Genomic DNA, 56,659 nt, shown 5'->3' with positions numbered 1-56,659 from the left:
CGCCAGGATCGCCTTGACGTGGCTCTGCTTCAGCGCATGGCGGATCAGCGCCGGCTGCTGGTCGGGCGGAAAGGCAAGGTCGACGATCTCGACCTCAGAATCCTCGATCAGCTGTTCCGGCGTGTCGTGCACGGTCGGGATGTCCCAACGCGTGGCGACCTTCTGCGCATTGGAACGGGTCCGCGAGGCGATCGCCATCACGTTGAACCCCGCTTCGCGATAGGCTGCCAGATGGCACTCGGCCATGATCATGCCGGCGCCGATGCAGCCGATACGGTATTCTTTCGTGCGGACCTTCACGTCCGGCTCGAAGCCTTCGCTCGCCATGTCTTCCTCCCGCAATTCTGTTTTCGCAGCCGCGATCATCTCGCCAACGCGCCTCCGTCCTGCCCGAAATAATGCACCCGGGCCGGCTCGCAGGATATCGCTACCGCCGCATCCGGCCTGATGTCGGGCTGGCCGCGCAGCAGCGCCTTCAGCCGCGCCTCTCCGGCGGCGAGCGTTACCACCGTGTAGCCGCCAAGCGGCTCGACCTCGAACACGCGTGCCGGGCGGCCAACGCCCCCGTCGACCCAGGGCCGGACCTGGATGTCCTCCGGCCTCAGCCCGATTTCGATCGCGTCGGCCGGAGCAGCGCGATCGGCGATGCTGACCGTGCCTTCTGCGGCCTCGATGCCACCGTCGCCGCGAACGGATTTGAGGATGTTCATCATCGGCGAACCAAGCAGTCGCGCCACATAGGTGTTCGCCGGGCGGTCGTAGATCTCCGCCGGAGCGCCGATCTGCCGGATCCTGCCATTCTCCAGAATGGCGATGCGGTCGGCGATCGACATCGCCTCTTCCTGGTCATGGGTGACGTAGATCAGCGTCTTGCCGAGTTCGCGCTGGATGCGCTTGAGCTCGACGCGCGTTTCCTCGCGCAGCCGCGCATCGAGCGCAGAGATCGGGTCGTCCATCAGATAGGCGTTCGGGTCGCGCACCAGGGCGCGGGCTATGGCCACGCGTTGCCGCTCGCCACCGGAAAGCTGCGCCGGCGGCTTGTGAAGGATGTGGCCGATATGCAGCTTGGCGGCGACGTCGGCGACACGCTTTTCGATCTGGGCCTCGGCGACCTTGCGCTCGACCAGCGGGAAACGCACATTGTCGCGCGCGCTCATATGGGGGAACAGCGCCAGGTTCTGGAACACCATGGCGACATTGCGCTCGGCCGGCGAGACGGTGTTGACCGGTTTGCCGCCGATCAGGATCTCTCCGGCGTCAGGCGTCTCCAGCCCGAGCACGAGGCGCAGGATTGTCGATTTGCCCGCCAGCGGCGGCCCGAAGAAGCAGAAGAATTCGTTGTCATTGACGGTGAACGAGGCGTCGTCGACGGCGAGCGCCGTGCCGTAGCGCTTGCTGACATTGCGAAAGACGATATCGGCCATGTCAACCTGCCTTCATCGCAATGCCGCTGCGGGCATCGAAGACACGCACGGACGATGCCACGGGGGCGACGACGGCAAGCTCGCCGATCGACAGTCCGACATTATTGTCGAACACCGCCTTCACGGCGGTCTCGCCATCGCCGAGATGGACGATGGTCCTCGCGCCGATCCGCTCGACGAAGCTCACCGGCATGGCGAGGCCGTGCCCGCTCTGCACCAGCGACACCTGTTCGGGCCGAAAGCCGTAAAGCACCTCGGAGCGCGATCCGCGCAAGGTGGCGGCCAGCTCGTCCGGCAGCGTCGGCGTGACCCCCAGCGGCCCGAGATCGACCACCAGACCCCGATCGCTCTCCGTCGGCCTTCCCTTCAGCAGGTTCATGCCCGGGGCGCCAATGAAGCGTGCGACGAAGACGTTGGCCGGATTGTTGTAGACTTCCAGAGGCGTTCCCACCTGCTGCAGCACGCCGTGATCCATGACGGCAATGCGGTCGGCCATGGTCATGGCCTCAAGCTGGTCATGGGTGACGTAGACCATCGTCTGCCTGAACTGGCGCTGCAGCTGCTTGAGCTCGGTCCGCATCACCGCCCGGAAGGCGGCGTCGACATTGGACAGCGGCTCGTCGAGCAGAAAGATCGCCGGCTCCATGATTGCAGAGCGCCCGATCGCCACCCGCTGCAGGATGTTGACCGAGAGCCGGTCGGCCTTGCGGTCGAGCAGCGGCGTCAACTGCAGCAGCTCGGCGGTGGCGCCGACGCGGCGGTCGATCTCAGCTTTCGCCGCACCGCGCATCCGCGGCCCATAGGCAAGGTTCTGGCGCACCGTCATGTGGGTGAAGATGGCGTAGTTCTGGAAAACGAAGCCGACGCCGCGGCGGCCCATGGGCACGCCGGCCATGTCGCGCTCGCCAAACAGGATCTTGCCGCTGGTCGGCTCTTCCATGCCGGCGATCATGTTCATCGTCGTCGACTTGCCGCAGCCCGAAGGCCCGAGCAGCGCCATGAACTCGCCATCGGCGACATCGAGATCCATGGTCTTCAGCGCCGTGAACTCGCCAAAGGTCTTGACCAGGTTGCGCAGCTGGATCGCGCTCATGCCGGCACCAGCCTTGCCCGCGCCATGCGCTTCATGGCGAATACGGCCACGATCGAAAGCACGACCAGGATGGCCAGCGCGATCGCCGCCACATAGCCCCAGATCAGGTCCTGCGTCGTGACCTTGTAGATGTAGACGGAGATCGTCTCCGTGGCGACGCCGGGGCCGCCGCCGGTCATGATGTAGAGCGTGTCGAAGATCTTGAAGTTCTCGATGACGCGGATCGCCAGCGCGATGATGATGATCGTCTTCATCTTCGGCAGCACGATGGTGACGAAGCGCTGCCACGGGTTGGCGCCGAGCAGGGTCGCCGCCTTGATCTGGTCCTGCGGCACGCCGACCAGGCCGGCAAGCAGGATCAGGAACATCAGCGGCGTCCATTGCCAGATATCGGCGATGATCACCGCGATCAGCGCCAGTGTGGGGTCAGACAGCCAGGCGATGGTGACGCGGGAACCGCTGAGTGCCGACAGGATGTCGTTCAGCGGCCCGCCCGACTGGAACAGCATGAAGAACATGTAGCCGGCCACCGCTGGAACCACCATCATCGGCATCAGCAGGATCGAATAGAAGATCCGCTTGCCCGGAAAATCGTCCGCGAACAGCGTCGCCAATGCCAGGCCAAGCAGGAATTCGACGGGCACGCACACGACCATGACGATGGCCGTGCGCCTCAGCGCGCTCCAGAAGCGCGCATCGGCGGCAAGGTCGGTGTAGTTGGCGAAGCTGTTCCACATCTCCCATGCGTTCCACCAGCCGAGGCCGGAGAGCGGCGACCAGTCGGTGACGCTGATGTAGAGCTGCATCAGCAGCGGGAAGACGGAGATGAAGAGCACCAAAACCTGCGCCGGCAGCGTCAGCCGGAATCCCAGCCGCGCTCCCTCGTCCCGCAGCGCGGGCTTGCCAAGCGCGGCCTTTGCGTCCTTTGAGACAGTCACGGTCACCGCGCTCATTGCTTGAGCGCGCCGAACGTCAGTCCGCGCACCAGATGGCGCTGGATGGCGATGCCCATGATGACCGGCGGCACCGCGGCGATAAGACCGAGCGCGGCCTTGGCGCCATAGAGCTGCCCGGTCATCGAGGAGGACAGCGAGGCCATGTAGACGGGGATCGTCACCCATTCACGCGTCGTCAGAAGCAGCGCGATCAGATAGTCCGACCAGTTGAGGATGAAGACGAAGAGGGCGGCGCTGGCTAGCGGTGCGCGCATCATCGGCAGCGTGATGCGTGTGAAGACGCGCAGCCGCGAACAACCTTCGACAAGCGCCGCTTCCTCGATCTCGCGCGGCATGTCGTCGAAGAAGGTCTTCATGAGCCAGAAAGCGAATGGCAGGGTGACGATGCCGTAGATCAGCGCCAGGCCAAACCAGCTGTCGGTGAAGTTGAGAAAGGCCCACATGATCATCACCGGGATCATCACCGCCATCGGCGGAAACAGCCTGAGCTGGATCAGCGCCAGCGGCAGGTTCTGGCCTGAGCCGAAACGCGACAGCCCGTAGGCCGCAGCCGTGCCCGCCGACATTGCGATCGCCGTGCCGAACACCGCCGACAGCAGCGACGACAGGATCGGCTTCAGCGCGGTGCGGTCGAGCGCCACGATCAGATTGTTGTTGGATTCACCGAAGACGAACTGGAAATTGCCGAGCGTCGGGTTCTTCGGCCACCATGTCAGGTCGGCGCCGGTCGCCGACCAATCGGCGATCGGCTTGAAGGCCATCGACACCATCCACAGGATCGGTACCAGCGTCACCGCCATCGCCGCGAAGATCGCGGCGTAGCGGAATATCTCGAAGGGGACGGAACGCTTCATCTGGCTGCTTTGCTGGTGGCGTTGACTGCGGCGGGGAGGAACAGATGCTCCTCCAGCGCTGATCCAGGGAGACGGATCAGCTGATCGGGTCGAGAACAGTCGGCCAGGCCTCCTTGTTGGTCCTTATGGCTTCAAGCAATTTGTCCTCGCCGATGCGGCGGGCGATCTTCTTCCACTCCGCTTCCGTGTCGGCCATCGCCTGTTCCGCCGTCTTGGCCTTGGTCAGCGACGCCATCAGGTTTTCGTCCAATGCGTTGTGGAAGGCGGTGGCGCCGGGATAGTTGATCGTCGGCACCGTGCGGGCGACGGTCTCGCGCACCACGTCGATGTGGTAGGCGTGGTAGGTCTGGCGCACCAGCGGATCGGAGAAATCCGAGAGCCGGAACGGATCGAGATAGCCGCCCGGATTGGCGCTCATCCAGGCATAGATGCGGGCGGAGCCCAGCCACTGCAGCAAGAGGTAGGCGACCTCCTGGTTTTTCGACTGAGACGAGACCATGCCGGTCAGCGAGAACCACAGCACGGAACGGCTGATCAGCTTGCCGTCGACTTCGCGGCCGGGCGGCAGCATCGAGCCGATCTTGCCGGTGACGGCGGAATCCTTGTTGCCGGCATTGTCGAGGAATTTCGGCAGGTTCGAGAAGGCGCAGGTCATCGCCGCGCCGCCCTTGGCGAAATTTCCATACTGCTCCGGCCAGCCCCAGGAGATCGCGTCCGGCGAGTGATGAACGAGCGAGCCGACATATTCGTTGGTGGCGGCAATGCCGTGCTCGGAATTGATCAGCGGCTTGCCGTCGTCGCCGAACAGGAACTGGTTGGGCGATGCCATCGAGACATAGCGCTGATACCAGTTGGTGTAGCCCCAGCCCTGGTTGCGCAGGTCGGTGGAGCCGAACAGGCCCTTGTCGGGCCGCTGGAAGAAGCCCGCGATGTCACTGTGCTGCTTCCAGGTCTTCGGCGGCGCCAGATCGTAGCCGAATTTGTCCTTGAACGCCTTCTGCTCGGCGGCGTCGCCGAACAGGTCGGTGCGGTAGACCCAGGTCTGGAAGTCGCCGTCCAGCGACACGCCATAGTTGGACCCGCGATATTTGTTGAGCAGCGACACGCCCTTGGCGCCGTCGACATAGCCTGTCTTGGGATCGTCCCATTCGGGCTTGTACTGGGCGACGAAGTCGTCGAGCTTGGCGATGCCGCCGGTCTCGGCAAGGTCGCCGAGGCGGTTCCATTCCGTCGAGTAGATGTCATAGGCCCCACCCTTGGTGGAGATGTCCTGCATCGTCTTGGTGAATTCCTGGCCGTTCGGCAGGCCGACGATCTCAATCTGGATGCCGGTTTCCTTTTCCCACAGCTCCTTGATCGACGGCGCACCCGCCGGGAAAGGCTGTGTGAGTTGACCAATCGAGCCATCCGACAGGCCAAGCACGATCTTGGCCGGCGCCTTGCCTGCTCCCTTCAAGGCCTTGGCCGCCTCAACGGCACGGCCTTCCGGCGTGTCGGCGCCATATTGATAGCGCTCGGCGCCCTCGAAACCGGTGGGGCCGCCTACCATGCCTGGCGCCAGCGCGTCGGCCGCAACGGCACGGCCGGGACGGATGAATTGCGGTGCGATACCGGCCGCAGCCACGAACGCCGCCGCCTTTCCTCCGGACGTCAGCAATCGGCGTCGCGATATGCGGATCAGATCAGACATTGGAATTCCTCCCTCAGGCCCGATGTTTCCTCCACGAGCCCATTGAGGGATATTGACGGCAGCACCGGAAGGCTGTCAACATCATAAATACTCAAAATACATCGTAACACCGCAACTGCGGAGAAAATACGTCATGCAAAGGTCGACACACCGGCTCAATGCCTCGATTTGATGGGAAATCTGCCTTTCTGGCACGCGACTATCACGCCGGGCGACGCGATTTAGCCCAACCTCCTTGCGCATCGGCTTAGGCTGGATACATCATTTCCCATCAGAATCGCTGATGGCTGGCAGCTGTGGCGTCGGACGGGCTAGCGGCATTGTGCGATCTTATGCATTGAGGAGATGAAGACGGTGCGTTCCACCTTGACTGACATAGCCCGGGAAGCCGGCGTTTCCGCCGCCACCGTCGACCGCGTGCTGAACAACAGGCCCGGTGTGCGGGCGCGCACGCGTGAGATAGTGCTCGAAATGGCGCAGCGCCTCGGCTACATCGCGGAGGGCCCGAACGGAGCGCCGCCCAGGCCCTCACCTGGAGAGGTCATCCGTCTCGACTTCGCTCTGCCGGCCGGCACCAATTCCTTCATCAAGATGCTGCATCGACACATCGAGGCGCAGGCCTTGGCGCGCCCCGATCTCGACGTCCACATCGCCACCATAGAGGGCTTCAACCCCGACCGGCTCGCCCGCCTGCTGCAAGAATTGCGTGGACAGACACAAGGCGTCGGCGTGATCGCGCTCGATCATCCGACGGTGCGCGAGGCGATCCGCTCGCTGTCGGCCAATGACGTCAAGGTGGTGACCATCGCCTCCGACATCCTGCATGTTCCGAGAGTGGCCTATATCGGCATCGACAACCGCGCCGCGGGGCGGCTGGCCGGCTATCTGCTCAACCGCTTCATGGGGTCGGAACGCCCAAGCAAGGTGGCGCTGTTCGCCGGCTCGCTGTCCTATCGCGGCCATGAGGAACGCGAAATGGGATTCCGGCACATCTTGACCGAGGAGTCGCCCAATCTCGAGATCGTCGAGATGCGCGAAATGCTGGATGACCGAGAGAAGGCTTATTCGGAAGCATCAGCGCTTCTGGACCGGCACCCCGATCTTGCCGCGATCTACAATGTCGGCGCCGGCAACACCGGCATCGCTCGGGCGCTGAAGGAGCGTGGACGCGCCAAAGACATTCTCTTTCTCGGCCACGAGGTGACAGACGGCACCAAGGAACTTTTGTTGGATGGGACGCTCGATGCGGTCATAGATCAAAATCCGCGCGTCGAGGCGCGGGAAGCGCTCAACATTTTAAGCCACTCTGTCAGGCACCTGAACTATGAACCGCATCAACCACGACTTCAGGTGATCTTCAAAGAGAATATACCTGAAATCTGATCAATGGATCCGTGATCTTATCGCAAAGCACGGCGTTGGCGTCGCCACCGGTCCCAAATACGAACGAGAGCCCGAATGATCTCGTCAAAGCCGCCGATCTGGCACTATTCCGTGCGAAGTCGGAGGGCCGAGATCGGGTCGTGGTTGATGGTGCATGAGAAGGCCGTCGCCCGTTGCAACTCGGTCAGCCTTTCCGAACCTAAAAAGACCAAGTCCACTCATAGCACCGAAGTCGCGAACGATTGGGGCGAAGAGGGTTCTGGATGTCGGCACGAAGCCGACGAATGGCATACGCCCGTCCGTCCGCGACGATCACCTGAGGCATCGCCCCGGCCCAGGCGCACGAGCAGATATGTCGCAGGCAACCTCGTGTGTTATACACGCACGCTGACTTTTTGGGTCGGACACGAGATCGATGGACCAGGAAACGCTTCTTGCCGCAGTCCTCTTAGCTGATGTCGTGGGCAGCACGCCACTCTATGAGCGGATCGGAGACGATGCCGCTCTACAGCAGGTCTCGGATTGCCTGGACACGATGCGCGAGATTGTCGCCAAGCACCGTGGTGATTTCATTTACTCGAAAGGGGATGACATACTCAGCCTCTTCGAGAGCCCGGAAATGGCGCTGAGGGCCGTCTGCCAAATTACCCATCAACTGACTAAAGGGCCGTTGAGCGCCCGTATCGGATTGCATTTCGGGGCGGTCATTCGGGCGCGGGGCGCGATATTCGGTGACGTTGTCAATGTCACCGCAAGGTTGTCCACCACGGCGAACCCCGGAGAGGTGCTGATCAGCCAGAGCTTCTGCGAAGCCCTTTCCCCGAGAAGCCGCAAGGGCCTGCGGCTCCTCGACAAAATGGCCTTGAAGGGGAAGCAAGAGTTCTTCGATGTCTATACCCTGTGGAGCGACGATGGGGCCCCCGGTACGCAGATCACCAGCCATGGCGCCACTACAGATAGACGCTCGGTCCTGCCGCGGCAGATTCATCTGGTCATCCGCTACAGAGATCAGCTGCGATCCTGTCGAAACGGCGAATCCGTGACAATCGGCAGATCGGCGGAATGCGACATCATCGTCGAGCGGCCCTGGGTATCGAGGCGCCACGCCGCCTTCACCATATTGAATGGCAGAGCTCGGCTTCTCGAACGAAGCTCTTCGGGCACATTTGTGTCCATGGGACTCGGCCATGAAGTATTCGTACGCCGTGAAGATATTATCCTCTTCGGCTCCGGCGTCATCTCGCCTGGAGTGAAGTCGGCACTCGACGAAGCCCAGCTTCTTCACTACGAAATTGTCTCGGATTGACCCGGCCCGGATACTAGCTCGACCGGTTTCGAGCTGGTTCGCTGGCGCCTCAATGTCGCGCCGTACTCTTTGACAGCCATTGGAATCGACCGTTCACAAATGTGCCAAGGCCAATCCAGGAACGTCTGCTCTCGAAGTTGAACTGCGAAGAGCTGACTTCCGTTTCCCTCGCTGAGTTCGACGGAGCCGCGGCCGGTGCATCTCCCTCGCAGGATGCGGAGTTCTACCTGCTCCGAGGCCACATTCTGCAGGTGGATGGTTTCGGCAGCAAGCTGGCCCGCTCGATCGATGACGCGCTAGGTCTTGCCGCGAAAAGGCCGGTGCGTGGGAATTGTGCTGGACTGTCGGCCAGACAATGAGCTGGCGACGGGGAGCGGCCGGCTGAAGCGGGATGCCCGGACCAATTCCCTGCCCTGTGTCGCCTTGATATCCCCAGGCGCTGAAGGTCAGCACAGGCTGTTGCAGCCCGGGTCGACGAACGCTTCATCAGACCATTTGCGCCGCAATAGCTCCTCGACCACCTGCGAAGGCTCGCGATTGGGCTACCGTCACGAAATTGGCGCAGAAGCGCAGACCACTGACATATCGCGACGTCGAGATGGAGCTCGATACCACCGTGTTTGCAGCACCGGGGAAAATTCCTCTTGGGCCGATCGAGTTCAAGTTGCTGCGCCACATGGCTCGAGAATCCTGAAAGGTGATCAGCCGTGATGAATTCATCGCAGCTGGCTGGTCGCAGAAAGCCAGTGTGAGCGCCCAGGTGGTCGACGTTCACATGAGCCAGTCGCGAAAGTTGTTGAAGCAGTCGTCGCAGAGTTGCCATTCGCACCGTGCGGCTTGCCGGCTATTCTCTCGGGACACTGCGGGCTGACAATCTCGGCGGTTGGGTTCAGAAAGGTCGCTGCGTGACGCCGCAAGGGGACCAACGCGATGGGAAAGGTCTTGGCAGCTAGGGGACTTAACGCCACCGACATTGCAGCCGTGGCGCTGCTCTAATCGAGAGAAAGTCTGGGCGTATAGAACAAGCGACATGAGCATGTCGGATTGTTTGCATTCAAACGACCTTTGCGACGTTATCCGTGCCTTCGCCTTGCTGGTGCCGGAGGAAATCATGACGTCGCCCGACAATTCGGTCGAACTCGTTCGCGACAAGAAGTGGACGGTCCGCGTCACCGCCTACGGCAGCACCCTGACGTTTCCGTTCGAAGCCGAAAGCTATGCACGTTCTTATGCCGATGGTCAGGCATTCCGTCTCGGGGTTCAGGTGGCGGAACTGAAGCGATGCGGCTGACAGTTTGTCGACGCGTTGGCGGATAGCCTGCATCGCCATCGGAACGAATAAGTCGCTGATTGCAGCCTCGCGATTTTTCCATCAAATCCCGCCTGCAATCTTGACAGCAACTCGGCAAAATCCCTCGCCGACTAGTGTTGTCGTATGGGCTGGAGCTTTCCTCGCCGCCGGTGGTAGGCGGGATACGCTGCCGGGAGAGCCCTCTTTTCGCATAGACGAGAACCTTGTGCTTTTCCATCTCAAGGCTGATTGGCGGCTGGATGCGCGCGCCGTCTTTCATGTTCTGCCATCGGCCCGCGCGGAGCGTGGAATCAACGGCGGGGAAGCGGATGATGTTTCCTGTTTGCGCTCGCGTAGCGCAAGAAACGCTGCGAAGAGCATGATAGCCATGCCGATGATGTCGATCAGGCTAACCTCCTCGCCGTAGGTGATGATGCCAAGCACGACGGCAATCACGGGTGAGACGAAGGCAAATGCTCCGGCGCGCGAGGCGCCGATTTCGTGCAGGAGCCGGATAAAGAGTGTGTAGCCTATGAACGAACCAAACAGCACGAGGAACAGCCACCCGGCCCAGGCCGGCCAGCCCCAATCGCCTTTTAGAGCCGCGGCCGCGCCTGGCTCCACAACGAGTGAGATGAGAATTAGGAATGCGCCCCCGAAAAGGGTGGTGAAGCCGGCGATGAAGTCCGATGAATATACCTCAAGAAGCGGCCGCGCGAGCACCGAACCCCATGCATAGATTACAGCTGCCGACGCCACCGCTGTCATCGCCAGCAGCCGGAGCCCCCTGCCCTGCTGGTCTGCGTGTGTCCAACTAGCATAGGCTTCGGGCTCGAACAGGACGCACAGACCGGCCGCACCGAGCAAAATCGCAAAGAGCCTGCGGCCGTCATAGCGTTCGTCCCCCAGAAGCAACGCAAACCCAAGCAGCGTGACGGGGGTCAGCGAAAGCTCAAGAACAGCCGCGGTGCCCGTATCGATGTAGAGCATGCCCCAAAAGAGTGGGCCATAGCAAAGCGGAATCATAAACAACGTAACAACGAAAAGGCGCGGCCAACTCCTTTTCGCCACCCGTGGTAGAGCAGCGCCCCTTAGGCGCGTCGCACTGAGGATCAGCAAGCCGGCTACTGTAAAACGCGTGCCTGCGAACATCAGAGGCGGCACGGTGGCGATCCCTGCCTTGATACCGATCCACGTGGTGCCCCAGATCACACATAAAACCAAAAATGTCGCTGTGTTGCGGTTCATCGGAAGCAGCCTTCGCTGGGCGTTGTTGGTTCGTCGTAACGGCCAAAAGACGTTTATTTCGTTACAACGGCCTCTTGCCAATACGGTTCCGCCAACCGATGTTTTCGGGGATGGATTGTGCGAAGACTATCGTCGACATGCGCATGGTTGGCGGTCACGCCTGCCTGGACTTCGTCAACACGGTCGACGCGCGACGCGATGTATGGGGCCCAGACCTCTTGCAGACCTATGCCGACCTGGTCGTCTGGGCTGGACGTGCCGATTTGATCGACGTCGATGAGGCGCGAGCACTGCTCGCGGAGGCTTCCGCCCGCCCGCTCCTTGCGGAGGCGGCATTGGAAAAGGCCAAGATTTTGCGCGAGGCCGTTTACGCGGCTCTCCAGGCCGAGGCGGCAGGCGCCCGGGTGCCGGACGATGCCTTGCAAATCGTGCGCGATGCAGTCGCCCTAGCCCTGCCGAAGCGCTCGCTTTTCCCGTCCGGCGACCGCCTCGCTTGGCAGTGGACCGACGCAGCCAGTCTGAACACGATCGGCCACCGCGTGGCCTTTGAGACAGCCGAGTTTTTGGTGTCCAGGAATGACCGCCGCCGCGTGCGCGAGTGCACCGGGCCGAACTGCGGTTGGCTTTTCATCGACACCTCGCGTGGCGGGCGCAGGCGGTGGTGCTCGGATGAGAGCTGCGGCACACGCAGCCGGGTAAGGCGCTTCAGGGCAAAAGCCGCAGGGAACATGGCTCCCAACAGCAAGAATTAGTATCTGACGCCAGGCTTGGATGACCAACGCAGCATAGTTGGCTTCACGCTATCCCTGTCGCTGTTTGTCCAACGAAGCTGGTCTCGCGAGCGACTGTGGCCAAGACTGTGGAGAACACAGCCGGCGCGGCAAGCCAATCATCGCGTTCCAGAGCGGGTTGCTTCGGGGCCGCCTACCTCGCCACGCTTCGATCGGTCGATCTGCTCAAACTTGACGGGAACTCCGGTAGCGTTACGGCGTTTTTCTCAGTCCGAAACAAACAAGGATAGGTGCCATGGACTGGAACCGTGTCGAAGGCAATTGGAAGCAGGTAAAGGGCAAGGTCAAGGAACAGTGGGGCAAACTCACAGACGATGATCTGGACCGTATTGCCGGTAACCGCGATCAGTTGGAAGGCAAGATTCAGGAGCGCTACGGCATTGAGAAGGACCGCGCTCAGCGCGACATCGATGACTGGTATGGCCGGCAAGGCTGGTAGGTCGCCGGTTCCAAACTGAACTTGAAAAAGGGCTCCGAGAGGTACGGCGCCCTTTTTTGCTGCGCTTCTGTCGCCTTTTCGTCTCACGACAATAGCGCTCACCGAGAGACGTGGAACCGCCAAAGGTGCCCGTCGTTATCTGGTTCTCGAAATTACATTGGGGGATTAGTTGGACAGAGACGACGCCTCAGCGATCGCAACTGGAGTTAGCGGGCTCGACTACATTCTTCGTGGCGGCTACGCCAGGAACCGCTCCCATCTCATCGAAGGGAAACCAGGTTCTGGAAAAACCACTCTTGGCCTCCAGTTTTTGATCGAGGGCGCCAAGAAAGGCGAGACATGCCTTTACATCACTTTGTCAGAAAGCAAGCGCGAACTGCTCTCGGTTGCTGGCCGTCACGGCTGGGACCTGAAGGGGGTGCAAATTCTTGAACTTGTGCCGCCGGAGCTCAGTTTCGATCCGGCGCAGCTACAGACATTGATCCATTCCTCGGAATTGGAACTCGGCGAAACCGTGCAGTCTGCCATGGCCGAGATCGGACGCGTCAGACCCGATCGCGTGGTGTTCGATTCGCTCTCTGAAATTCGACTTTTATCGCAAGGGTCACTGCGGTATCGGCGCCAGGTGTTGGCATTGAAGAGCTTCTTCATGCTCAACAATGTGACGGTGCTTATGCTCGACGACCTGACCGCTGAGCAGGATGATCTCAATTTGCATTCGATCAGTCACGGCGTCATTCGGATGGAGCAGCTGTCGCCCGTCTATGGTGGAGAGCGCCGGCGGCTACGCGTGATCAAAATGCGCGGCGTGCAGATCCGGGGCGGCTTTCACGATTTCGTCATTCGCCCAGGCGGCGTTATCGCCTATCCGCGGCTCGTTGCAGCCGAGCATGAGGTGGCCGAGCATGATACGCCGGCCATGAGCAACAACCGGATCGACACCCTGCTTGGCGGCGGGCTGGCCCGTGGTACCAGCACGATGCTGATGGGGCCGTCTGGCGTTGGCAAGTCTACCATTGCCTGCACCTATTGCTATGCCGCACTCGAGCGTGGCGAGCGTGTGCTGGTGCTGTTGTTTGACGAGACAAAGCGCATCTTCTTGGCGCGCGCCGCCGGGCTCGGCATGCACCTGGAGCCGTTTGCCGAGGACGGCACGCTGATGCTTGAATCTGTCAATCCGGCTGAGCTTTCACCAGGCGAATTGTCTTCGCGCATCCAAGCGGCCGTCGAAGAATCCAATGTGCGGATCGTCGTGATCGACAGCCTAACTGGCTATCTCAATGCCATGTCCGAAGAACAACATCTGGTGCTTCAGATGCACGAGATCCTCACCTATCTCAATCAGAAGGCAGTGGCGACGATCCTGCTGTTGGCCAATCACGGGCTGTTTGGGCAAACGGCAGCGCCGGTCGACATGACCTATCTCTGCGATTCCATCATGCTTCTGCGCTTCTTCGAGAACGCAGGTCAGTTGAGACGCGCGATTTCCGTTGTCAAGAAACGTGTCGGCCCCCACGAAGAGACGATTCGTGAGTTTAAAATCGGCGGTAACGGCGTGGCCGTAGGTGAGCCACTGGAACAATTCCGCGGCATCCTGATGGGATCTCCGGAATTTGAAGGCAAGCCGACAGACCTTCTGAGGGATAAGGCGCTGTGATGTCGTCCAGCCCCGCCGTTCTCGTGCTGGCGCCGCTTGGCCGTGACGCGAGGATCGCGGCCTCCATCCTGGCTACAAACCAGATTGCCTCGCGTGTGTGCGGCAGCTTGGAAGAGGCAGTGCAGCTTCTCGACGAGGCTCAGTGCCTTGTCGTGGCCGAGGAGGCCCTGCTCAGTTCCGATCGAACGCAGTTTGCGGCCTGGCTTGAAGCCCAACCCGCATGGTCGGATTTTCCGATCGTGCTTCTGACGATGCGGGGGAACGAAGTCGACACGCGGATGGCATTTCTGGACCGCTATCTGATCGTGCTTGAACGGCCATTTCTGGCTTCGAGCCTCGCCAACTCGGTGCGCTCCGCCTTGCGTGCCCGCGCCCGCCAGCGTGAGGTCCAGTCCTACATCGAACAGAAGCGGGAGGTCGCCGATCGGCAGAAATTGCTCATCCGCGAGCTGCATCACCGCGTCAAGAACACGCTGGCCAACGTTCGCGCCATGATGGGCGCGACGGCCAAGTCGAGCGGCAACGTCGATGATTTCGTACGCGATTTTTCAGCCAGGCTCGTTTCCCTGGCCCAGACCCATTCGATGCTTACCGACGATTATTGGCAGACTGCCTCCCTGCACAAGCTGCTCGAAAGCGAGCTTGACCACTATGAGACGCGCGACAGGCCGCGTATCGTTATGGAAGGCCCGAACGTAGCGCTAGTCGCCGACATTGCGGTCCCCGTCGGGATGGCTTTCCACGAACTGGCCTCCAATTCGTCGAAGTTTGGCGCGCTTTCGCAAACGGGAGGCCGCCTTGATGTCCGCTGGTCGTTAGGCGGGTCCGGCGATACACAGATCGTCAATCTTGACTGGCGGGAACGAGATGGGCCGAAAGTAGAGCAGCCCAGTCGCCGGGGGTTTGGCACGACACTTCTGGAAAAAGTCGTGACCGTGCAATGCAACGCAAAGATCGAATTGAACTACCATCGTGACGGCTTGCAGTTCACCATGGCCTTGCCGTTGCGAAACACGCGCCTTGTGCCGGCTTACTGAGCGGCAACGGAAAGGCAGGCTGGGCGCCGCGATAGGGATTAACTGAGCGTCACTCGGCAGGCTGGTCTAGCGCTCTGGCCGAGCCATCAGTTCCGAAAAGACCGCCTCTCGATCTCCCATATGCCTCTGCAACATTGCGAGAGCTCCGGCGTGGTCTATGCGGCCGACCTTGGTGATGAAGTCGAACACGTGCCGCGGCACTGTGACCCGGGTCATGCGTCCTAGACGAAACTTTGGGCTTTCCCGGAGCGCAGCTTTGTCGCCTTCGTGGTCACCCCCCGCCATTTTGCTCACGATCCTCGTTGATAGCCCGGATGCGCATCTGAACCATCTGCGACCCGTCGGGGTTCCGACTGGCGTCGTAAAAAAACAAGAGGCCCGCAGGCAGGCTCGATCGACGGTCAGCTATCCCGAACAGCAAACGAAATCACCCTCGCCTTTGGCCAACCAACTTTCGCCAGATCACTTTCGCAATGCCTGCGGCCCCAGTACGGTCGGACAGCCCGCGCCTCTGGCGGCCGAAGTGAGGCGCCGGGAACATACAACGTCGGTCGTTGTTTCTCTGATCAGGAGGAAAGATAATGGCAGACGATAAGAGCAAGCGTGATTTTCGAGATCGCAATCGTGTACCAGTCGATGAAGATTATGAGGTTCGCTATTTCGCCAAACAGCATCGTATCACGCCAGAACAGGTCCGCGAGCTAATCAGAGAACACGGCAACGACCGGAAGAGGCTCGAACGCGAGGCAAGAAAACGGGCTGATATCGGCTGATGGTCGCGACGCATCACGCGGCTTTTCGACGAGCGGGTCTGAAAGGCTGCGCGAGCGTGAAAACGTCTGGCCGGATGCCCGCCTCGACTTGCTTCCATGTGACCGGGTGGGCAATTGGGAAGCCGGGCCGCGCTCGCGGGGAAAAAGCGCCTATTGCGGTATTGCCCCGTCCGTTGCGGAGATAGTCGAGAAAGATCCGGCCTCCTCGGGCTGCGGGGTCAGCTGACAACAGGTATCGGTCAGGATCGGTATCAACCAGACGGTGGGCGAGCGACTTGGCCAGTTTCCGGGCGCTGTCATGGGTCATCTTCGCAACGAGCGGGGCCATCAAGTGGATGCCTTTGCCGCCAGTGACCTTTGGCCAGCTCTCCAAGCCTGCCGCTTCCAAGATGCCCCGTAGCGCCAGCGTGGCCTCGATCACAGCGTCCCATGGCACGCCTTCTCCGGGATCGAGGTCGAGGACGAGCCGGTCCGCATGTTCGATGTCTTCAATCGTCGCGTTCCAAGGATGAAGCTCAACGGCATCCATCTCGACCAAGCCAAGCAGACCATCCATGTCATCTATCCATACCCGAATGCCTTCGCCGCCTTCGCGCTTTTGAACGCGGAGCTGGTGCACGGACGACGGTATCCGAGGTAGCGGTCCCTTGTGATAGAAGGTTGCGCCGGAGGCGTGGCGGACCAGCTTCAGCGGTCGCCGAACCAGATGAACTAGAGCTTGATCAGCGACCCGGCGCCAATAGTCTGCCAGCTCTTCCTTGGAAGGTGCAACCGCATCGGGTAGCAGCTGGAGAATGTTCTCGCGCGGGACGCCGTGTTGTCCTTCCGACCTCCGCTTGGAGGGCGATGGAGGCTTGGGCGGGATTGCCTTAAGATCCTCGCGTAGTCCCTTGAAGACCGCCTCCCGCAAGATGCCGCGGTCAGACACGCCACTGAATTGTACCTCGGCAAGAACGTCTGGTTTGACCCATGTCGCCTTGGGCTTCTTGATCGGCTCCGACAGCGGTGACTTGGCGACAACAAGCGGATTAAGCCGCTCCCTAACGCGCCGGGCTGCGTCCAGCGTATAGCCGGTCTGGGCCTTCCCGGCATAAAGCAGCCGGTCGCCCTCTCGCCTGCCGATGTACAACGATGCGATGCGGCGCGGCTGCGCGCCAAGTTTCTCGACGAAAGCCACGATTGGAAAAGTGTCGCTCTTGACACATTTGACCTTGACCCAACTGGTCTGGACGCCCGAGCGGTAGTGAGCATCCGCTCGCTTCGATACGATTCCCTCTATGCCCATCCGGCAGGCATGGTCGAACATATCCTTGCCGTTCACCTCCAGATGCTCGGCATAAGTCAGGGTTGGCTCGGTTTCGGTCAGCAGCTTCTTCAGCGCAGCCTTGCGCTTCACTAACGGTTGTTCCCGTAGATCACGGCCATCGAGGTACAGGAGGTCGAAAGCGTAGAGAGTCATCCGCAGCGAACTTGGGTTGCCCAGCTCACGTTCCAGGGCTTGATAGTCCGGCAGGCCGGTGTCGCCCAGGACGACAGCTTCACCATCGATGATAGCGGATTTGACCGGCAAGCTTGCCGCGGCCTGAACAATCCTCTTGTAACGGTGGGACCAATCGTAGCCGCGACGCGTGAATGCTCGCGCCTTTCCGCCTTCAACGACCAGCTGCGTCCTGTAGCCGTCATATTTGATCTCGTGAAGCCAATCTCCGCCTTCGGGAGCTTTCTCGACCAGTGTGGGCGATTGGAACTCAATGAACGAAAGCCGGTCAATGGCACTGGTCATATGCTCGCGACTCCAGGAATCGCGACTCAAGCCCCAGCGCCCCTGTCGGTTCCGAGCCTTTTAGAAGAATTGCATCGCGACGATTGGTTATCCGCCTCACTTGTTGATGTGGCGGCGCAGCAGAGTGATGTTGCGATTGTTCGCCTTAAAATAGACGTCGAAGATCGAGCCGAGAATTGGGACACTTCCTACGAGCGTATCCAGCAGCACGTTGCCTAGCATGCGGGCGACCAACCCATTTCCGGCACCGACGTTTCGAGCTCGCAAGACGATGTAGGCCGAGACAATGCCCGTTGCCGCATCTCCGAGTACGGGGACCAGACCTACGAGCGCATCCAGTCCAAAACGAATTGATGTGCCTGGAATGCGCCAGCGGGAATCGAGTAGCGCGGCCAATAGATCCAACTCGGCAAGTACGTTTGCTGTATGACCACCGTGACCGCCCTGCCCGATCGTGCCAACTCGCGCGCCAGTACGATTTAGTATCTCTCCCTGATGGATAGCCGTCACCTTAGATATCGCTTTGGCCGCCTGAATTCGCTTGCGTCCTGTGCGATGGCACGTCGTCGAGCAAGGTCGTCTCACCGGAGCTTTTCGGCGCCTCAACGGGCAATTCACCAGTAGGCGTCATTTTGCTGACGGCCTCAGGCAAATCTCGCGTGATCCGGCTTATGAGCTCCTCGCGCGAAAGGCCGGTCTGCATCGAGAGGGAAGTCAGGGTGTCTTCGTCTATGGCTGCTTCCACCTCGCTTGGCTGGATCGGCTCGTTCGGCCCGGTGCCTACCCACGAATCGACCTTCGATCCGGCGCCTGCCCCTCTGAACCGGTCGAGAATATCGCCAAGCGCGGTCCCCGAAACGCCTTTTGAAAGCTGATCCAGAATCCCGCCTTGCGGATCATTTGGGTTGCGATCACCCGCTCCACGGATCATGTCGCCGATCTTGTCGCGATTTTGGTATGCCAAGACGCCGAGCATCGCGATCGCCAATTTTCCCAGGTTAGCCATTGGTACCTCCACTGTTCAATGGACAAGGGCTCAACATCACAAAAGTTCCGACTGGCGACGATCTAATTGAATAAGGGCTGGCGTATCGACACAGACGTGAGCGGTGCTGCCTAACCGGCTTGTTTCCGTTTGCGGTGCGGCTTCGGCCTCGCAGACGTTGATCGTGCGAAGCTCGTTGCCTGCCTGATCGCGCATGCGCACTAACCATCCGGTCATATCGTCATCGCCCAGATCAGCCAACAGGCCGATTCCGCAACGGATCGCTTCGGCGCGAGCGGCCTCAAAACTTGGCGTCTCGGCAGGCGGAACCTAGCGAGCCTGGTCGCCGTGGCGATAGTAGAACGTATAAGCGAGATGGATTCCACGCGCTGCCTTAGAGTATGGAACTACCACCCTCATCTTTGACGGGGGTTTGGCCAAACAGCGAACATCGGCTAGGCCTAAGACGATCGATCGAGGTCGACTCGCGCGACGGCGTAGGCGCCAAGCGAGATGCTTTGATCATCCAGCGGTCTTGCGGAACTTTCCATGAAGTCGGGATCGGTTGCCGCCCGCTCGAACTGCTCGGCGCCGAGAAGAGCAATGCGGGCGCTGCTCGGCGAATCCGAAAGCCGCACAGATTGCGTCTTGGCGGTAAGGTTAGCGACCCACAGGGTCACGCGGCGATCTTTTTCAGCCGCGATCGTGGCGACGCCGTCAGCGCCGGAAGTTCCTACGGACAGCAAGGTGGCTCCGCCGAGCTTTGAGAGACCAGCCAAGACATGGAAAGCGGGATAGACCGTTGGGCCATCCTGCTGATCATACCATGGCTGCACGAAATCAGCCTTCCTATGGATTTGGCCAAAGGGGCCGGCGAAGTCACCGAACGCGACGGCCTCGATTCCTTCGCGAGCGCAGGCCGCGAAATATCCGACAGTCCAAGCCGCATTGAACAGCCCGCGCTGACGAGGATCAATGCGCGATAGACAGACGCGAGCGTTCGCTTCATTCGGCGTAGTGGATTTTCCGTATGGGTTCTCACGGCAGCCGAGCTGGATGGGACCGATACGCAGTGGCAAGCGTTCCCCCATGAAAGCATGCGCGGAGCGGATTAGATGGGGCATTGCCTGAAGTGTCTCCATCACCGAGACATCATCTGCGGCGTGCACGCTGGGACAGGTGGTGAAGGTCACGTAGTCGAGCGCTTCGGCTGGCGGACGCTTGCGGTTGAGTTCGGTGAAGTAAGCGGCCATGCCGCCGCCCAGCGCGATGCCCGGGAAAGCCCGGCGAGCGGCGGAGTAGCTTTCGTGGAAGCTGGGCATAGTCGGCCACGGTGCTCCCGGCTGTACGGATGTCATGTCCTGCGCCGGAAAGACGGAGACAGCTTCTAGTTTGAGGCCGAGTGAGTGGACAGCATCCGCGACCGGCGCCAATTCGCCGAATGGATCGCGCGTGCCCTTGGTGATAATCTCGAGGACCACTCCAGCGCCGGTCAGCCGTGCGAGCGCGGCGTAGCTTTCTAGTTCGTCCTGGCCGTGTGCGATCCGGAGATCGACCTGGCAGACCATCCACTGGGGAGCCATTCGTCGTAGGAGCTCGGGGGCTTCGAGCGCGTGCTTTGCCTCGTCGGCGGCGACGCCGACGCCAGTGCGGGGCACTCGGCCGACCGGTCCGCCGATCGTCAGGTTGATGAGTGGATTGCGATTTTCAGACGTCCCGGCAGGGAGCGTTCCTGACACGTGAAGCCGGACGGCCTGCGTGAATTTCTGGCCCTTGGGCAGTCTGTAAGGCCACGGGCGACGCAGAGGGCGGACATATGTTTTATACGAGGCGTCAGACCAATTGCGTTGGTCCTCCATCTCAAAGGCATCACCCTCCATGGTGCATGTCGCCCAGATCCCAGGCGCGATCTCGTGCGACAACGCCCGGATGTCGGTGAACGGACATTTTGGATCGATGTGGTCCGGAAAGAACGATAGCTCGTCGTGACCATCCTCATGCAGCACCTTTATCGGCTTGCCGGCTAAGCCCTCGATCGGATGAAGGACGACGAAGCCGGTCCGATTCGTCAAAAGGTCAGTCTCGGGCTCTGCCTCCGCCACAAACGACAGCGCACCATCGCCACGGCCTGAGACGCGCGCCCGGTAAATCAGGCGGCCGGATGTTGCAGCACATGTTGCACGGTATTCAATGGCGAACGCATCCGGCCTCTCGTCGATCCGCAGATCATCGAGAACGGTGGTACATGTTCCCCAGTTTTCGTCCCGTACAAGAAACGAGATTCCGCGCAAAACCTCGATCGTCCCAACGTGGATGTAACGCAACGCCCCATTGTCGAACGCGACCGACAAGGATCCGGCGCGCAGCGTGCGCAGCGGTGCCTCGAGCTCTTCGGTGCCACACAAGCGGACTGCCAGGGAAGCTGCCGAGGTCAAATTGCGCGCTCCGTCGTGGCGTCGAAGATCGAGGCCCGGTTCATGTTGATGTCGATCGCAAGCTTCTCGCCCGGACGGCTGACATCGTGCGCCTGCAGCTCAGCCATCACCGGCGCGCCGGCCAGTCGGAATGTCGCGTAACTGCGCGAGCCGGTCGGCTGCAGCAGGTCGATCGTTGCCTCATAGCGAAACGTGCCCTGCTCCGGCGTTGCAGTGTGCGCACGAGTGAGGTGTTCTGGCCTCAACCCGAGCAGCACCTGCTGTCCGTCCGCGACGCCCTTCAGCCCCCTGCCGGGCGCTAAAGGCAGCAGTGCATCCGCGAGCCGGATGGCAGCGGCGCCTGCGTCCAAGGCAAGGGTACCTGGCAGGAAGCTCATCCGCGGCGAACCCAGGAACCCAGCGACGAACGTTGAGGCCGGGTGCTCGAACAACTCGAGTGGCGCGCCCTGCTGCTCTATCAACCCGTCGCGCATCAGCACGATGCGGTCAGCCAACGTCATCGCTTCGATCTGGTCATGGGTGACGTAGATCATCGTTGTCGCAATGTCCTGGTGAAGGCGTTTGATTTCGCCGCGCATTTCGTCGCGAAGTTGTGCGTCGAGGTTGGACAGCGGCTCGTCGAACAAAAAAATGCGGGGGTTGCGGACTATGGCGCGGCCGATGGCGACGCGCTGGCGCTGGCCACCTGACAATTGGCGCGGAAAACGCCCCAGCAACGGAGTGATGCCAAGCATGCGTGCCGCCTCGGCGACGCGCAACTCGACCTCTGGCTTCGGCATCTTGCGAGCCTTGAGGCCAAAGCCAATGTTCTTGGCCACGCTCATATGCGGATAGAGCGCATAATCTTGAAACACCATTGCCACGTCGCGATCGCGCGGCCGGAAATCATTAACCACCTCGCCGCCAATCTCGATCGTGCCTTGTGAGCTCTCCTCCAGTCCTGCGATGGTCCTCAGCAGAGTGCTCTTGCCGCAACCGGAGGGCCCAACCAGGACCGTGAACTCGCCGTCGCGGATGTGGAGGTCAATGCCGCGCACGGCATGGAATGCGCCGTAGCGCTTGTGCAAGCCGGTAATTCTGACTTCGGCCATGCGGGAGCTTTCCTAACCGCGAACGGCGCCGAGCGTCAGCCCGCGCACCAGATGACGTTGAGCAAGGACCCCAAGGGCGATCGATGGCACAAGGGAGACGATGGCAAGGGCCGCGGCTTCGCCATATTGCGCGCCCTGGAAGCCGATGAAGGCGCGGAAGACCGTTGGCAGTGTAAAGGCAGTTCGGCTGGTCAAGATCAGAGCGAAGAAGAACTCCGTCCAGCATGCAATGAAGGCGAACACAGCCGCCGCGACGATGCCCGGTGCTGCGAGCGGCACGGCAACGCGCCAGAACGCCTCCCATCTCGTGCAGCCATCGACGAGGGCCGCCTCCTCCATCGACTTCGGCATGCCGCGGAAATAGGCGAACATCATCCACACCGAGACCGGCAGCGTGAAGACCGTATAGGCGATGATCAGGCCGACATGAGTGTCGTAGAGCCCGACCTGGCGATAGATCAGGAACACCGGCAGCACGATCCCGATCGGCGGCAAAAAGCGCTGCGACAGCACCCAGAAAGACAGATGCTTGCCGCCGGTGTCGTAGCGCGCCAGGCTATAGGCCATCAGCGTGCCGAGCAGCGCCGAAAGCACCGTGGCCGAAAGCGAAATAATCAGGCTGTTGATGAGCCCGTCGAGACCACGATAGGCGAACAGCGCAGCTTTGTAGTGGACAAGCGTCGGAGCGGCGGGGAACCAGACAGGCGGTACGGTGAGGTAGTCGTCGCTGGGCTTGATGGAGGTGTTGAACATCCAGTAGAGCGGCCACAGCACGAACACCAGGAAGAACCCCAGCAGCAGAATTCGGCCGATCGGCAACGACCGGCGTTTCCTGCGGCGGGCGGGCGCGACGGCGGCCATCAGACCGGTTCTACCTTCAAGAGCCGACGCACCAGCAACGTCACGATGAGCGCCGTAAAGATCAGGAACAGCCAACTTCCTGCTGTTGCCTGCGACAGATGAAACTGTGTGAAGCCGATGGTATAAAGATAATAGGAGGCCGTGTAGGTTTGTGTTCCCGGGCCACCCCCTGTCATGATGAAAATGGTGTCGAACATACGGATTGCGTCGAGCAGACGGAAGGTCAGCGCCAGCAGCATCATCGGCCCGAGATGCGGGAGCGTGATCGCCCAAAAAACCTGCCAGGCGTTGACGCCGTCGAGTTCTGCCGCCTCATAGAGATTGGGTGGGATTGCGGTCAGCCCGGCGAGCAGGATGACGAACATGAACGGCGTCCACTGCCAGACATCGGCGATGATCAGCGAGACGTAGAGCCACGGGCGCTCCGTCATCCAGCCGATCGTAACCTCCTGCCCCAATAGTTGCGTCAGGATATAGTTCGTCGGTCCGAAAGGCCGCTGTAAAAGCAGCGTCCAGGCTTGGCCGACGATGACCGGACTGATGAACAGCGGCACGATCAGGATCGACATGATCACACCGCGGCCCGGAAAGCTGCGCACCATTGTCAGCGCCACCAAGAGGCCGAGAACGAATTCTATAGCGACGCTGATGCCCGACAGCGATGCTGTCAGCAACAGGGACCAACGTGCTACGGGATCGAACACGACCCGCTCGAAGTTCTTCAATCCGACAAAGGCGTGGCCCGGCACCTGGAAGTCGTAGTTGATGAAGGATACCACCAGCGAGAACAGAAGCGGATAGATCGACAGTGCCAATATCAGCAGCACAGCGGGGGCGACCAGCAGCCACTTGAAATGACGGTCAGCCCATTGGGCAAAGGCAGACAGCCGGGGCGGTGCGCCGGCGGCCTTCAAATGGCGGATCGTGGCTGTGGGCTGCATAGGCGTATCCAATCGCCGCTTAGCGGGGAGGTGTTGCGAGCCAAGCGCCCGCAACACCAATTGCTCCAGAGAGTCCGCCTCCCTTCAGAGGGTGACCGCCATGCCAAGTTTTTCCACCGTGTTGTCGGCGGTGGCGCCAGGCAGTTTCAAGAACTCGGTGTAGAAGCCCTTCTGCGAATCCACACCCAGTCGGTCGGTCGTCTCGTTCCACTCGGCGGCCGCCGTTTCAAGCGACGCCTTCGGATCCGCACCAGCCCACACCGCCGTGCACATGCGATCGATGCTCAAGAAGTAGTCCTGCGCGCCTGGCATGATCGGGTCGAGCAGACCGACATTTGCCGAGTTGTTGAGGTTGGCAAGGTACTCCTTGGCACTCGGGAAGAGCGCGCCGTAGAGCTCGGACTTGAAGTGCGAGATGCGGTACGGGTCGCGTAGCGCGTAGGGCAGCATGCAACGTGCCAGCGAGACGGGTGGCGAGCATACCCACTGCATGAACAGATACGCCGCCTCAGCGTTGGGCGAGTCGGCCGACAGTGCCTTGTTGTAGCCGGTGGCATGTTCCGGATTTCCCGGAACCACGGCATAGCCGACCTTGCCGGCGATTTGGGACTGCGGAATGAAGTTGATTGCCGTGGCCGACTGCGAATAGTTGGCCGCCATACGGCCGCTAGGAGGCCAGGAATAGATCATCGCGACTTTGCCGGTCAGGAAAGCCGCCCACAAGGAGACGGCGTCGAGCTCGTTGTTGCCGGGGATCGAGGCCTTGTTTGCGGCGAGCATGTTTGTCAGCGTCTTGACGCCGGCATCCGAAACCAAACCTGCCTTCATGTCGTCGCCGAAGAGTTTTCCGCCGTTGGCCCGGTACTGCTGCAAAAAGTCGAACTGATTGCCGGGGCTGCCCGCCTTGCGGAAATGTCCCGCGCCATAGACCTTTGGCGCCATCTGGTCGGTGATGAACTGGGCGATCTGGGCATATTCTTCCCATGTCTTGGGCGGTCCAAGCTTGGCGTTGAACTTCGCCTGGTAAGCCTCCACCATTTTAGGGTCCTCGAAAATGTCCTTGCGGTAGTAGAGAGCGAACATGTCGCCGTCGTCGAAGAACCCCCAGATCTTACCCTTGTAGGTCGGCAGCGCCTTGTACAGGGGATGATAGTCCTCGAGGTCTGCCGGGTTCATGTATTTGGCGATGTAGTCGTCTAGAGGGGCGATGACGCCGCCATCGGCAAGCGACGGCGTCCAGGCCGGCGAGATGTCGAGGACGTCATAGGCACCCGAGCCGGCGATGTGCTCGGCGACCGCCTTGGAGTACTGGTCCGGGTTCGACAGCTCGACGACATTCGACTTCATCCCGGTAAGCTGCTCCCACATCGGCCCACTGAAATTGCGCGGGTCGAGTGCCTGCAGGCCAGCCTCGTAGGTCATGTTGAGGGTGACGCCCGAATGCGCCTTGGCCGCCTCCGCCGCGCGAAAGGCGGAACCGTCCGCAGGCCCTTCCTTCGATGCTTTCAGGGCTGCGGCCTGCGCCTGGCCGAGCGGCGACGTGCCGTCCGCCAATTCCAATGTTTGCTGCGCCAGCGCCCAATCGGTCATCATCCCCAGCAGCGGGCCGGACACGGCCAACATGCCGGTCATCTGACCGAAGCGGGTGATGAAAGTTCGGCGGGTGGTTTCGCCGCGCATGAAGGCGTCGACCTCTGCTTCGAGACCTGCCTGAAAGTCACGTTTTTCACGATCGTTCATAGTGCTTGGTCCTCCCATTTTCCTTTTGCTTCACTCGTCCGCCGGCGCAGCGGTCAAGCATTTCCTCCCGTAAGGTCGCCGCAAACAGGCCGCGGCGGCGCGCCGAAAATCAGTGTCCTCCTAGGTTCCAAAGCGGGCGGCGAGCCCAGACAGCCTGGTCTTCCACAGCTCGCTCGAAAGCACCTCGCGATTGACCACGCCGCGCGGCTCGCGACCACGCTGCACCTCCATTACCGCTTTGACGTCGGCGGCACCGTTGCCGGCAAAGCACTGGTCGGTCCAGCAAAGCGCGTGCGGCGCCAGGATGACATTGTCGAGTTTGAGGATCGCATCGTCTGCCTCGGGAGGCTCTTGTTCCAGCACGTCGAGACCGGCGCCGGCGATGCGGCGCTCCTGCAGCGCTTGCGTCAGCGCTTTCTGGTCGACGATCGGGCCGCGCGCGGTGTTGATCAGGTAAGCTGTCGGCTTCATCAGCGCGATCCGCTCCGCATTGACGATGTGGTGGGTCTGGGGCGACAGGGGGCAACTCACCGACAGCACGTCGGCGCAGCGAAACAGATCCTCCAGCCCGACCAGCTCGACGCCCAGGTCGGCAGCGACCCCCTTGTCGGCAAACGGGTCATGGGCAATGAATTGCATGTCAAAGGGCTTCGCCAAGCGGAAGACCTCGGCACCGATGTTGCCGATGCCCAGCGACCCAAGCGTACGCCCGACGAGGCCGACCCCCATATGTTCGGAGCGCTTCTCAAAACCAACAGACCCTTTGCGGGTGAGCGCGTCCTTTGTCAGCAGCTTGCCGGTCAGCGCCAGCATGAAGGTGATGACGGATACGGCGACGGGCCGTCGCACGCCATCGGGCGTGATGACCAAGGCAATACCGGCTGCGGTGCATGCCTCAACGTCGACAGTGTCGTAGCCGACCCCGAAGCGGGCAACGACGGCCAGGCGGCCGCTCCTGGGGACACTCGTGGCATCGAAACGATGGGCGAGGAGGATCAGCGCATCGAAATCCTCAAGTTGGTCGGCGCGAAGCGGACTGTTTGACTCGAGGAACACCATCTCGACACCTGTCGCATTGCGCAGCGGTTCCAGATCGAAATCTGGGTAGGTCGGCGAGCCGTCCGGCCTGCGGAAATCACCGGAAAGCGCCACCCTGAATTTCACGCTGTCCATCGTCTCCTCCGCTCCTATTGGCACCCGGCCCGGATCTTGGAAACCGCGTCGGCGATCGCGTCGTGCAGGACCCAAACGTCGCCTGAATAACAAATGAAATCGAAGCCCTGTGCGTAGAACTCGTGTCCCTGGGCGACGTTGGGCACCAAGCGTCCAAGCGATTTGTTGTGCTTCTTGGCGGCGGCAACGATTTTGGCCATTGCAGCAGTGAAAGTGGGGTGGGCGAAGTCGCCAGGAATGCCGAGCGAGACGGACAGATCGAAATGTCCGACCCAAAGACAATCAACCCCGTCCAGTCCCGCGATGCCGTCAATGTTCTTGACGCCGTCGGCGGTCTCGATCAGGCAGATGAACGTGGAGCGCTTGTTGGCGGCCTCGAATTTATCAGCGACCGAGCCTGGGCGGTAGCGGTCATGAGCGATCTGCAGCGCCACACCGCGGGCGCCGGCAGGGTGGTACTTCATGGAGTTGATGATGTGCTGCGCCTGTTCGACGCTGCTCACCATCGGCGCGATCAGGCCTTCGGCGCCCATGTCCATGGCGCGGGCGAGGAAATGGTAGTCCTGCGACGGCACACGCACCATGACCGGCAGATCGGCCGCCTCGAAATAACGGATCGCACTCTTCAGCGTTTCCAAGCTAAATCCCGAATGCTCCATGTCGAAAAAGACGAAATCGCAGCCAGCGGACTTCAGGATGTGACCGATTCCCGGCGTGGCGAACTCGGCGACGAGCGTGCCGAGCTTGACCCGCCTGTGAGAAACTAACGCCCTGAGACTTGGCTCCGACATGCACTTCCTCCCGTTCGCCCCAATGGGCCAATCCGCCTATGTTCGCCTCAATGCGTGGCTTCAAGAACGAGGTCGCAGGTCGTCACCAACTTGGTCACGACGAGCGGCGCGCTCTGCGTATTGAATTCGTCGAAATGAGCGGTGCGGCAGTGGTCCTCGAATGCGGCCTCGCTATCGTAAATCTCATAGAGCAGGACCCGATCCAGTTCGCCGCGCGCCTCCGTCACGTCAAAGCGGCGGCAGCCGGCCTCGGTGCGCATCGAGGCGGTCGCATTGGCGTCGACAAGTTCTCGGAATCTGTCCCGGGCACCAGGCCTCAGGCGGAAATCGACCCAGACGACAAATCCGGTCATCACTTGGGCCTCGCAAGTTGCAGATACCGCTTGGCCACATATTCGAGATGGCTGCGCATGGCCGCCTCTGACGCGTCTGGATCGCGCGCGGCGACGGCCTCGAAGATTTCGCGATGAGCCTGGTAAGCCTTGCGGTCTTCACCCTTGGCCAATGTGGTGCGACGCTGTTCGAGCAACCATTCAGCTAAGGCCGCGTGAATAGCTGTAAAGATCCGATTGCGGGTGATTACCGCCAGCACGTAATGGAAGTCTACGTCCGTGCGCTCGAAGCGCGCCAGATCGCCGATCGACTGCCGGTTGAGTTCGAGCGCCTCCTTGAGGCTTTCAACGTCTTCCGGGGTAGCATGCACAGCGGCGTTGCGGGCAAGACCGACCTCGAAAAACAGCCGCGCGCTCTGGAAGTCGTGAACCCCTCCCGGCGCCGAAATCATGTGCCGAGCCGGCCCTGAAAGGGCGTCGATCACGAATTGAGGAGTGGGTCGAGTGACGCGGGCACGCTCCCCCGATTTTATCTCGACAAGGCCCATTTTGCTCAGATGCAGCAGGGCCTCACGGATGGAAGGCCGCCCTACCCCGAACTGCCGCATGAGTTCCCGTTCAGATGGGAGACGGTCGGCTTCGGCCAACTCTCCCTCTCGGATCATCCGCTCGAGGTGCGCTGCCACCTCGTCCGAAAGCTTCCGCTGTTTGATCAGAACTCCGATCATGTGGCATACCTGTTATACCAATTAGGTACGTTATGATCCCATAGCACCCCTTGTCAACGAGATCTAAGCATCCGGTGGCCGGGCCCTTAAAGCGACTCCGTCGTTGTCGAGGCGTCCTTTGCGACGCCTTCAATGTCTTCACGAAGATTTCAGTAACTTGAGGGAGAGCGAGCACAATCTGCTCGGTGTTCCGATCGGGAACGTCTTCGAACCCTGGGTCGGTGGTCAGTTTGAACCTGCGGTGTGGACCCCAGGAGTGCCACCGGGCCGTGTGCTGGCCGAGACCTACCCAACCGCCTGCTTATGAGCTGGGACATGAGCCCTCGATGGCAAGTAGACCTCGACCTGAGCAAGATCAGCGAATGGAAGCGGGTTCACAGCCGAGGCGGAAAACGCGAACTCTCGCTGCTGGACCCCTTTGGCAATACGCCTGCTCCATCTCGTAATCTTTTTCCCCGCCGCAATGTCGCAAAGGAAGGGATTGTCGGGTTAGTCCCCTCTACGCTCCAGAGCGCTCGTCACGTTGTGCTCATCCTTGTGCGGTTGGCGGCCGCCGCTTGAGGATGCGCATTTGAAACTGTCTCAAGATCATTTTAGTCCTGAGGGGCCTCAGGCGGGGGCGCTTGCCATTTAGTTATCGTCACCTGCGCATGTCGAACCCGTACTCGGCGCCAATCTACGCGCTGGCCAGTTTGCGACATGTGGTTTCGGCGATCCGCTTTCAGTGCGACGATCATGCTGGACGGCTGATATGAGGCGCGTTCCCGCCTGGCAGCTTAGGGGCAGCAAGCAGGACGTCGGCTTTCTTGCCTCGACCTGGCCTAAGCAGTCATTCAATTCGTGGCCTCAAGCAGCTCGTCCACGCTCCTCCTGACGCGGCGTGCCATCCAGCCGATCTCGGGCTGATGTGCGTGGACGGCAGTCGTCCTTTGACCACCGCTTCTGGCGGCGCCGATTGGCGAGCCGCCTCGCCATCATTAGCTATGGAACGGAAAAGAAACCATTCAGCATCAGACTACCGCTTTTCGACGCACCTTTTCGAATATGTCGGAACGAGCGCTTGTCGCGCAGCCCACGATGCCCCCCATTGGTGAACCGGTTCCATGAAGAGTCTGACAATACGCCACCGCATCCTCGTCAGTTTCGCAGCCGTTCTGGTGGTCATGTCCGTGATAGCCCTCATCGCGTACGCCTGGTTTCTTCAGGCGGGGGAGGAGGCGACTGAGGTCGAGAAGGGCATCCTTCCGGACCTTTATCACAGTACCGAGATCATGACGGGCCAGATGGCGGCCCATAGTCTGCTTCAGGAATATGCCCTTCAGGACAACCCGTCAGACAGAAGCACGGTTGAAAACGCGATCACGACCAATCGCAACCAGGTGCAGCGGTCGATGGACGACTATGAGGCAACGATCGTCTCCGATATCGACAAGCAGAATTATGCAGCCGTCAAACAACTCGCCAACCAATTCCGTCTGGCTGAAACTGCTGTGCTGGAAACAAGCCGGGCTGCCTTGTCGAAAGGTGAAACTCCCAATGAAAGCCCAGCTATCAAGAACGAAGTAGAGCCGATCTTTGTAAAATTGCAGTCCGCTCTGCAGGCCATGGTTGAGGATCACAGAGGCGAGGCAAACAGCGCGACGCAGCGGATCAGCTCGATCGTCAGAACGGCCGAAGTCGGTTTGAGCGTTGGCTTGTTGATAGCCCTCGGGCTAGCCCTTCTTTTGGGTTACCAGCTGTTTCGCGCCATTACAGGTCCGCTCACCCGTTTGGTCGACGCGGTTCAATTGATGCGGCAAGGCGACTTCAGCGAACGGCTCGATCTGAGGCGCCGAGACGAATTCAGCGTGCTTGCCGACGGCTTCAACGCAATGGCGGACGATCTCACAACCCTCATTGGTCAGGTTCAAAGGTCCAGCATACAGGTCGGCACGTCGATAACTGAGATCGCCGCCACCTCCAAGCAACAGCAGGCAACTGCGACTGAAATCGCAGCGACCACAACAGAAATCCGAGCGACAGCCAAGGAAATCTCCGCCACATCAAACGAACTGGTCCGCACGATGAACGAGGTCTCCACAGTTGCCGAACAAACCGCTGCCGTGGCTGGCGGGGGGCAAGCGGGGCTGACCCGTATGGAAGAAACCATGCAGCAGGTCATGGAAGCGGCTGGCGCGATCAATTCCAAACTGGCGATCCTGAGCGAGAAAGCCGGCAGCATCAATCAGGTGGTGACGACCATCACCAAAGTGGCCGATCAGACGAACCTGTTGTCGCTCAACGCTTCCATCGAGGCGGAGAAGGCAGGCCAGTATGGCCGGGGTTTTGCAGTGGTGGCGACGGAAATCCGAAGGCTCGCGGACCAGACAGCTGTCTCCACCTACGATATCGAGCAAATGGTCAAGGACATCCAGTCGGCAGTCGCGGCCGGGGTGATGGGCATGGACAAGTTTTCCGAGCAGGTCCGTCGGGGTATGCAGGACATCCAGCAGGTCGGCGGGCAACTCTTCGAGATCATTCAGCAGGTTCAGGGGCTGGTGCCACGTTTCGAAGTCGCCAATGAAGGCATGCAAGCACAGGCGACCGGCGCGGGGCAGATCAGCGACACGCTAACCCAGCTAAGCGAGGCAGCTCAGCAAACAGTCGAGTCCCTTCAGCAATCGACGCTCGCGATCGACGAGCTCAATCAAGTCTCAGGCGGCATGCGAAGTAGCATATCGAGGTTCAAGCTACGAGCATAGCGAGCCGGCAGTAGGAGGTGACAATGCTATTCCTCGCCTTCAGCATGGGTCCGGATCGCTACTTGATCGATGTCCACAAAATTGAAGAGGTGCTGCCCTATATCGACGTGAAAGTTCTTCCGGGTGCGCCAACTGGTGTGGTGGGTTTGGTCAGCTATAACGGAATACCCATCCCCCTGATCGATGTCACCCTTCTTGCGCTTGGCCGACCATCGGAGCGCCTGTTGAGCACCCGGATCGTTGTGACGCGCTATCCGGCGGATGATGGCGAGCGACGCCTGCTGGGGCTGATCGCGGAACGGGTGACGGATACGATCGAGCGAGACCCGGCCGATTTCGCGCCGTTCGGACTGGAACCAGGAACCCCGCCCTATCTTGGGCCGGTGGCTTCCGATGGTTTGGAGATCATTCAGTGGGTCAAAGTGGAAGCGCTGCTTTCGGAAGAGATTCGTACCGCTTTGCTCCGCCAGGCGGCAATAGGTGATCAATGACCGGAGCAATAGAAAAGCTCCTGACGGAAACCATTGGACTGGACAGTGCCAGCGTTGGTCCGACAGTGGTTCGTCAGGCGGTCAGAGAACGGATGGAAGCATGCCGGATAACCAACCCTCAGGCCTATAGGCAACACTTGGCCGGTTCCTCGCAGGAGCTGCAGGAGCTGATCAATGCGGTGGTGATCCCAGAGACCTGGTTCTTTCGCGACCGAGAAGCGTTCACGATGCTGGCGCGGCATGCGCGCGCGCACAAGCCTGCTCAGCCGATAAGAATCCTGAGCCTGCCATGTTCAACCGGCGAAGAGGCTTACTCGGTCGCCATGGCCATGTTCGATGCCGGCTTTGAGGCGCATGAGTTCAAGATCGATGGCGTGGACGTCAGCAGCCGCAATATCGCGACGGCTGAACACGCCATCTATGGCCGCAATTCGTTTCGCGGCAGCCATTTAGAATTCAAGGATCGCTATTTCGAAGCGGCCGAGGGCGGGTTGCGGCCTGTTGCTGGGGTGCTGAAACAGGTTCGGTTCATGGTAGGAAACCTGTTCGGTTCTCACGCGCCTTTCGGGCAAGAGGTCTATGACATCCTGCTTTGCCGCAATTTGCTGATCTATTTCAATCGAGAGCTGCAGGATCGCGCATTGATCTGCCTGAAGGACCTGCTGGCCAAAGACGGACTTCTTCTGGTCGGTCCGGCGGAAGCAGCTCTTCCAAGGGTGCATGGCTTTCTTTCCGCTGAATGGCCATTGGCCTTCGCCTTTCTGAAATCGGAGCCCGTCAAGACCACGGCACCGAAGGTTTCGGCCGCCGTCCCGGTGCGGACGCCAAGCCCTAAGGTCAACAAGAGCGAGCCTCTTCGTCCGTTCCGACCGACAATTGGCAATGAACGCCGCGGGCAGGCTCCGGCCAAGCCGCTTGCACGCGCCTCGGAAAGCCTCATCGCGGTTGAACGGATCGCCAATGCAGGACGCGTAAAGGAGGCACAGGAGGTCGCCCTGGCGCATCTCAGGGAGTTCGGTCCTTCCGCAGAAATCTTCTACCTGCTGGGCCTCGTCCAGGATGCGGATGGTTCTGCACCCGAAGCCGCGCAAAGTTATCGCAAGGCGCTCTATCTCGCGCCAAATCATCGAGAAGCTCTTGTCCATCTGGCCTTGCTGCTTAGCAAGCAAGGCGACCATAACGGCGCCGAGGCGCTGGCCGGCCGGCTGGGTCGGGTCCAGAAAAGGAGCGGCAGTTGATGGCGGCTTCGACAAGGATCGCTCAGCCGGTGGAGCAGATCGAAATCAACGACTGCTGGCGGCAAATAGGCGTACGGGGTGACAAGTCATGTCCGCTACTAGAGCAGCATCTCCACTGCCGCAATTGCCCGACCTACAAGAAGATCGCACGACGCCTCCTCGACCGTGCAGCTCCCTCGGCATCTCGCGACGAATGGCCTGACAACGCTGGTCGTGCAGGGATCGATTCGGCAGACAACGACGCGCTGCAGACGGCCGTTCTCTTCCGTTTGGGGGAGGAATGGCTGGCACTTCCAGTCGGTATTTTTCATGAAGTGGCTGAGTCTCGTCGCGTTCATTCACTTCCACATCGCAGGAACAGTGCACTGCTCGGCATTGCGAATGTCCGTGGTGAATTGCTCATTTGCCTTTCCCTGGCCGAATTGCTCGGGATAGACGAGCGCAAGGAAGGGGAACAAGGCACGCGAACCAAGGTATTTCGCCGCCTTGTCGTGGTAGGCGAGCGCGACAAGCGGGTTGCTTTTATGGTTGATGAGATCCACGGCTTACATCGGTACCAGGAACGCGACACTCTCGCTGTTCCGGCCATGATTGGGAAGGCACTGTCTGCCGCTACGGTTGCCGTGCTGCCATGGCAAGGACGAGCCGTTGGCTGTCTCGATCCACGACAACTGCTCACGATGCTGGATCGGAGCATCGCATGACAGATGAAGACTTCAGCCAGGTTTCGATGCTCAGCCTCTTCCAGGCCGAACTGGAGACGCAGTCACGGGCTCTGACCTCTGGACTTCTGGCACTCGAACGCGATCCTATCGCCGCCGACGCCCTGGAAGCATGCATGCGTGCCGCGCATTCCCTGAAAGGAGCTGCCCGCATCATCGACCTGATGCCCGCAGTCAAAGTTGCAAATGCGATGGAAGACTGCCTGGTCGCAGCGCAACGCGGGCATCTGAGGGTGCGACGGGAGCATATAGACGCGCTTCTGCAAGGTTCTGACCTTTTGAAATTGATCGCATCGGGATCATCGAGCGAGAGCGCCAACTCAGAAGTCGAAACCTTTCTCGCGAAGTTCGAGGGGTTGTCCCTCCCCCAGGCAAAGCCCGGGCCCCAAGATTCTGCAGCTGATTTCGCAACTCCAGATCATGCCCAGGAGCAACTGGCGACGACCTCTTCAGCGAACCTCCTCGTTGGGGCGGTGCCGCAAGCCCACGGCAGCATCAGCTCTGATAGAATGGTTCGGGTGACGGCAGACAGCCTGAACCGATTGCTCGGGCTGGCTGGCGAGTCGCTGATGGAAGCTCGGCGGCTCAGGCCATTCGCTGACGGGCTGCTACGGCTGAAGCGACTTCAATCGGACCTCGCAAGTGCATTCGACAATCTTCATGCAGTGCTGCCGCCGGTTTCAAACGATGCGGCGGTGGTGGAGGCGCTGGCTGAAGCGCAGCGAAAGCTTCGGTTGAGCCAAGCGTTCCTGGCGGAGCGTTTCGATGAGTTGGATTCAGTGGATCGGAAAGCGACCGATCTTGCCAACAGATTGTACGACGAAACGTTGGCGAGCCGGATGCGGCCTTTTGAGGACGGCGTGCGACACTATGCGAGAATGATCCGCGACCTCGGCCGTACCCTTGGCAAGCGGGTGCGACTGGAGATCGTAGGCGGCTCGACCGGCATCGACCGCGATATCCTCGAGCAGCTCGATGCCCCTTTGGGGCACCTTCTGCGCAACGCTGTAGACCATGGGCTTGAACCGCCTGAGGAGCGCCTCGCGATGGGCAAACCCGAAGAGGGGCTCATCAGGCTCGAAGCGAGGCACAATGCCGGGCTGCTGCAGATAGCCGTGGTGGACGACGGCAGGGGGATAGAGCTCTCGAAGCTGCGCGAGACCGTCGTCGCCCGGCAACTTGCAACCAGGGAAAGTGCTGAAACACTCAGCGAAAGCGAATTGCTCGCATTTCTGTTTCTGCCAGGCTTTTCCATGAAAGCGGGCCTTACCGACGTCTCAGGTCGCGGTGTGGGGCTCGATGCAGTGCAAGCCATGACGAAGGAAGTCCGGGGAGTCGCAAGCGTCTCCTCAGAATTTGGCCACGGAACCCGATTTCAACTGCAATTGCCGCTGACATTGTCGGTCCTGCGCACGCTGCTCGTCGATGTCGATGGAGAGCCCTATGCTTTTCCACTCGCTGCCATTTCCAAGACTTTGAAACTGCAGCGGACGGAGATCAACGTCCTGCAGGGCCGGCCGCATTTTCGATTGAACGATCGACAGATCGGGCTGGTCACCGCTCGCGAGGTGCTCGATCGAGGTGAGCCCGGATCGGAACCGAACGAACTATCGGTCGTCGTCGTGGATGCGGGTCGGGGCGATGCGTACGGCCTGATCGTTGACCGTTTTCTCGGGGAACGCGAGTTAGTGATCAGACCTCTCGATCCACGGTTTGCCAAGATCAAGGACATCAGCGCAGCGGCCCTGATGGAAGACGGTTCGCCTGTTCTGATCTTCGACGTCGACGATCTGATCCGATCGGTGGAAAAGCTTGCATCGTCCAGCGGATTTCGAGCTCTTCGGCGCGCCGCGGGCGGTCCCGAAGCGAGCAGGCGCAAGCGCGTGCTCGTGATTGACGATTCACTGACGGTTCGCGAACTCCAGCGCAAGATGCTCGGCAATTACGGTTATGAGGTCGAAGTGGCGGTAGACGGCATGGACGGGTGGAATGCCGTCCGGTCTGGTCCTTTCGATCTCGTCGTCACCGACATCGACATGCCTCGCATGGATGGCATCGAGCTGGTGAGTTTGATCAGAAAGGACGCTGATCTCAAGAACACACCCATTATGATCGTTTCATACAAGGATCGGGAAGAAGATCGCGCGCGCGGGCTCGACGCAGGTGCGGACTATTATCTGACCAAGAGTAGTTTTCAGGACGAGGCGCTGATCCATGCCGTCGTGGACATGATTGGCGAGGCGGCTGAATGAGATCGAGATTGGAAGCCAGCGAATGAGAATCGGCGTAGTTAACGACATGCCGATGGCGGTTGAACTTCTGCGTCGACTGGTTCTGTTGACCGGCGAACATCAGGTCGCGTGGATCGCGACTAATGGGCGTGAGGCGGTCGAGGTCTGCAGACGTGATCTGCCGGATCTGATACTCATGGATCTAGCGATGCCAGAGATGGACGGCGTGGAAGCGACCCGCAGAATCATGGCGGAAACCCCGTGCTCAATCTTGCTGGTGACCGCCAGTATCGAAGCCAACCTCGCCGGCGTCTACGAAGCAATGGGTCATGGCGCGCTTGACGCAGTCGATATTCCGTCAGTGGGCATCGAAGGCAACGCGTCCTCGCAATCCGCCCGGCTTTTGACGAACAAGATACGAACGATAGGCAAGTTGATCGGCGATGCGCCTACCCAGGCAAAAAGGCGGATGTCACGTGCGGCTGAGCCGTCAACTCGACACGTGATAGCAATCGGCGCCTCTGCGGGCGGGCCGGCTGCCGTTGCCGCAGTCCTGAGCGCGTTTCCCGTTGATTTTCGCGGCGCGATTGTGCTCGTCCAGCATCTCGATGCTCAGTTCGTTCCAGGCCTTGTTGATTGGCTAGGGCAGCATACGCGTCTCCCGATCCGTCCGGCGGGGGAAAGGGATAGTCCACAAGCGGGCACCGTTCTCGTTGCCAGTTCTGCGGATCATCTGGTTTTCAAGTCAGCTCAGCAACTTGGCTATACGCCCAGCCCCAAGGACAATGTTTATCGGCCGTCGGTAGATGTGTTCTTCGAAAGTGCGGCGCAATGGTGGCCTGGCTCGGTGATTGGTGTTCTGCTCACAGGCATGGGCAGAGATGGTGCGCGCGGGCTGAGACAGCTCCGTGACAAGGGACATCTCACAATCGCGCAGGATAGAGCAACCAGTGCCGTCTATGGCATGCCGAAGGCCGCCGCCGACATCGGCGCGGCTGTTGATATTCTTCCTTTGGGTGCGATCGGCTCACGTATAATCGAAGCCTGCGAGCGCTCCACGTGAAAGGCCCCTTCCGATGACGCAAGAACCAGAGTTGGTCCCGCCACTCGCAGATAACTATTCATCCATGGTTCTGCTCATCGATGATCAGATCATGGTTTGCGAGGCGGTCAGGCGCGCCCTAGCCAACGAGCCCGATATTTCCTTACACTTCTGCACCGACCCGTTGAGAGCGATGACGGTCGCGGATGAGGTAAAGCCAACCGTCATCCTGCAGGATCTCGTCATGCCCGGGGTGGATGGGCTACATCTGGTGCGAGAATACAGGAAGCATGCGTCGACACGCGCGGTTCCAGTCATTGTGCTGTCGAGCAAGGAAGATCCAGCCACCAAGGGCGAAGCCTTCGCTGCGGGCGCGAACGACTATCTCGTCAAACTGCCGGATCGTATCGAGTTGATTGCACGCATTCGATATCACACGCGGGCCTATCTGGATCACGTCCAGCGAGACTCGGCACACCGAGCGCTGAGGGAAAGCCAGCGACAGCTGATCAGTGCAAATCTAGAGCTTGAACGTCTGACGCGGATCGATGGCCTGACAGGTCTCGGTAACAGGCGCTATTTTGACGAATATCTGGCGGCTGAATGGAAACGCGCTTTTCGCGCACAGTCCCCACTGTCGCTGTTGATGATCGATGCCGATAACTTCAAACGATACAACGATACCTATGGCCATATGGCCGGCGACGATGTGCTGAAGCAAATCGCCCGCGTAATCCAGAGCGGTTCCGGCCGCTCCACCGATCTCGCTGCGCGGTACGGAGGCGAAGAGTTCGTCATCGTGCTGGTCGACACCATACTGGAACAATCCAGTGCGATCGCCGAGCGGCTCGTCCAGAGCGTGCGAGAGTTGAACATACCCCACGGCCCGGATCGCGTGACCATCAGCGTCGGCGTCGCAACAGCGGTGCCCACCGAGAACGAGACGCCAAACGATTTCGTCAATGCCGCCGATTTGGCTCTGTTTCGTGCCAAATCGGAAGGACGAAATCGTGTTGCGCTTCATATGTCCCGCAGCTAGAGAAGCTCACATCTCAGTCAACGAAACGCGCCCTGTTCGATTTGAGGACGACCTTGGCGAAGTCGGGCATCTCGAGACCTTGCCGCACCAGGCCATCAAGAGTTTTCTCAGCCGCCCTGATGGCGGAGAGCCGGGCCAGCACAGTCTCAGCCTCCAGGCGAGGCACCACGGCGACACCGTCGCGGTCGCCGACCAGTATGTCTCCCGGCGAGATAGTCACTCCTCCCACCACCACCGGGAATCCGACCGTGCCTGGACCATTTCGCGCAGGCGAATTCGCAATGACCCCGGCACAGTAAACCGGCAACCCGACCGCCTCGATCCCGACAACGTCGCGCACCAGGCCGTCAGTGATGAAGCCGGCGACCCCCTTGTTGCGCGCCATGCCGAGCACGAGATCGCCAGTTACCGCGGTACCGGCAAAGCTGTCGGTGGCCGCGACGATGACATCGCCACTTGCTGCGGCATCCAGTGCTCCAAACAGGGCGAGGTTGTCGGCGGGACCGCAGTGACAGGTCACGGCGACGCCGACCATCGTCGCAGTAGCTGGCGACAGTGGCTTGATCGCATAATGCAAGGCGCCGCGTCCCCCCATCGCGTCTACGACCTGGCTAACCGGCACGCCCGCAAAAGCACTGATGATTTCTGCTGCGGGCCGTTCGAAACGGCGCTTGATGGTGAGCAGTGGTGGGTCTTCAATCATGTAGCGGCCCCATTCCCTGAACGAACGAAATACAGTCCGGCCCGAGGTCGCGCAGGCTCCGCGCGCCCATCAGTCCCATGACGCGGTCGATCTCCTTGCGGTAGAGTTCGAGCACGTGGCGTACCCCCTCCTCGCCGGCGACCGCGAGCCCCCACAACTGCGGCCGCCCAATCAGACAGCACGAGGCGCCGAGCGCCAGGGCCTTGACGACGTCAGAGCCTCGCCTGATGCCGCCGTCGATAAGCACTGGTACGCGGCCGGCGACAGCCGCGACAACCGCCGTCAACGCGTCCAGGGATGCGGCGGCGCCGTCAAGCTGACGTCCCCCATGATTGGATACGATGATGCCGTCGATTCCTCGGGCTACAGCCTCGGCGGCTTCGCTGGGATGCAGGACGCCTTTCAGCAACAACGGTCCGGACCAGACAGTGCGCAGCCAGTCGACATCGGCCCAGGAGAGTCCGGGATCGAGCATTGCGGCCATTCGGCCCGCCAGTGCACCGACCGTCGCCGTCTCGCCGGGGCGCGCGTAGTTGCCGAAAGTCAGTTTCGGGAGTCGGGTGCGCATACGAAGAAGCCACGCCGCCTTGGTGGCGGCCGCGAGGGTTCCGGCCACACCGAAGCGCGGCGGGATGGCAAAACCGTTGCGGATGTCGCGTTCACGGTTGCCAAGCATCTGGTTATCAATGGTGAGCACCAGCGCGTCGTAGCTTGAGGCACGCGCCCGATCCACCATTTCTCGGGTGAAGCCGCGATCGGTATAGACGAACACCTGCATCCACCGTGGGCTACTTCCGGTGGCTGCTATATCCTCCAGCGTGCAGACCGATCCGTGGCTGGCGCAGTAGAATGTCCCTGCGGCCGCTGCGGCTCGGGCGGCTGCGCGCTCGCCGTCGGGCCAGAACAGCCCAGCCAGGCCGGTTGGCGCGATGCCCAGCGGGATGGCAAGTTTCGCGCCGAAGAGGTCAAGGGAAAGGTCTCGCGTCGTTGCACCGTTGAGTGGTCGCGGCAGAATGGCAACCTCGTTGAAAGCTTGCTCGTTCCGGCGCAGCGTTCGCTCATCCTCGGCACCGCCATCGGCGAAGTCGAACACCGGGCGTGGCAAAGTCCGCCGCGCGGCGACGCGGACCGCGGCCACGCTGTACAGGCGCTTCAACGCCGCCATCGGAGCAGACGATGCCGCACCGCCGGCACCGCGGTCATCGCCTGTGTTTGAGGCGGACGAGGAGCTACTCACGGTTGCTTTCCGCCGATGCGACCATGATGCGTCGGTCCACCGCCTCCCGGAACACGCACGCAGGAGAGTGTTCCCTCAAAGGAGGGATCGCTGCCGGTCGCCAGCACGCCGGCATTTGTCACCCAAAGCATCTCGCCCGAGAAGACGCAGTTGGTCGTTGCCTTGCCGCAGACGAAGAAACCTTCCGCTGTGCCGTTGGGCTTCAGAACGTGAATGCCGTTGGCGGCAATATCCGTGACATAAAGGCGGCCATCGGCTCCGACCTTCAGCCCGTCCGGAATCGGATTGGGCCCAGGCAAGCGGCCCAGGTCTTCGACGCAACCATCCGGACGCTGCCGCTTGACGCGCCCCGTATAGGACTCCCCCCAAATGATCGAGCCGTCGGCTTCGATCGCCACACCATTGGGGAAGGTCGGCTTGTCGAAGCCGAGAGCAAGGTACGCACTGCCGTCGGGGTTGACGGCAAAGATGTAGCTTGGGTCCGGATTCCCCGGGTTGTATGTGCCGGGATCGCTGAAGATGAGCCGACCGTCAGCAGCAAATACAAGATCGTTTGGCCCATTGAGCCGAATGCCCGCGACTTCGCTCAGCAGGATTTCCGGCTTTCCGCCTTCGGCAACCCGCTGGATCGATGGCGTCGTCATGTCCGCGGCCCGCCAAGGTCCGGTCGTGCCGCCGTTCTGGCAGACATAGAGCAGGTCATCCGATCCGAGAACGCAGGCGTTGGGCGCTCCGGCAACATACGCGAACTGGCGAGCACTTCCGTCGCGATCTATGGCCGTCAGCTGGCTGCGATAGCTTTCGACGATGACAATTCGGCCATCGGGCAGCACCGTCGGGCCCTCGGGCCAGCCAAGGCCGGTCGCGACAACCTCGACGGCCAGCTTTTCAACCTCGTTCATCGTGCGACCCCCAGAACGGCAGACTATCAAGATTTGTCGGGTATAATCCAGCCTGACGATCTGGCGGTCACCGGACCCGGCGACTCGAAAGATAGCCAGGCTGACGTGCGCGTTGCTGGGCCCCCACTAGGCCGGCCCCCCACCCCGGCGCCGGTGAACCCCGACGGGCGGAGGCCTATGGCTACAGCGCGAGCCGATCGGTGTCTACACAGCTCGGTAGCACTGGCTTGCTCCTCCAGGTTGGGTGGCAGGATTAGGTGCTGCTGAGGCCAGCGTGCAAGGAACAAGTGCAGGTGGAGAAGGTTGAATCTCAGTTCCTCTCCCTCTAACACTCACAAAGTCCAACAATTCTCTGCTCCGCTGCCAGGCGCTCTTGAGCCCGAGCGTTTGCAGGGCGTGCGTGTGGCCAAAAGCTGGGGAGCGCCGCAGCGCCCAGGCGTGCAAATTGCTCTCTGAACGCCGATCCTTCTCCGAAGCTGGGGAGTAGCCCCAAAATCCAACGGCAATATCATGCCTCAACGGCGGTTTTGCCACTGCCAGTTTTGCGGTTCGCTCGCCTGTCAAAAGGGACAGTCTTTCGGGTCACGATCCGGAGTGGGTTTGCCAAGGCTCCCGGAATCGAGGTGGCCCACTTTTGCGTCGGGGCTCCGCCACTCTTCAGATCAACAGCAACCAGCACCAATACGCACCAATCACCATTTGCACAGCGAACGCGGTGAACCTGAGACTGACCGCGAGTTGGCTGGTTGAGACGAGGTGGATCACCGACTGCACTATACGTGCGCCTAACATCGTGGAGGCCAAGGGATCCGTGACATCTGTCTTTGAAATGATGATCGCGACTCCGAGCAGACCTCCGAAGATTGGAAGCCCTTCAATGCAGTTGGCGTGGGCACGGGCTAACCTCCGCATAAACGGGGAGAGGGCTCCGTTATCTGGCGTAAAGCCGTTTGCCGGGACTTGCCCAGAGATCACCAGGTAGCTCCGGATAACTTCCATCACGATCAGCAGGGCCAGCGCCCACGAGATGAAGCCAGTCAATGCGTAAGCACTCGCCGACATGTGCCCTCCCCGTGCTAGCACTCTAGGTCGTTGTAGCCGATCAACTAGTCTAATGCTATTCGACGAGGAGGGGCGGCCTGTAGTGGGGCCGAAACGGAATAGCAGCTTTTGGACGTTGTGCCCAGAATAGCTGCCGTTCAGCCAATCAGCAGTGATTGACCGCTTTCGCCCTTTAGCGACCCTTCCGCGCCAGATCAGTCGATGCTTGAAGCTGCCATTCGCAGAGTGAAAGCGGCGTCGAGCATGGTCAGAAAGGCGCGCACGGCGGGGTTGGCGCGTCGGCTTGCCGGCCAGAGCACGGTGACATTGTTTCGCTCGACCGCGAACGTGGACAGCACTGGGACCAGTTCGCCGCGCTTCACATAGGGAGCCGCCATGAAGGAGGCGCCTATGCCTATCCCACCGCCGGCTGCCAGCATGATGAGCACGGCATCGCTGGCATCGGCGACCACACCGGAATTGGGCACGATCTCGATTTCACGGTCGCCAATCCGGAAGGGCCAGCGAAAGGCCTGGCCTGTGCTCTGATATCGAAGGTTGACGGTGTCGTGCCCTTCCAGGTGATCGGGATGGGTCGGTGTGCCGCGTTCCTCGAGATAGGCTGGCGAGGCGAAGCAGCAAAGCCGATGGGGTGCGAGCTTGCGTGATAGTAGCCGGGTGTCAGCCAGATCACCGATGCGTATGGCGACATCGATCCCTTCCTCGATCATGTCCACCATCTGGTCACCCAGCCTGAGATCGACGATCAGGTTCGGATGGAGCCGACGGAAAGCCGGTAAAGCCGGAGCGATCAGATGCAGTCCGATCGGCAGCGACGCGGCCACGCGCAACGTGCCCGATGGTTCGGAGCGCGCGGTCATTGCCGCCTGCTCTATTTCCTCCGCCTCGCGTAGCAGACGCAGCGCGCGCTCATGCAGGTCGCGCCCTTCGGGCGTGAAGGTGAGCGAGCGCGTTGTACGGGTAAACAGCGACACTCCTAAATGCCGCTCGAGCCGCTGGACGCTCTTGCTGACCGCCGACGGGGAAATCGACAGCGCGCGCGCCGCTGCCGTGTAGCTGCCCAGCGATCCCGCACGCGCGAAGGCGATGATGCCAGTGAGCCGATCCAAAGTGATATGTTCCGCCATGGCATTACTTAACCGCCATCGGCACCGATTATCAACCGGCGGTCATGCCGCTAGATTCGCTCCAATGACATGGATGAGCGGAGATTTCACCAATGAGCGATAACATGAAGGCAGTCCGTCTGCACGCATTCGGTGGTCCCGAGATGCTGGTGTACGAAGACGCGCCTAGGCCGGGTGTGAAGCCCGGCGAGGTGCTTGTCCGAGTCCAGGCGGCCGGGCTTAATCCGCCAGACTGGTATCTGCGGGATGGCTATCGCGCACTGCCGCCAGAATGGCGACCCAACGCGTCCTTCCCACTGATTCTCGGCACGGACGTGTCGGGCGTCATTGAAGCGGTTGGCGCTGACGTCGCTGATTTCAGCATCGGTGACGAGGTCTACGCAATGGTTCGCTTCCCCGATAACTTGATGACGGGTAGCAATGCCTACGCGCATTATGTCAGTGTGCCGGCATCGCATGTGGCGTTGAAACCAGCCGGCATCGACCATATTCATGCGGCTGGTGCGCCGATGTCGCTTCTGACGGCATGGCAGTTCTTGATCGAACTTGGCCACGACGAGCCGAATCCGTTCCAGCCCTTACCGCATGAGCCGGTGCCCCTCGACGGCAAGACGGTGCTCATCAATGGTGCCGGAGGCGGTGTCGGGCATCTGGCCGTCCAGTTGGCGAAATGGCGGGGCGCTCGCGTCATCGCGGTGGCATCGGCCAAGAACGAGGCGCTGATGCGCGATCTCGGCGTGGATCAATTCATCGACTACAAGACAACCGCGGCGGAAGATGTCGTCCGAGACGTCGACCTTGTCCTCGACGCGGTGGGCGGCGCGGACATGGAGCGCTTCTTCCATGTTCTGAAGCCGGGCGGCGCGCTGTTCCTGGTCAACCCACTGGGCTTCGCTGGTCACGAAGAGACAGAGAGGCTGGGGATCACGGTCTCATCCACACAGGTTCGATCCAATGGCGCGCAGTTGGCAAAAGCCGCCCGCCTGCTCGACGAGGGCCTTGTGCGTGTCGTCATCGACAGCACATTACCGCTGGCCGAGGCATCGCGCGCACATGAGCGCGCCGCCGACGGCAGTATTCAAGGCAAGATCGTGCTGGCCGTCTGAATTGTTGCTTTCAGTCGCCCGACCATCGAGAGTGCAGACGGTCGGGCGGGATTACGCCGTTCAGCCGACGAAGACCACCGACCGACGTCCGGCTAAATCGTGCTCGACTACAAGTGCCGCGATGGCTGCCGCGATCTTCGCGCCGCCTTGCACTGACGGTTCGATAGGATTGGCGAAGTCCGCGTCCTCATTCGATACCAAGCGCAGGTCGACGAGCGGCAAACCGCGCGAGAACGCCGCCCGGGTGATGACGTCGTTGAGGACCGTCAGGGCAGTTGCGGCAAGTCTACGACGCTGTGGGTCGGGAAAGCGCGCCTGGTAGATCGTGCAGATAGCGGTGGGTAGGTTTTGGCCCAGCGCCCCCTCGAGCATCGTACAGTAGTCGTGCTCGAATTCCTCCCGGACATCGCTGATCCTGTCCAGAACCTCGGCCACCGAACGGGCCCCCTGCTCCAGAATCCCTGCATGACGAAGAGCATCATTGCCACCGACGCTGACGACAAGATGGCTAGCATCCTGGGGGAGCCGTTCAAGCTGCCGCTCGACGCCGCTTGTGACGGCGCCGTCGACGGCGTTTAGCGTTGCACGCCACCCCTCCGGCAAGCGCTCCCGCAGCTGTCGCACTAAGTCGGGCCCGCGCGCGACATAGGCAGCGTTGTCAAAGATCGAATCCCCGAGAAGGACGACGTGTGGCATCGGATGCTCCGTTGAGGCCTCTGCCAATGCTGCATCAGCAGAGGAGGTAAGGTGGTGGGTTGTGACCGCGGCAGCGAGCACGGTCAGGAGATCACGGCGAGTCAGGCCACCTGCAGAACGGAACGGCATCTCAGCCGTCCAGGAACGCCAGAAGCGCGGCATTCACCGCGCTGGCCTCTTCGCGCTGTACCCAATGCGTCGCCTTCTCGAACGTCTGCAGGCCCCGATCGTTGCAAAGGGCCAGACTGCGCTCGGCCAGGCCATATTCCAGAGCTTGGTCCTGCATCCCCCACAGTACAAGGGTCGGCGTCGTGATCCGCTCCTTCAGGCTTGGGCGGAAGCGCAGCGCCCGATACCAGTTGAGCATGCCGGTCAGCGCCCCCGGCCGTTCCCAGGCCTGCCGATACTCTGCGATTTCCTCCGCCGTGAAGGCATCTGTTCGGCTGGATTTGATGAGCGCCCGTGCCAGCAGAGCCGAGCGCCCCGCCCCCAGAAAAGCCTCCGGCAGCAAGGGGAACTGGAAGAAAGGCCGCATAGCTGCTCCGCAGGAACTGGGTCGGAGATCGCAAGGAATGGGCAAGCAGCACCTCGGGATGGGGCGCGTTCAGGATGACGAGCCTTTCCAGGCGGTGCGGCAGCTTTGCGCCTGCCGCCCAGGCGACGATACCGCCCCAGTCATGACCGAGGAGGTGAAACCTTCCGATGCCGAGCGCGTCGGCGATGGCAACGACACGCCGACGAGCTTGGGGAGCGTGTATTCACGGATGGCTTTCGGCTTGTCACTGGTGTTGTAGCCCCTCTGGTCGGGAACGATGACCCGGAATCCGGCGGAAGCGAGCGCATCGATCTGCCGTCTCCAGCCGATCCAGAAGTCGCCGGGAGCAGTCTGTCCCGGTCCAGCCGCTAGGCTGGCAGCAGCGGAGGCGTCGATCAAAGTGAATACCTCGCGGAGTTGACGAGGAGTTCTGATAGGCAAGTTTCAATTTCGCGCTTTTTCCCGCAAATTCGAGAGCGTAAGGAATTGAATCAGTCGTTGATTAATCAGGCGTTTTCGCCGGCCTGTCACGCCGGAGGTCGCGGGTTCGAGCCCCGTCACTCGCGCCATTTCTCCTCAGGAGAAATGTGACATAATCGTCTAGAATCATGGTCTTGCATGAGGCAATTAAGATCCGGTCGGATCTGAACTCGATCTCTCCCGCAACGACCTCACCCCTCGGCCAGCAGCGCCTCGACCTCCTGCAGCGTCGGCATGGATGGCGCCGTACCCGGCCTTGTCACCGAAATGCCGGCGACGGCGCAGGCGAAGCGGACGGCTTGCAGCGGCTCCACGCCTTTGGCGAGTGCGGCGGCCAGGCCGCCATTGAAGGCATCGCCCGCACCGGTAGTTTCGACCACTGCGCCGGCATTGACCACCGGGACATGGTCGGACCGAGCGGCCGTGTGCAGCAGCGCGCCTTTTTCGCCGAGCGTGATGATGACCGAGCCGACGCCTTTTTTGAGCAGGCTGTCGGCGGCGCGGCGAGCGTCGTCGATCGAAGAAACCTTGATGCCGGTCAGTTCCTCGGCCTCGGTTTCGTTGGGGGTCACATAGTCGCACAGCGTGTAGATGCGGTCCGGCAGCTTGGCCGCCGGCGCCGGATTGAGGATGGTGGTCACCCCTGCACCGCGCGCGATTTCGAGTGCGCGCAGTGCCGCGTCGATCGGCTGTTCGAGCTGGGTGACGAAGACGCCGGCGCCGCCGATCAGGCCGGCGTTGGCCTCGATGTCTTCAGGCGAGATCAGCATCGCTGCACCCGGGCTGACGATGATGGCGTTGTTGCCGGTTGTCTCCTCGATGAAGATATAGGCCGCGCCGGTATAGCTTTGCGGCGTGTCGATCACGGGGGATTTAACGCTCGCCTCTGCCCAGGTCGCCTTGGCCATGTCGGCGAAAGCATCGACGCCAAGCCGGGTCAGGAAGGTGACGTCCGCGCCGAGCTTGCCTGCCGCCACCGCCTGGTTCGAGCCCTTGCCGCCAGGTCCCAGCTTGAAGGAATTACCAAGAATGGTTTCACCCATGCGCGGCTGTCGATCGGCCCGGTAAGCGGTGTCGGCGACGAAAACGCCCAGAATGACGACAGGTTTGCCCGACGCCATGGCCCTACTCGGCATCCGGCGGCACGACGCCCTTGCGAAAGGCGAAGCAGCCATAGAAGCGGCGCTCCCCGGTCTGGATGACGCAATAGGCTTTCTTGGCGCGCTCGTAGAAGGCATAGCGCTCGACCGAGATCATCGGCCAGGCCTTGCCCTCGGCCTTGTCGATCTCCTTCTGCACCTCTTTTTGCACCGGCGGAATCTCGTCCGGCTTGCCGACAATCTCCATGCGCGCGGCCGCATCGTCGACGAATGTGTCGAGCGGATAGAGCGACAGCACCGCCTTGGCGACATCGGCCGCCGAGGCATCGATGCGCAGCAGCTTGCCGAGCACGGTCTGCTTTGCCACCGAATCGGCGGGGAAATTGGTGTCGGCGATGACCAGATCGTCGCCGTGTCCCATTGCCCTGAGCGCCTGGAGCACATCGGCATTGAGCAATGGGTTGATCCCTTTGAGCATGGCAGTCCTCGTCAAACAGGTTTGGTCAAAGTCGATTGGAAATCAGAGCCGGTTGCCGGTCTCGGCGTCGAAGAGATGGACCTGGTCGAGGCGCGGCTTGAGATTGAGCGTGTCGCCGGGCTTGAAGTCGTGGCGCTCGCGAAACAGCGCCACCATCTCGCCCTCGCCGAAACGCACGAAGACCAGCGTTTCGGAACCGGTCGGCTCGACCACCGAGATCTTTGCTGGCACGCCGTCGGCATGGATTTCGAGATGCTCGGGCCGCACGCCATAGACCACGGCCTGGCCCTCCTTGGCGGCGCTGCCGGCCGCGATCGGGAACAGCGTGCCCGCTATCTCGACCTTGTCGCCCTTGCGCACCACGCCCTTGAGCAGGTTCATCGACGGCGAGCCGATGAAGCCGGCGACAAACAGATTGGCCGGCCGGTCGAACAATTCCAATGGCGCGCCGACCTGCTCGATACGGCCATCGCGCATGACGACGATCTTGTCGGCCATGGTCATGGCCTCGATCTGGTCGTGGGTGACGTAGATGGTGGTGGTCTTCAGCCGCTGGTGCAGTTCCTTGATCTCGGTGCGCATCTGCACGCGCAGCTTGGCGTCGAGATTGGAGAGCGGCTCGTCGAACAGGAAGACCTGCGGATTGCGCACGATGGCGCGGCCCATGGCGACGCGCTGGCGCTGGCCGCCGGATAGCTGGCGCGGATAACGTTTCAGGTACGGATTGAGGTCGAGAATGTCGGCGGCGCGCTTGACCCGCTCGGCGACCACGGCTGGATCGGTCTTGCGCAGCTTCAGCGCAAACGCCATGTTCTGCTCCACCGTCTTGTGCGGATAGAGCGCGTAGTTCTGGAACACCATGGCGATGTCGCGCTTGGCCGGCGGCAGATTGTTGACGATGCGCTCGCCAATGGCGATCGTGCCGCCGGAGACGGTCTCCAGCCCGGCCACCATCCTGAGCAGCGTGGACTTGCCGCAGCCCGACGGGCCGACCAACACCACGAACTGGCCATCGGCGATATCGACGCTGACCTCGTGCAGGACCTTGACGGTTCCGAACGCCTTGGCCACATTGCTGATCGCGACTTGAGCCATCGTCCCCCCTTTTCTCGCGGTGAAGCTAGCCATTGCCAACGGCAAGGGCAAGTCGGTATGTTATCGATAAAAAGCCATTCGTGTTGACAAGGTAATCGATTACGCAAATATTAGCTGTTGCCAATCCGGCAGTCGGATTTTTATCCGAAAATCGGAGCTCCAGGCGACGCAGGGTGGGGTCCCACGTCCCCGTATGATAAAGGAGAACCGCCGACGTTTCGGCGTCGGAGGGATTGGCATTTTAATTCACGACTGTTGTTCTGGGAGGAATAGATGAGAGTCGGTCTGTACGAAAAACTCGTCCGCGCGGGTGCCACCCGGCGTGACATACTCAAGGGCGCGGCCTCAATGGCCGCGATCGCCGCCGCATCGGGCGCTGGGCTCGGCGCTTTCACCCGCCCGGCTGAAGCCGCCAGCGAGCTACGCTCCAAAATTCTTCAGATCCCCGGCGTCGGCAAGGGTCAGCCGACGGATGCCGATTTCCAGAAGGTCGGCGAACTCTGCCTGGAAGCCACCAAGGCCAACGTCAAGGAAGGCGAATTCGCCGGCGTCGAGCTCACCTTCATGGGCCTCAACAACCAGAACCTGCACAATGTGCTGTTCCGCGGCTTCCTGAAGCCGTGGGAGGCCTATACCGGCGCCAAGATCAGCTGGATCGACCTGGCGCAGGCCGACTACAATGCCCGCCTGCAGCAGTCGATCGCAACCGGCACCGTCGACTTCGACATCATCGAGATGGGCGCGCCCTTCGAAGGCGATGTCTGCGGCAAGGGCCTGACGTCCGAGATGCCCGACTGGGTCAAAGAGCAGATCGACATGAAGGATGTCGTGGCCTATCTGCAGCCGCCGGTCGGCACCTGGGACGGCAAGCAGTACCGGATCACCGTCGACGGCGATGCGCATAACTTCAATTACCGCACCGACGTGTTTGCCGATGCCGACCTCGCCAAGGCGTGGAAGGACGGCGGCGCGACCACCGAGTGGGGCGTGCCGAAGACCTGGCAGGAAGTCCAGGCCGTCACAAAATTCCTCAAGGGCAAGCAGTTCAAGGGCCAGGACGTCTTTGGCTATCTCGATGCGCCTAAGGCCTGGGGCGGTTTCGGCTTCTACTTCCTCGGCAGCCGTGCCACCGCCTATGCCAAGCATCCCGACGACAAGGCCTGGCTGTTCGATGCCGACACGATGAAGCCGCGCATCAACAATCCGGCCTGGGTGCGCGCCATCCAGGACGTCATCGACGCGCTGCCGTCGGAGCCCGCCGACCAGATCAACGCCGACCCGAACACGACAGCCTTCCAGCAGTTCCTGGCCGGCACCGGTTCGATGGTCACCTGGTGGGGCGACGTCGGCTCCAACGTCAAGACCAACGATAGCTCGGTCATCGGCGACGTCACCGGCTTCTCGATCCTGCCGGGGTCCGACGACGTCTACAATGCCAAGACCGGCGCTTGGGACAAACTCGCCAGCGGCCCGAACTATGCGCCGAACTGCGCCTATCTCGGCTGGGGCGTCTACGTCATGGCCCGCGTCGATACGGACGAAAAGAAGAAAAAAGCGGCATGGTCGGCCGCCGCTCATCTCGGCGGCAAGGACCTGTCAATCTGGACGGCGATGTATCCGTCCGGCTTCCAGCCCTACCGCAACTCGCATTTCGACATTCCCGAATGGGTGGCGGCAGGCTACGACGAGGCGTTCATCACCTCGTATCTGAAGTCGGAAGCCGACAGCTACAACCATCCGAACGCGGCGATCGAGCCGCGCATCCCCGGCATCTTCCAGTACTATTCGGCTGCCGAGGACATTCTGGCCAACACATTCGCCGGCAAGATGAAGGCGCAGGAAGGCGCCGACGCCATTGCCGCGGCCTGGGAGAAGCTGACCGACCAGATCGGCCGCGAAAACCAGATCAAGCTCTACAAGGCCTCGCTCGGCGTGTAGGCTGATCCTATCGTGACAACACGTCCGGCGGTGCAAGCCGCCGGACCTGACCGGCTCGGGCCGGTCGCAGGCTTGATTTTTTAAACGGACGGGGACGCGTGGCTGACCAGACCACCAATGCATGGCCGGCCAACGCCGGCCCAGCCGATCTGATCTCGCCGGCCCGCAAGCGGGCGGGTTTTGCCCTGATGGCGGCCGCCACGCTTGGCCTGCTGGCGGTGATCGCGTTTGAGATCCTCTACAAGAACGAGATCACCACGCTCGGCTTCGAGACCTGGCGTCCCATCGTCTATGCCTATGTTCTGTGGGGGGTGGCGCTCGGCATCGGCCAGGTGCTGACGCGCGGCGAGGACGGCCAGCGCGCGCTGTTCCTGCTGCCGGCGCTGCTGTTCACCATCGCCATGGTGATCTTCCCGACGCTGTTCGGCTTCTATATCGCGCTGACCGACTGGAACCTGTCGTCCTTTTCCGGCCGCAAGTTCAACGGGCTCGACAATTTCTGGCAGATGCTGGCCGATCCCTACTACCGCAACGCGCTGTTCAACATGGTGCTTTATGTGCTCGCCGTGCTGGTCGAATATGTCATCGCTTTCGGCCTGGCGCTGCTGCTCAACGCGCAGATCCGGGCGCGCAAATTCTTCCGAGTCGTCTTCCTGATGCCGCTGATGCTGTCGCCGGTCGCGGTATCCTGGATGATCGGCAAATCGCTGATGGAATACCGTTTCGGGCCGGCGGCGACGCTGGCGCGCCATCTCGGCTGGGAGAACCCCGCCTTCTTCTCCAACCCGATCACCGCCCGCATCTCGATCATGGTGCTCGACGCCTGGACCTTCATCCCGTTCATGATGATCATGCTGCTTGCCGGCCTGCAGGCTATGTCGCGCGACGTGCTGGAGGCAGCGCGCGTCGACGGCGCCACGCCATGGCAGACTTTTTGGCAGGTCACCTTCCCGCTGATGCTGCCGGTGTCGGTGACGGCGGTGATCCTGCGCATCATCTTCAAGCTGAAGCTTGCCGACATCATCATCACCGTGACCTCCGGCGGGCCCGGCGGCGCCACGGATTCTGTGTCGAGCTTCATCTACCGGGAATACCGCGACCGCTCGAATGTCGGCTACGGCACCATGCTGGCGATGGCCTATCTCGTCATCATCGTCGTGTTCGTGACCTGGCTGTTGAAATTCGCCAATCGCTTCGTGCGCAACGTGAACTGACGAGGCACAATGAGCGTCCAGACCACCGACTATACTGCCTCGGAAATCCGCTCACCGCTAGGTTTTCTGGCCAATCGCATCTTCATCTATGGCGCGCTGGCGTTCTGGGCCTTCATCTGCCTGTTCCCGATCTACTGGACGATCACCACCTCTTTCAAGACCGCGGTCGACGTCACGCAAGGACACCTCATCCCGTTCGTCGACTTCCAACCGGACTGGAAGGGCTGGCGCTCGCTCGGCCTGTCGCCGGATTCGATCTTCCAGACCTCGACGGTGCGGGAGGAGTTTTTCAAGCGCTTCATGAATTCGGTCATCACCTCGGTCGGCGCATCGAGCCTCGCCATCGTCATCGGCAGCCTCGCCGCCTATGGGCTGACCCGGTATCGCTATCAGTTCGCCTGGTTCAAGAACGAGGACATCTCCTTCTTCTTCCTGTCGCAGCTGATCCTGCCGCCGGTGGTGCTCGCCCTGCCCTTCCTGGTGCTCTACCGCGAGGTCGGCCTGCTCGACACACGCATCGGCCTGATCCTGCTCTACACGCTCATGGTGCTGCCGATCGTCATCTGGATCATGCGCGACCAGTTCAATTCGATCCCTGTCGAACTGGAGGAGGCAGCGCTGGTCGACGGCCTGTCGATCTGGGGCGCTTTTTTCCGCATCGTCATGCCGATTGCGCTGCCGGGCATGGTCGCCGCTTTCATCCTGGCGATGGTGCTGTGCTGGAACGAGTATTTTTTCGCCGCGCTGCTGACCTCGACCGACGCCAAGACCATCCCGGTCATGGTGGCGAGCCAGACCGGCTCGCAAGGCATCAACTGGTGGTCGATGGCGGCGCTTGCCACCGCCGCGATCGCACCGCTGGCGGTCATCGGGATTGCGCTTGAGCGGTATCTGATCATGGGCATGACGGCGGGGGCGGTGAAGTAGGCGAGAGGCGGCGTGCCCCTCTACTGTTGACCTCGGCGGGACAGCACCCCCCTCTGGCCTGCCGGCCATCTCCCCCGCAAGGAGGGAGATCGGCAGCTTTGGCTGCATCGCTTTTCTTGCGACGTAGGTGATTGGCGAAAGCGGAAATGACATCTGATCTCCCCCCTTGCGGGGGAGATGTCCGGCAGGACAGAGGGGGGTGTGAAGGATCGCTACAGAGCGACTTTGTCTGCTAGCGCCCCAATATCGCCCTCAGGTGATCCATGATCATCGCCACACCCTTTCGCCCCAGCTCCGCCGAGGCCTCCGGCGCACTGGCCGTATACCACGCGGTATTCTCGCCAAAACGCCCGGCATCGACCGCTTCCGGACACAGTGCCAGCATCAATGATGTCTCGCCAACACCGGCGTGATCGAACGGATACTTCCCGTTCATGGCAGCCGACATTAGCGGGTGCACCTGCACCCAGTTGAAGAAATTCTCGCCGGCGGCGTGCCCGGCATAATAATCGGCCATCCCGTCTGAGCCCCACCAGCCCTCGCCGCGCTGCTTCTCGAGGAAGCGGAAGATCGCCTGGCGGCCGGCGGCCTTGAAGGCGAGATCGGTCGGCATGCCGGCGGCAAAGTTCTCGGTCTGGTGGTGGATGATGGCGTTGATGTTACGAAAGCCGATGCGCAGCAGGCTGTAGAACAATTCTTCGGCGAACGGCGCCAGCTGGTTGCCGCCGACCTGCACCGAGCCGTTGCCTTCGGGTGCTGCCACCACATAGCTCGCCGCACCGTAGTAGAAAGCCGGCAGAATGACGATGTCGGCCTCCTTCTCGTAGAGCTCCAGCGTCTTGATGACGGCCAGCGTGTCCATGCCGACAGCCATGTGCTCGCCGTGATATTCGAGCACGCCGAGCGGGAGAGCGACCGGCCAGTTCTCGGCGATCGCCTTGCGGATCTGGTGCGGCAGCATCAGTTCGTAGCGCATGATCTATTCCATGTTGGTGTGGCGGGCGCGCATGGCCTCGGACGACTGGCCGGTCAGCGCCTTGAGCTTCAGCACCATGACCTCGAACAGCAGGAACAGCGCCCCTTCGAAGACCGAGCCCATCGGCAGCAGCGATGTCTTTTGCGGCCCCTGGTCGCGCGCCATGGTCTGCGCCGGGATCAGCAAGGTGAAGTCGGCAAGCGCGACCGCACTGCTGCCTGCCTCGGCGGTGAGCAAAAGCACGGTGGCGCCGGCCTTGCGGGCGACTTGCATCAAGGTGAGCACCGTCGTCGTCTCGCCCGGGCCGGAACTGACCAGGAAGACATCGGCTGCGCCAAGCGGTGGCGTGTTCATGTCGCCGACCACCGACACCTCAAGCCCGAGGTGATAGAGGCGCATGGCGAAACCCTTGAGCTGCAAGGCCTCGCGGCCGCAGCCATAGACGACGATCTTTTGCGCGCGGGCCAGGGTTTCGCAGGCGGTGTAGATGCCGGCTTCGTCGACGCGCGCCAGTACGGCGCCCAGCTCTTGCAGGGCGGTCGAAAACATATCCGAGCCGGCATTCGTCATGAGAGTCCCATCTGTCCGGCTGGGTTTGTGGCCGGTGATTTCGGGTTGCGCGCTTTCGCAAAAAGGCTTGTTTTTGTTCATGCTATCACCGCGAAAATGCCTGTCCAACGGCCATGGCGGCTTTTGCTGAGCCAGCGGCGTGATAGTGTCATGTCAGACAATCAATCCAGGAAATCAGCACGACATGAAGACACGGCATTTCGACCGCATCGGCAATGGCGGCCTCGACTTCACCGAGCTTGGCTTCGGCAGCGCGCCCCTCGGCAACCTTTACCGCGCCGTCCCCGACGCGGATGCCAACGCCACGCTGGAGGCGGCGTGGGCGACCGGCTGCCGTTACTACGACACCGCGCCGCTCTATGGCCTGGGCCTTGCCGAAACACGGCTCAATGCCTTCCTGCGCGGCAGGAGGCGCGACGATTATGTGCTGTCGAGCAAGGTCGGTCGCCTGTTGCGCGCCTGCCCGCCGGAGGAACGAACCGGCATCGGCAAGTTCTTCGACACACCGACGCGCAAGGAGGTCTACGACTACAGCTATGACGGCGTCATGCGCTCGTTCGAGACGTCGCTGGAACGGCTTGGCGTCGACCGCATCGACATCCTTTTCGTCCATGACCTCGACATCTTCACCCATGGTAGCAAGGAGGCGTCAGACCAGCGCATCGAGGAATTCATGGCCTCGGGCTACAACGGACTGGTTGCGCTGCGCGACCAGGGCGTGATCAAGGCCTTCGGCGGCGGCATCAACGAATGGGAGGTTTGCCAGACGCTGGCGGAGCGTGGCGACTTCGACCTGTTCCTGCTGGCCGGGCGCTACACGCTGCTGGAACAGGAAGCGCTTGCCACCTTCCTGCCGCTCTGTGAGCAACGCGGCATCGGCATCGTTCTCGGCGGTCCTTACAATTCCGGCATCCTGGCGACCGGGCCGAAGCCAGGCGCCTATTACAATTACTCCGAGGCGCCAAGGGACATCATGGATCGCGTCGGGCGCATCGAGGCCGTCTGCGAGCGCCATGGCGTCAGGCTGATCGAGGCGGCGCTGCAGTTTCCGCTGCTGCACCCTTCCGTGGTGTCGGTCATCCCCGGCGGCCAGCGGCCGAGCGAAGTCGAAAGCAACCGCGCCCTGCTCGATGCCAAGCTGCCCGCGGCGCTGTGGGCGGACCTCAAGCAGGAAGGCCTGATGCGCGCGGATGCGCCGGTGGGCTGAAGGCGCGCCTCAGCGGGCTGACGGCTTGCCGCGATCGAGGCAAAAGAAAAGCCGGGCGAACCCGGCTTTCCAACATTCTCTGAAAAAATTTTTAGTTGACCGCGTCCTTGAGGCCTTTGCCGGCCGAGAACTTCGGCACGGTACGCGCCGGAATCTTCACTTCCGCGCCAGTCTGCGGGTTGCGGCCAGTCGATGCCGCACGCTTGGAGACGGTGAAATTTCCGAAGCCGACGAGCCGTACATCGCCGCCCTTCTTCAGTTCGCCAGTGATGACGGAGAACACCGCCTCAACCGCCGACTGTGCGTCACCCTTCGAAATGCTCGCGGATTCAGCGACAGCGGAAACCAGTTCGTTCTTGTTCATAAAAATTCCCTTCCATGAGAAAACCGGAACTTTCGACTCATCCGGCAGGAGAGGGACTTTAGAAAGAAGCGCTCGCAAACCCAAGTCAAAAAGCCGGAAAAAAGTTGAAAAAAGCCCGGAAATGGTGGGTTTTTCACATGAAAAAGCCGGGCTCAAGGCCCGGCTCTCTCTTTGTGCACTGCAACTTTAGTAGTTTCTAATGTGCAAGCGACTTTCCAGCATCGTCAACGGTATCGGTGGAAGCCGGCGGATTGACTGGCTCGACCCACTCGATTGGCTCCGGCATGCGCACCAGCGCGTGCCTCAGAACCTCGCCGACACGTGAGACCGGAATGATCTCCATACCGTTCTTCACATTGTCCGGTATCTCCGCCAGATCCTTGGCGTTGTCTTCCGGGATCAGCACCTTCTTGATGCCGCCGCGCAGTGCGGCGAGCAGCTTCTCCTTGAGGCCGCCGATCGGCAAGATGCGGCCGCGAAGCGTTATCTCGCCAGTCATCGCCACATCGGCCCGGACCGGAATACCAGTCATGACAGATACGATGGCCGTCGCCATGGCAGCACCTGCAGACGGACCGTCCTTCGGCGTGGCGCCTTCGGGCAAGTGGACGTGGATGTCACGCTTGTCGAACAGCG

Annotated in this window: 54 protein-coding genes and 3 pseudogenes (2 of these 57 cut by a window edge); 21 read left to right on the top strand and 36 right to left on the bottom strand. The window is 61.1% G+C overall.

Annotated elements, in window-relative coordinates:
• From NKI46_RS21235 to NKI46_RS21210, 6 genes are all read right to left on the bottom strand, one after another.
• Positions 1-327, bottom strand: partial view of a Gfo/Idh/MocA family protein gene (locus NKI46_RS21235; protein ID WP_352459447.1) — the start only. The gene continues 771 nt to the left of window position 1, outside the view; 327 of the gene's 1,098 nt are visible here — the first part of the coding sequence; its start codon is at positions 325-327; its stop codon lies beyond the left edge, outside the window.
• Positions 328-362: 35 nt separating this feature from the next.
• On the bottom strand, positions 363-1,424 hold the full coding sequence (locus tag NKI46_RS21230; protein ID WP_023740300.1) for an ABC transporter ATP-binding protein: 1,062 nt from the start codon (positions 1,422-1,424) through the stop codon (positions 363-365).
• 1 nt (position 1,425) lies between these two features.
• The gene (locus NKI46_RS21225; protein ID WP_023740299.1) at positions 1,426-2,517 is read right to left on the bottom strand and encodes an ABC transporter ATP-binding protein; all 1,092 of its coding nucleotides are present in this window, start codon (positions 2,515-2,517) and stop codon (positions 1,426-1,428) included.
• Positions 2,514-3,470, bottom strand: a complete 957-nt coding sequence (locus NKI46_RS21220) for a carbohydrate ABC transporter permease (RefSeq protein ID WP_023834197.1) — start codon at positions 3,468-3,470, stop codon at positions 2,514-2,516. The genes NKI46_RS21225 and NKI46_RS21220 overlap by 4 nt, the downstream gene beginning before the upstream one ends.
• Positions 3,467-4,327 carry a carbohydrate ABC transporter permease gene (locus tag NKI46_RS21215; protein ID WP_352747776.1) on the bottom strand — a complete coding sequence of 287 codons (861 nt, stop codon included), beginning with the start codon at positions 4,325-4,327 and terminating at the stop codon, positions 3,467-3,469. Before NKI46_RS21215 ends, NKI46_RS21220 begins: the two co-directional genes overlap by 4 nt.
• Positions 4,328-4,403: 76 nt before the next feature.
• The gene (locus tag NKI46_RS21210; RefSeq protein ID WP_352747773.1) at positions 4,404-6,017 is read right to left on the bottom strand and encodes an extracellular solute-binding protein; all 1,614 of its coding nucleotides are present in this window, start codon (positions 6,015-6,017) and stop codon (positions 4,404-4,406) included.
• Positions 6,018-6,371: 354 nt separating this feature from the next.
• On the opposite strand from NKI46_RS21210, the gene NKI46_RS21205 reads away from it, so the two are divergent.
• From NKI46_RS21205 to NKI46_RS21190, 4 genes are all read left to right on the top strand, one after another.
• On the top strand, positions 6,372-7,400 hold the full coding sequence (locus NKI46_RS21205; RefSeq protein ID WP_023697399.1) for a LacI family DNA-binding transcriptional regulator: 1,029 nt from the start codon (positions 6,372-6,374) through the stop codon (positions 7,398-7,400).
• A 415-nt stretch (positions 7,401-7,815) separates the two neighbouring features.
• Entirely contained in the window at positions 7,816-8,706 is an 891-nt protein-coding gene (locus tag NKI46_RS21200; RefSeq protein ID WP_023731706.1) for an adenylate/guanylate cyclase domain-containing protein, read from the top strand.
• A gap of 697 nt (positions 8,707-9,403) precedes the next feature.
• On the top strand, positions 9,404-9,577 hold the full coding sequence (locus tag NKI46_RS21195; RefSeq protein WP_084014410.1) for a winged helix-turn-helix domain-containing protein: 174 nt from the start codon (positions 9,404-9,406) through the stop codon (positions 9,575-9,577).
• A 240-nt stretch (positions 9,578-9,817) separates the two neighbouring features.
• Complete coding sequence (locus NKI46_RS21190) at positions 9,818-9,997, top strand: hypothetical protein (protein ID WP_031197092.1); 180 nt, start codon at positions 9,818-9,820, stop codon at positions 9,995-9,997.
• A 276-nt stretch (positions 9,998-10,273) separates the two neighbouring features.
• Here the strand turns inward: NKI46_RS21190 and NKI46_RS21185 are convergent, their stop codons facing one another.
• The gene (locus NKI46_RS21185; RefSeq protein WP_023749390.1) at positions 10,274-11,245 is read right to left on the bottom strand and encodes a DMT family transporter; all 972 of its coding nucleotides are present in this window, start codon (positions 11,243-11,245) and stop codon (positions 10,274-10,276) included.
• 137 nt (positions 11,246-11,382) lie between these two features.
• Here NKI46_RS21185 and NKI46_RS21180 point away from each other — a divergent pair, with 137 nt between their 5' ends.
• From NKI46_RS21180 to NKI46_RS21160, 5 genes are all read left to right on the top strand, one after another.
• Complete coding sequence (locus NKI46_RS21180) at positions 11,383-11,997, top strand: CGNR zinc finger domain-containing protein (protein ID WP_031198225.1); 615 nt, start codon at positions 11,383-11,385, stop codon at positions 11,995-11,997.
• A 274-nt stretch (positions 11,998-12,271) separates the two neighbouring features.
• Positions 12,272-12,475 (top strand): CsbD family protein, encoded by a 204-nt coding sequence (locus NKI46_RS21175; protein WP_023682266.1) that lies wholly within the window; start codon positions 12,272-12,274, stop codon positions 12,473-12,475.
• A gap of 169 nt (positions 12,476-12,644) precedes the next feature.
• On the top strand, positions 12,645-14,132 hold the full coding sequence (locus NKI46_RS21170; protein ID WP_023742796.1) for an ATPase domain-containing protein: 1,488 nt from the start codon (positions 12,645-12,647) through the stop codon (positions 14,130-14,132).
• Positions 14,132-15,169 (top strand): sensor histidine kinase, encoded by a 1,038-nt coding sequence (locus NKI46_RS21165; protein WP_023740290.1) that lies wholly within the window; start codon positions 14,132-14,134, stop codon positions 15,167-15,169. The genes NKI46_RS21170 and NKI46_RS21165 overlap by 1 nt, the downstream gene beginning before the upstream one ends.
• 581 nt (positions 15,170-15,750) lie before the next feature.
• On the top strand, positions 15,751-15,942 hold the full coding sequence (locus NKI46_RS21160; protein WP_084014408.1) for a DUF3606 domain-containing protein: 192 nt from the start codon (positions 15,751-15,753) through the stop codon (positions 15,940-15,942).
• A 13-nt stretch (positions 15,943-15,955) separates the two neighbouring features.
• Here the strand turns inward: NKI46_RS21160 and ligD are convergent, their stop codons facing one another.
• From ligD to nanR, 13 genes and pseudogenes are all read right to left on the bottom strand, one after another.
• Complete coding sequence (gene ligD, locus NKI46_RS21155) at positions 15,956-17,725, bottom strand: DNA ligase D (RefSeq protein ID WP_352459451.1); 1,770 nt, start codon at positions 17,723-17,725, stop codon at positions 15,956-15,958.
• A 96-nt stretch (positions 17,726-17,821) separates the two neighbouring features.
• Complete coding sequence (locus tag NKI46_RS21150) at positions 17,822-18,235, bottom strand: DUF4112 domain-containing protein (protein ID WP_352747766.1); 414 nt, start codon at positions 18,233-18,235, stop codon at positions 17,822-17,824.
• A gap of 1 nt (position 18,236) precedes the next feature.
• Entirely contained in the window at positions 18,237-18,731 is a 495-nt protein-coding gene (locus tag NKI46_RS21145) for a YidB family protein (RefSeq protein ID WP_023682271.1), read from the bottom strand.
• Positions 18,732-18,767: 36 nt separating this feature from the next.
• A pseudogene (locus NKI46_RS21140) lies at positions 18,768-19,016 on the bottom strand (hypothetical protein); the annotation flags it as partial.
• Positions 19,017-19,171: 155 nt separating this feature from the next.
• Positions 19,172-21,145, bottom strand: coding sequence for a D-apionate lactonase family protein (locus NKI46_RS21135; RefSeq protein ID WP_352747763.1), 1,974 nt, complete (start codon positions 21,143-21,145; stop codon positions 19,172-19,174).
• On the bottom strand, positions 21,142-22,236 hold the full coding sequence (locus tag NKI46_RS21130; RefSeq protein WP_352459452.1) for an ABC transporter ATP-binding protein: 1,095 nt from the start codon (positions 22,234-22,236) through the stop codon (positions 21,142-21,144). The genes NKI46_RS21135 and NKI46_RS21130 overlap by 4 nt, the downstream gene beginning before the upstream one ends.
• Positions 22,237-22,248: 12 nt before the next feature.
• Positions 22,249-23,097, bottom strand: a complete 849-nt coding sequence (locus NKI46_RS21125) for a carbohydrate ABC transporter permease (protein WP_023827582.1) — start codon at positions 23,095-23,097, stop codon at positions 22,249-22,251.
• Entirely contained in the window at positions 23,097-24,092 is a 996-nt protein-coding gene (locus tag NKI46_RS21120) for a carbohydrate ABC transporter permease (RefSeq protein WP_245264397.1), read from the bottom strand. Before NKI46_RS21120 ends, NKI46_RS21125 begins: the two co-directional genes overlap by 1 nt.
• A 30-nt stretch (positions 24,093-24,122) precedes the next feature.
• The gene (locus NKI46_RS21115) at positions 24,123-25,778 is read right to left on the bottom strand and encodes an extracellular solute-binding protein (protein ID WP_023739346.1); all 1,656 of its coding nucleotides are present in this window, start codon (positions 25,776-25,778) and stop codon (positions 24,123-24,125) included.
• 120 nt (positions 25,779-25,898) lie between these two features.
• Positions 25,899-26,951 carry an NAD(P)-dependent oxidoreductase gene (locus NKI46_RS21110; protein ID WP_023739345.1) on the bottom strand — a complete coding sequence of 351 codons (1,053 nt, stop codon included), beginning with the start codon at positions 26,949-26,951 and terminating at the stop codon, positions 25,899-25,901.
• 14 nt (positions 26,952-26,965) lie between these two features.
• Positions 26,966-27,742, bottom strand: coding sequence for an HpcH/HpaI aldolase family protein (locus NKI46_RS21105; protein ID WP_023749392.1), 777 nt, complete (start codon positions 27,740-27,742; stop codon positions 26,966-26,968).
• A 47-nt stretch (positions 27,743-27,789) separates the two neighbouring features.
• On the bottom strand, positions 27,790-28,095 hold the full coding sequence (locus NKI46_RS21100) for a putative quinol monooxygenase (RefSeq protein ID WP_023669450.1): 306 nt from the start codon (positions 28,093-28,095) through the stop codon (positions 27,790-27,792).
• The gene (gene nanR, locus NKI46_RS21095; protein WP_023693327.1) at positions 28,095-28,802 is read right to left on the bottom strand and encodes a transcriptional regulator NanR; all 708 of its coding nucleotides are present in this window, start codon (positions 28,800-28,802) and stop codon (positions 28,095-28,097) included. Before nanR ends, NKI46_RS21100 begins: the two co-directional genes overlap by 1 nt.
• A gap of 1,103 nt (positions 28,803-29,905) precedes the next feature.
• Here nanR and NKI46_RS21090 point away from each other — a divergent pair.
• The 7 genes from NKI46_RS21090 to NKI46_RS21060 all read left to right on the top strand — a co-directional run bounded on the left by NKI46_RS21090 (position 29,906) and on the right by NKI46_RS21060 (position 38,306).
• The gene (locus tag NKI46_RS21090) at positions 29,906-31,543 is read left to right on the top strand and encodes a methyl-accepting chemotaxis protein (RefSeq protein ID WP_023689447.1); all 1,638 of its coding nucleotides are present in this window, start codon (positions 29,906-29,908) and stop codon (positions 31,541-31,543) included.
• Positions 31,544-31,566: 23 nt separating this feature from the next.
• Positions 31,567-32,034, top strand: coding sequence for a chemotaxis protein CheW (locus tag NKI46_RS21085; RefSeq protein WP_023700505.1), 468 nt, complete (start codon positions 31,567-31,569; stop codon positions 32,032-32,034).
• Positions 32,031-33,272 (top strand): CheR family methyltransferase, encoded by a 1,242-nt coding sequence (locus tag NKI46_RS21080; RefSeq protein WP_352539008.1) that lies wholly within the window; start codon positions 32,031-32,033, stop codon positions 33,270-33,272. The genes NKI46_RS21085 and NKI46_RS21080 overlap by 4 nt, the downstream gene beginning before the upstream one ends.
• A complete protein-coding gene (locus NKI46_RS21075) occupies positions 33,272-33,976 on the top strand; it encodes a chemotaxis protein CheW (protein WP_081725531.1) in 705 nt (234 codons plus the stop codon). The genes NKI46_RS21080 and NKI46_RS21075 overlap by 1 nt, the downstream gene beginning before the upstream one ends.
• Positions 33,973-36,246: a hybrid sensor histidine kinase/response regulator gene (locus NKI46_RS21070; RefSeq protein ID WP_023742810.1), complete on the top strand. Its 2,274-nt coding sequence runs from the start codon at positions 33,973-33,975 to the stop codon at positions 36,244-36,246. The genes NKI46_RS21075 and NKI46_RS21070 overlap by 4 nt, the downstream gene beginning before the upstream one ends.
• Before the next feature lie 22 nt (positions 36,247-36,268).
• Positions 36,269-37,288 carry a chemotaxis response regulator protein-glutamate methylesterase gene (locus tag NKI46_RS21065; protein ID WP_023682287.1) on the top strand — a complete coding sequence of 340 codons (1,020 nt, stop codon included), beginning with the start codon at positions 36,269-36,271 and terminating at the stop codon, positions 37,286-37,288.
• Between the two features lie 64 nt (positions 37,289-37,352).
• Entirely contained in the window at positions 37,353-38,306 is a 954-nt protein-coding gene (locus NKI46_RS21060) for a response regulator (RefSeq protein WP_023669440.1), read from the top strand.
• A gap of 13 nt (positions 38,307-38,319) precedes the next feature.
• Here NKI46_RS21060 and NKI46_RS21055 read toward each other — a convergent pair whose 3' ends face one another.
• The 5 genes from NKI46_RS21055 to NKI46_RS21035 all read right to left on the bottom strand — a co-directional run bounded on the left by NKI46_RS21055 (position 38,320) and on the right by NKI46_RS21035 (position 43,337).
• Entirely contained in the window at positions 38,320-39,009 is a 690-nt protein-coding gene (locus NKI46_RS21055) for an RraA family protein (RefSeq protein WP_352459455.1), read from the bottom strand.
• The gene (locus NKI46_RS21050; RefSeq protein ID WP_352459456.1) at positions 39,002-40,174 is read right to left on the bottom strand and encodes an alpha-hydroxy acid oxidase; all 1,173 of its coding nucleotides are present in this window, start codon (positions 40,172-40,174) and stop codon (positions 39,002-39,004) included. Before NKI46_RS21050 ends, NKI46_RS21055 begins: the two co-directional genes overlap by 8 nt.
• A 68-nt stretch (positions 40,175-40,242) precedes the next feature.
• Complete coding sequence (locus NKI46_RS21045) at positions 40,243-41,148, bottom strand: SMP-30/gluconolactonase/LRE family protein (RefSeq protein WP_023713489.1); 906 nt, start codon at positions 41,146-41,148, stop codon at positions 40,243-40,245.
• Between the two features lie 657 nt (positions 41,149-41,805).
• Positions 41,806-42,210, bottom strand: a complete 405-nt coding sequence (locus NKI46_RS21040) for an MAPEG family protein (RefSeq protein WP_023682292.1) — start codon at positions 42,208-42,210, stop codon at positions 41,806-41,808.
• Positions 42,211-42,404: 194 nt separating this feature from the next.
• Entirely contained in the window at positions 42,405-43,337 is a 933-nt protein-coding gene (locus tag NKI46_RS21035) for a LysR family transcriptional regulator (protein ID WP_023689456.1), read from the bottom strand.
• Between the two features lie 92 nt (positions 43,338-43,429).
• On the opposite strand from NKI46_RS21035, the gene NKI46_RS21030 reads away from it, so the two are divergent.
• Positions 43,430-44,443 carry an NADP-dependent oxidoreductase gene (locus tag NKI46_RS21030; protein ID WP_352747754.1) on the top strand — a complete coding sequence of 338 codons (1,014 nt, stop codon included), beginning with the start codon at positions 43,430-43,432 and terminating at the stop codon, positions 44,441-44,443.
• Between the two features lie 60 nt (positions 44,444-44,503).
• On the opposite strand, the gene NKI46_RS21025 is transcribed toward NKI46_RS21030, so the two are convergent.
• The 7 genes and pseudogenes from NKI46_RS21025 to NKI46_RS20995 all read right to left on the bottom strand — a co-directional run bounded on the left by NKI46_RS21025 (position 44,504) and on the right by NKI46_RS20995 (position 48,827).
• Positions 44,504-45,139: an SGNH/GDSL hydrolase family protein gene (locus tag NKI46_RS21025; RefSeq protein WP_023819366.1), complete on the bottom strand. Its 636-nt coding sequence runs from the start codon at positions 45,137-45,139 to the stop codon at positions 44,504-44,506.
• A 130-nt stretch (positions 45,140-45,269) separates the two neighbouring features.
• Entirely contained in the window at positions 45,270-45,674 is a 405-nt protein-coding gene (locus NKI46_RS21020; protein WP_352460139.1) for an alpha/beta fold hydrolase, read from the bottom strand.
• Between the two features lie 28 nt (positions 45,675-45,702).
• Positions 45,703-45,843 (bottom strand): annotated as a pseudogene (locus tag NKI46_RS21015) (alpha/beta fold hydrolase); the annotation flags it as partial.
• Between the two features lie 56 nt (positions 45,844-45,899).
• A pseudogene (locus tag NKI46_RS21010) lies at positions 45,900-46,073 on the bottom strand (alpha/beta fold hydrolase); the annotation flags it as partial.
• A gap of 272 nt (positions 46,074-46,345) precedes the next feature.
• Complete coding sequence (gene rbsK, locus NKI46_RS21005) at positions 46,346-47,275, bottom strand: ribokinase (RefSeq protein ID WP_023739339.1); 930 nt, start codon at positions 47,273-47,275, stop codon at positions 46,346-46,348.
• 4 nt (positions 47,276-47,279) lie between these two features.
• Positions 47,280-47,732 (bottom strand): RbsD/FucU family protein, encoded by a 453-nt coding sequence (locus tag NKI46_RS21000; RefSeq protein WP_023739338.1) that lies wholly within the window; start codon positions 47,730-47,732, stop codon positions 47,280-47,282.
• 42 nt (positions 47,733-47,774) lie between these two features.
• Positions 47,775-48,827, bottom strand: a complete 1,053-nt coding sequence (locus tag NKI46_RS20995) for an ABC transporter ATP-binding protein (RefSeq protein ID WP_023711517.1) — start codon at positions 48,825-48,827, stop codon at positions 47,775-47,777.
• 273 nt (positions 48,828-49,100) lie between these two features.
• Between NKI46_RS20995 and NKI46_RS20990 the strand changes: the two genes are divergently transcribed.
• From NKI46_RS20990 to NKI46_RS20980, 3 genes are all read left to right on the top strand, one after another.
• Positions 49,101-50,765, top strand: a complete 1,665-nt coding sequence (locus NKI46_RS20990) for an ABC transporter substrate-binding protein (protein WP_023739337.1) — start codon at positions 49,101-49,103, stop codon at positions 50,763-50,765.
• Positions 50,766-50,863: 98 nt separating this feature from the next.
• Positions 50,864-51,979 carry a carbohydrate ABC transporter permease gene (locus NKI46_RS20985; RefSeq protein WP_023689462.1) on the top strand — a complete coding sequence of 372 codons (1,116 nt, stop codon included), beginning with the start codon at positions 50,864-50,866 and terminating at the stop codon, positions 51,977-51,979.
• A 9-nt stretch (positions 51,980-51,988) separates the two neighbouring features.
• A complete protein-coding gene (locus NKI46_RS20980) occupies positions 51,989-52,906 on the top strand; it encodes a carbohydrate ABC transporter permease (RefSeq protein WP_023739336.1) in 918 nt (305 codons plus the stop codon).
• 232 nt (positions 52,907-53,138) lie between these two features.
• On the opposite strand, the gene NKI46_RS20975 is transcribed toward NKI46_RS20980, so the two are convergent.
• Together NKI46_RS20975 and NKI46_RS20970 are read right to left on the bottom strand one after the other, a co-directional pair.
• Positions 53,139-53,882 (bottom strand): creatininase family protein, encoded by a 744-nt coding sequence (locus NKI46_RS20975; protein ID WP_023739335.1) that lies wholly within the window; start codon positions 53,880-53,882, stop codon positions 53,139-53,141.
• A 3-nt stretch (positions 53,883-53,885) separates the two neighbouring features.
• Positions 53,886-54,452, bottom strand: a complete 567-nt coding sequence (locus NKI46_RS20970; protein WP_023739334.1) for an SIS domain-containing protein — start codon at positions 54,450-54,452, stop codon at positions 53,886-53,888.
• A gap of 184 nt (positions 54,453-54,636) precedes the next feature.
• On the opposite strand from NKI46_RS20970, the gene NKI46_RS20965 reads away from it, so the two are divergent.
• Complete coding sequence (locus NKI46_RS20965) at positions 54,637-55,659, top strand: aldo/keto reductase (RefSeq protein WP_352747746.1); 1,023 nt, start codon at positions 54,637-54,639, stop codon at positions 55,657-55,659.
• A 91-nt stretch (positions 55,660-55,750) separates the two neighbouring features.
• Here the strand turns inward: NKI46_RS20965 and NKI46_RS20960 are convergent, their stop codons facing one another.
• Complete coding sequence (locus NKI46_RS20960; protein ID WP_023669423.1) at positions 55,751-56,023, bottom strand: HU family DNA-binding protein; 273 nt, start codon at positions 56,021-56,023, stop codon at positions 55,751-55,753.
• Between the two features lie 196 nt (positions 56,024-56,219).
• A protein-coding gene (lon, locus tag NKI46_RS20955) for an endopeptidase La (protein WP_023682304.1) crosses the window boundary here: on the bottom strand, positions 56,220-56,659 show its final stretch. It continues 1,972 nt past the right edge of the window; the window shows 440 of its 2,412 coding nt (coding positions 1,973-2,412); its start codon lies beyond the right edge, outside the window; the stop codon is at positions 56,220-56,222.

The organism is Mesorhizobium sp. M0615 (assembly GCF_040320805.1).
Lineage (GTDB): Bacteria > Pseudomonadota > Alphaproteobacteria > Rhizobiales > Rhizobiaceae > Mesorhizobium.
This window is presented reverse-complemented; position numbering and strand designations above follow the sequence as displayed.

Bases quoted from the DNA above. Each gene is read 5' to 3' on its own strand.
- NKI46_RS21230 (WP_023740300.1), bottom strand. From the start codon at position 1,424: ATGGCCGATATCGTCTTTCGCAATGTCAGCAAGCGCTACGGCACGGCG.
- NKI46_RS21225 (WP_023740299.1), bottom strand. From the start codon at position 2,517: ATGAGCGCGATCCAGCTGCGCAACCTGGTCAAGACCTTTGGCGAGTTC.
- NKI46_RS21220 (WP_023834197.1), bottom strand. From the start codon at position 3,470: ATGAGCGCGGTGACCGTGACTGTCTCAAAGGACGCAAAGGCCGCGCTT.
- NKI46_RS21215 (WP_352747776.1), bottom strand. From the start codon at position 4,327: ATGAAGCGTTCCGTCCCCTTCGAGATATTCCGCTACGCCGCGATCTTC.
- NKI46_RS21210 (WP_352747773.1), bottom strand. From the start codon at position 6,017: ATGTCTGATCTGATCCGCATATCGCGACGCCGATTGCTGACGTCCGGA.
- NKI46_RS21200 (WP_023731706.1), top strand. From the start codon at position 7,816: ATGGACCAGGAAACGCTTCTTGCCGCAGTCCTCTTAGCTGATGTCGTG.
- NKI46_RS21190 (WP_031197092.1), top strand. From the start codon at position 9,818: ATGACGTCGCCCGACAATTCGGTCGAACTCGTTCGCGACAAGAAGTGG.
- NKI46_RS21185 (WP_023749390.1), bottom strand. From the start codon at position 11,245: ATGAACCGCAACACAGCGACATTTTTGGTTTTATGTGTGATCTGGGGC.
- NKI46_RS21180 (WP_031198225.1), top strand. From the start codon at position 11,383: ATGCGCATGGTTGGCGGTCACGCCTGCCTGGACTTCGTCAACACGGTC.
- NKI46_RS21175 (WP_023682266.1), top strand. From the start codon at position 12,272: ATGGACTGGAACCGTGTCGAAGGCAATTGGAAGCAGGTAAAGGGCAAG.
- NKI46_RS21165 (WP_023740290.1), top strand. From the start codon at position 14,132: ATGTCGTCCAGCCCCGCCGTTCTCGTGCTGGCGCCGCTTGGCCGTGAC.
- NKI46_RS21160 (WP_084014408.1), top strand. From the start codon at position 15,751: ATGGCAGACGATAAGAGCAAGCGTGATTTTCGAGATCGCAATCGTGTA.
- ligD (WP_352459451.1), bottom strand. From the start codon at position 17,725: ATGACCAGTGCCATTGACCGGCTTTCGTTCATTGAGTTCCAATCGCCC.
- NKI46_RS21145 (WP_023682271.1), bottom strand. From the start codon at position 18,731: ATGGCTAACCTGGGAAAATTGGCGATCGCGATGCTCGGCGTCTTGGCA.
- NKI46_RS21130 (WP_352459452.1), bottom strand. From the start codon at position 22,236: ATGGCCGAAGTCAGAATTACCGGCTTGCACAAGCGCTACGGCGCATTC.
- NKI46_RS21125 (WP_023827582.1), bottom strand. From the start codon at position 23,097: ATGGCCGCCGTCGCGCCCGCCCGCCGCAGGAAACGCCGGTCGTTGCCG.
- NKI46_RS21115 (WP_023739346.1), bottom strand. From the start codon at position 25,778: ATGAACGATCGTGAAAAACGTGACTTTCAGGCAGGTCTCGAAGCAGAG.
- NKI46_RS21110 (WP_023739345.1), bottom strand. From the start codon at position 26,951: ATGGACAGCGTGAAATTCAGGGTGGCGCTTTCCGGTGATTTCCGCAGG.
- NKI46_RS21105 (WP_023749392.1), bottom strand. From the start codon at position 27,742: ATGTCGGAGCCAAGTCTCAGGGCGTTAGTTTCTCACAGGCGGGTCAAG.
- NKI46_RS21100 (WP_023669450.1), bottom strand. From the start codon at position 28,095: ATGACCGGATTTGTCGTCTGGGTCGATTTCCGCCTGAGGCCTGGTGCC.
- nanR (WP_023693327.1), bottom strand. From the start codon at position 28,802: ATGATCGGAGTTCTGATCAAACAGCGGAAGCTTTCGGACGAGGTGGCA.
- NKI46_RS21090 (WP_023689447.1), top strand. From the start codon at position 29,906: ATGAAGAGTCTGACAATACGCCACCGCATCCTCGTCAGTTTCGCAGCC.
- NKI46_RS21085 (WP_023700505.1), top strand. From the start codon at position 31,567: ATGCTATTCCTCGCCTTCAGCATGGGTCCGGATCGCTACTTGATCGAT.
- NKI46_RS21080 (WP_352539008.1), top strand. From the start codon at position 32,031: ATGACCGGAGCAATAGAAAAGCTCCTGACGGAAACCATTGGACTGGAC.
- NKI46_RS21075 (WP_081725531.1), top strand. From the start codon at position 33,272: ATGGCGGCTTCGACAAGGATCGCTCAGCCGGTGGAGCAGATCGAAATC.
- NKI46_RS21070 (WP_023742810.1), top strand. From the start codon at position 33,973: ATGACAGATGAAGACTTCAGCCAGGTTTCGATGCTCAGCCTCTTCCAG.
- NKI46_RS21065 (WP_023682287.1), top strand. From the start codon at position 36,269: ATGAGAATCGGCGTAGTTAACGACATGCCGATGGCGGTTGAACTTCTG.
- NKI46_RS21060 (WP_023669440.1), top strand. From the start codon at position 37,353: ATGGTTCTGCTCATCGATGATCAGATCATGGTTTGCGAGGCGGTCAGG.
- NKI46_RS21055 (WP_352459455.1), bottom strand. From the start codon at position 39,009: ATGATTGAAGACCCACCACTGCTCACCATCAAGCGCCGTTTCGAACGG.
- NKI46_RS21050 (WP_352459456.1), bottom strand. From the start codon at position 40,174: ATGGCGGCGTTGAAGCGCCTGTACAGCGTGGCCGCGGTCCGCGTCGCC.
- NKI46_RS21045 (WP_023713489.1), bottom strand. From the start codon at position 41,148: ATGAACGAGGTTGAAAAGCTGGCCGTCGAGGTTGTCGCGACCGGCCTT.
- NKI46_RS21040 (WP_023682292.1), bottom strand. From the start codon at position 42,210: ATGTCGGCGAGTGCTTACGCATTGACTGGCTTCATCTCGTGGGCGCTG.
- NKI46_RS21035 (WP_023689456.1), bottom strand. From the start codon at position 43,337: ATGGCGGAACATATCACTTTGGATCGGCTCACTGGCATCATCGCCTTC.
- NKI46_RS21030 (WP_352747754.1), top strand. From the start codon at position 43,430: ATGAGCGATAACATGAAGGCAGTCCGTCTGCACGCATTCGGTGGTCCC.
- NKI46_RS21025 (WP_023819366.1), bottom strand. From the start codon at position 45,139: ATGCCACACGTCGTCCTTCTCGGGGATTCGATCTTTGACAACGCTGCC.
- NKI46_RS21020 (WP_352460139.1), bottom strand. From the start codon at position 45,674: ATGCGGCCTTTCTTCCAGTTCCCCTTGCTGCCGGAGGCTTTTCTGGGG.
- rbsK (WP_023739339.1), bottom strand. From the start codon at position 47,275: ATGGCGTCGGGCAAACCTGTCGTCATTCTGGGCGTTTTCGTCGCCGAC.
- NKI46_RS21000 (WP_023739338.1), bottom strand. From the start codon at position 47,732: ATGCTCAAAGGGATCAACCCATTGCTCAATGCCGATGTGCTCCAGGCG.
- NKI46_RS20995 (WP_023711517.1), bottom strand. From the start codon at position 48,827: ATGGCTCAAGTCGCGATCAGCAATGTGGCCAAGGCGTTCGGAACCGTC.
- NKI46_RS20990 (WP_023739337.1), top strand. From the start codon at position 49,101: ATGAGAGTCGGTCTGTACGAAAAACTCGTCCGCGCGGGTGCCACCCGG.
- NKI46_RS20980 (WP_023739336.1), top strand. From the start codon at position 51,989: ATGAGCGTCCAGACCACCGACTATACTGCCTCGGAAATCCGCTCACCG.
- NKI46_RS20975 (WP_023739335.1), bottom strand. From the start codon at position 53,882: ATGCGCTACGAACTGATGCTGCCGCACCAGATCCGCAAGGCGATCGCC.
- NKI46_RS20970 (WP_023739334.1), bottom strand. From the start codon at position 54,452: ATGACGAATGCCGGCTCGGATATGTTTTCGACCGCCCTGCAAGAGCTG.
- NKI46_RS20965 (WP_352747746.1), top strand. From the start codon at position 54,637: ATGAAGACACGGCATTTCGACCGCATCGGCAATGGCGGCCTCGACTTC.
- NKI46_RS20960 (WP_023669423.1), bottom strand. From the start codon at position 56,023: ATGAACAAGAACGAACTGGTTTCCGCTGTCGCTGAATCCGCGAGCATT.